Origin of the sequence: Streptomyces sp. NRRL S-87 (assembly GCF_000719335.1) — a bacterium.
Lineage (GTDB): Bacteria > Actinomycetota > Actinomycetes > Streptomycetales > Streptomycetaceae > Streptomyces.
The window spans coordinates 55081-112751 of record NZ_JOGB01000016.1 but is presented as its reverse complement, the minus strand read 5'-3'; the positions used below and the strand labels follow the sequence as shown (position 1 = coordinate 112751).

48 protein-coding genes (1 of these 48 running past the window's edge) are annotated in these 57671 nt (G+C 73.9%); 24 read left to right on the top strand and 24 right to left on the bottom strand.

The window, feature by feature from the left end; translation table 11 throughout:
* Positions 1–99 carry the 5' portion of a helix-turn-helix domain-containing protein gene (locus IF43_RS0112665; RefSeq protein ID WP_051795227.1) on the bottom strand. It extends 1293 nt beyond the left edge of the window, so the window shows 99 of its 1392 coding nt (coding positions 1–99); its start codon is at positions 97–99; the stop codon falls past the left edge of the window.
* Positions 100–312: 213 nt separating this feature from the next.
* Here IF43_RS0112665 and IF43_RS0112660 point away from each other — a divergent pair, with 213 nt between their 5' ends.
* Entirely contained in the window at positions 313–855 is a 543-nt protein-coding gene (locus IF43_RS0112660; RefSeq protein WP_030198558.1) for an MOSC domain-containing protein, read from the top strand.
* Between the two features lie 127 nt (positions 856–982).
* Here the strand turns inward: IF43_RS0112660 and IF43_RS0112655 are convergent, their stop codons facing one another.
* Together IF43_RS0112655 and IF43_RS0112650 are read right to left on the bottom strand one after the other, a co-directional pair.
* The gene (locus IF43_RS0112655; RefSeq protein WP_030198557.1) at positions 983–1447 is read right to left on the bottom strand and encodes an SAM-dependent methyltransferase; all 465 of its coding nucleotides are present in this window, start codon (positions 1445–1447) and stop codon (positions 983–985) included.
* 176 nt (positions 1448–1623) lie between these two features.
* Positions 1624–2532, bottom strand: coding sequence for a hypothetical protein (locus IF43_RS0112650; RefSeq protein ID WP_037888299.1), 909 nt, complete (start codon positions 2530–2532; stop codon positions 1624–1626).
* A gap of 234 nt (positions 2533–2766) precedes the next feature.
* Between IF43_RS0112650 and IF43_RS0112645 the strand changes: the two genes are divergently transcribed.
* Positions 2767–3783: an oxygenase MpaB family protein gene (locus IF43_RS0112645; RefSeq protein WP_078910109.1), complete on the top strand. Its 1017-nt coding sequence runs from the start codon at positions 2767–2769 to the stop codon at positions 3781–3783.
* Here the strand turns inward: IF43_RS0112645 and IF43_RS0112640 are convergent.
* Positions 3774–4373: a class I SAM-dependent methyltransferase gene (locus tag IF43_RS0112640; protein WP_030198551.1), complete on the bottom strand. Its 600-nt coding sequence runs from the start codon at positions 4371–4373 to the stop codon at positions 3774–3776. The genes IF43_RS0112645 and IF43_RS0112640 overlap by 10 nt on opposite strands.
* Before the next feature lie 167 nt (positions 4374–4540).
* Here IF43_RS0112640 and IF43_RS0112635 point away from each other — a divergent pair, with 167 nt between their 5' ends.
* The 6 genes from IF43_RS0112635 to IF43_RS0112610 all read left to right on the top strand — a co-directional run bounded on the left by IF43_RS0112635 (position 4541) and on the right by IF43_RS0112610 (position 10717).
* Positions 4541–5362 carry an MHYT domain-containing protein gene (locus IF43_RS0112635; RefSeq protein ID WP_051795225.1) on the top strand — a complete coding sequence of 274 codons (822 nt, stop codon included), beginning with the start codon at positions 4541–4543 and terminating at the stop codon, positions 5360–5362.
* A gap of 161 nt (positions 5363–5523) precedes the next feature.
* Positions 5524–8379 (top strand): nitrate- and nitrite sensing domain-containing protein, encoded by a 2856-nt coding sequence (locus IF43_RS0112630; protein WP_030198549.1) that lies wholly within the window; start codon positions 5524–5526, stop codon positions 8377–8379.
* Positions 8376–8819 (top strand): roadblock/LC7 domain-containing protein, encoded by a 444-nt coding sequence (locus IF43_RS0112625; RefSeq protein ID WP_030198548.1) that lies wholly within the window; start codon positions 8376–8378, stop codon positions 8817–8819. Before IF43_RS0112630 ends, IF43_RS0112625 begins: the two co-directional genes overlap by 4 nt.
* A 16-nt stretch (positions 8820–8835) precedes the next feature.
* Positions 8836–9252 (top strand): DUF742 domain-containing protein, encoded by a 417-nt coding sequence (locus IF43_RS0112620; RefSeq protein WP_030198544.1) that lies wholly within the window; start codon positions 8836–8838, stop codon positions 9250–9252.
* The gene (locus IF43_RS0112615; protein ID WP_030198542.1) at positions 9252–9872 is read left to right on the top strand and encodes an ATP/GTP-binding protein; all 621 of its coding nucleotides are present in this window, start codon (positions 9252–9254) and stop codon (positions 9870–9872) included. Before IF43_RS0112620 ends, IF43_RS0112615 begins: the two co-directional genes overlap by 1 nt.
* Before the next feature lie 209 nt (positions 9873–10081).
* The gene (locus IF43_RS0112610) at positions 10082–10717 is read left to right on the top strand and encodes a VOC family protein (protein ID WP_030198539.1); all 636 of its coding nucleotides are present in this window, start codon (positions 10082–10084) and stop codon (positions 10715–10717) included.
* Positions 10718–10875: 158 nt separating this feature from the next.
* On the opposite strand, the gene IF43_RS0112605 is transcribed toward IF43_RS0112610, so the two are convergent.
* Positions 10876–11304 carry a PPOX class F420-dependent oxidoreductase gene (locus tag IF43_RS0112605; protein WP_030198537.1) on the bottom strand — a complete coding sequence of 143 codons (429 nt, stop codon included), beginning with the start codon at positions 11302–11304 and terminating at the stop codon, positions 10876–10878.
* A gap of 96 nt (positions 11305–11400) precedes the next feature.
* On the opposite strand from IF43_RS0112605, the gene IF43_RS0112600 reads away from it, so the two are divergent.
* Together IF43_RS0112600 and IF43_RS40635 are read left to right on the top strand one after the other, a co-directional pair.
* Positions 11401–11793: a roadblock/LC7 domain-containing protein gene (locus IF43_RS0112600; RefSeq protein ID WP_030198535.1), complete on the top strand. Its 393-nt coding sequence runs from the start codon at positions 11401–11403 to the stop codon at positions 11791–11793.
* 121 nt (positions 11794–11914) lie between these two features.
* Entirely contained in the window at positions 11915–12811 is an 897-nt protein-coding gene (locus IF43_RS40635) for a DUF6397 family protein (RefSeq protein ID WP_234332130.1), read from the top strand.
* Here the strand turns inward: IF43_RS40635 and IF43_RS0112590 are convergent.
* The 3 genes from IF43_RS0112590 to IF43_RS0112580 all read right to left on the bottom strand — a co-directional run bounded on the left by IF43_RS0112590 (position 12728) and on the right by IF43_RS0112580 (position 16595).
* Positions 12728–13135 (bottom strand): YchJ family protein, encoded by a 408-nt coding sequence (locus tag IF43_RS0112590; RefSeq protein ID WP_030198530.1) that lies wholly within the window; start codon positions 13133–13135, stop codon positions 12728–12730. The two genes, IF43_RS40635 and IF43_RS0112590, sit on opposite strands and share 84 nt — an antisense overlap.
* Positions 13136–13141: 6 nt before the next feature.
* Complete coding sequence (locus IF43_RS0112585) at positions 13142–14020, bottom strand: acyl-CoA thioesterase II (protein WP_030198528.1); 879 nt, start codon at positions 14018–14020, stop codon at positions 13142–13144.
* 61 nt (positions 14021–14081) lie between these two features.
* Complete coding sequence (locus IF43_RS0112580; RefSeq protein ID WP_030198527.1) at positions 14082–16595, bottom strand: RNA helicase; 2514 nt, start codon at positions 16593–16595, stop codon at positions 14082–14084.
* Positions 16596–16740: 145 nt separating this feature from the next.
* On the opposite strand from IF43_RS0112580, the gene IF43_RS0112575 reads away from it, so the two are divergent.
* Together IF43_RS0112575 and IF43_RS0112570 are read left to right on the top strand one after the other, a co-directional pair.
* A complete protein-coding gene (locus IF43_RS0112575) occupies positions 16741–17532 on the top strand; it encodes a metal-dependent hydrolase (RefSeq protein WP_030198525.1) in 792 nt (263 codons plus the stop codon).
* Between the two features lie 283 nt (positions 17533–17815).
* The gene (locus IF43_RS0112570; RefSeq protein WP_051795222.1) at positions 17816–19033 is read left to right on the top strand and encodes a hypothetical protein; all 1218 of its coding nucleotides are present in this window, start codon (positions 17816–17818) and stop codon (positions 19031–19033) included.
* A 72-nt stretch (positions 19034–19105) separates the two neighbouring features.
* Here the strand turns inward: IF43_RS0112570 and IF43_RS0112565 are convergent, their stop codons facing one another.
* From IF43_RS0112565 to IF43_RS0112555, 3 genes are all read right to left on the bottom strand, one after another.
* Positions 19106–20887 carry an ABC transporter ATP-binding protein gene (locus tag IF43_RS0112565; protein WP_030198520.1) on the bottom strand — a complete coding sequence of 594 codons (1782 nt, stop codon included), beginning with the start codon at positions 20885–20887 and terminating at the stop codon, positions 19106–19108.
* 5 nt (positions 20888–20892) lie between these two features.
* Positions 20893–22884 (bottom strand): ABC transporter ATP-binding protein, encoded by a 1992-nt coding sequence (locus IF43_RS0112560; RefSeq protein WP_030198518.1) that lies wholly within the window; start codon positions 22882–22884, stop codon positions 20893–20895.
* Positions 22885–22995: 111 nt separating this feature from the next.
* Entirely contained in the window at positions 22996–25935 is a 2940-nt protein-coding gene (locus tag IF43_RS0112555; protein WP_030198516.1) for an FAD-binding and (Fe-S)-binding domain-containing protein, read from the bottom strand.
* A 261-nt stretch (positions 25936–26196) separates the two neighbouring features.
* Between IF43_RS0112555 and IF43_RS0112550 the strand changes: the two genes are divergently transcribed.
* Complete coding sequence (locus IF43_RS0112550) at positions 26197–28032, top strand: ABC transporter ATP-binding protein (RefSeq protein WP_030198514.1); 1836 nt, start codon at positions 26197–26199, stop codon at positions 28030–28032.
* A 40-nt stretch (positions 28033–28072) separates the two neighbouring features.
* On the opposite strand, the gene IF43_RS0112545 is transcribed toward IF43_RS0112550, so the two are convergent.
* Positions 28073–29140 (bottom strand): NAD(P)-binding domain-containing protein, encoded by a 1068-nt coding sequence (locus tag IF43_RS0112545; protein WP_030198512.1) that lies wholly within the window; start codon positions 29138–29140, stop codon positions 28073–28075.
* A 178-nt stretch (positions 29141–29318) separates the two neighbouring features.
* Between IF43_RS0112545 and IF43_RS0112540 the strand changes: the two genes are divergently transcribed.
* From IF43_RS0112540 to IF43_RS0112520, 5 genes are all read left to right on the top strand, one after another.
* Positions 29319–29738 carry a secondary thiamine-phosphate synthase enzyme YjbQ gene (locus tag IF43_RS0112540; RefSeq protein ID WP_030198510.1) on the top strand — a complete coding sequence of 140 codons (420 nt, stop codon included), beginning with the start codon at positions 29319–29321 and terminating at the stop codon, positions 29736–29738.
* A gap of 246 nt (positions 29739–29984) precedes the next feature.
* A complete protein-coding gene (locus IF43_RS0112535; RefSeq protein ID WP_030198507.1) occupies positions 29985–31571 on the top strand; it encodes a sigma-70 family RNA polymerase sigma factor in 1587 nt (528 codons plus the stop codon).
* Between the two features lie 407 nt (positions 31572–31978).
* The gene (locus tag IF43_RS0112530) at positions 31979–34336 is read left to right on the top strand and encodes a non-reducing end alpha-L-arabinofuranosidase family hydrolase (protein WP_030198505.1); all 2358 of its coding nucleotides are present in this window, start codon (positions 31979–31981) and stop codon (positions 34334–34336) included.
* A gap of 39 nt (positions 34337–34375) precedes the next feature.
* On the top strand, positions 34376–37003 hold the full coding sequence (locus IF43_RS0112525) for an RICIN domain-containing protein (protein WP_030198502.1): 2628 nt from the start codon (positions 34376–34378) through the stop codon (positions 37001–37003).
* A 265-nt stretch (positions 37004–37268) separates the two neighbouring features.
* Complete coding sequence (locus tag IF43_RS0112520) at positions 37269–38651, top strand: glutamate decarboxylase (RefSeq protein ID WP_030198499.1); 1383 nt, start codon at positions 37269–37271, stop codon at positions 38649–38651.
* A 120-nt stretch (positions 38652–38771) separates the two neighbouring features.
* Here IF43_RS0112520 and IF43_RS0112515 read toward each other — a convergent pair whose 3' ends face one another.
* The 9 genes from IF43_RS0112515 to IF43_RS0112470 all read right to left on the bottom strand — a co-directional run bounded on the left by IF43_RS0112515 (position 38772) and on the right by IF43_RS0112470 (position 48902).
* On the bottom strand, positions 38772–39989 hold the full coding sequence (locus IF43_RS0112515; RefSeq protein ID WP_030198497.1) for an LLM class flavin-dependent oxidoreductase: 1218 nt from the start codon (positions 39987–39989) through the stop codon (positions 38772–38774).
* Between the two features lie 64 nt (positions 39990–40053).
* Entirely contained in the window at positions 40054–41163 is a 1110-nt protein-coding gene (locus IF43_RS0112510; RefSeq protein WP_030198494.1) for an LLM class flavin-dependent oxidoreductase, read from the bottom strand.
* Entirely contained in the window at positions 41160–42530 is a 1371-nt protein-coding gene (locus tag IF43_RS0112505; RefSeq protein ID WP_030198492.1) for an NtaA/DmoA family FMN-dependent monooxygenase, read from the bottom strand. Before IF43_RS0112505 ends, IF43_RS0112510 begins: the two co-directional genes overlap by 4 nt.
* Before the next feature lie 36 nt (positions 42531–42566).
* A complete protein-coding gene (locus IF43_RS0112500) occupies positions 42567–43754 on the bottom strand; it encodes an LLM class flavin-dependent oxidoreductase (RefSeq protein WP_030198489.1) in 1188 nt (395 codons plus the stop codon).
* Positions 43755–43940: 186 nt separating this feature from the next.
* A complete protein-coding gene (locus tag IF43_RS0112495) occupies positions 43941–44693 on the bottom strand; it encodes a GNAT family N-acetyltransferase (protein WP_037888266.1) in 753 nt (250 codons plus the stop codon).
* Between the two features lie 28 nt (positions 44694–44721).
* Positions 44722–45753, bottom strand: a complete 1032-nt coding sequence (locus IF43_RS0112490; protein WP_030198483.1) for a transporter substrate-binding domain-containing protein — start codon at positions 45751–45753, stop codon at positions 44722–44724.
* Positions 45754–45832: 79 nt separating this feature from the next.
* Positions 45833–46618 carry an amino acid ABC transporter ATP-binding protein gene (locus IF43_RS0112485; RefSeq protein ID WP_030198480.1) on the bottom strand — a complete coding sequence of 262 codons (786 nt, stop codon included), beginning with the start codon at positions 46616–46618 and terminating at the stop codon, positions 45833–45835.
* Positions 46615–47502: an amino acid ABC transporter permease gene (locus tag IF43_RS0112480; RefSeq protein WP_234332126.1), complete on the bottom strand. Its 888-nt coding sequence runs from the start codon at positions 47500–47502 to the stop codon at positions 46615–46617. The genes IF43_RS0112485 and IF43_RS0112480 overlap by 4 nt, the downstream gene beginning before the upstream one ends.
* A 224-nt stretch (positions 47503–47726) precedes the next feature.
* The gene (locus tag IF43_RS0112470) at positions 47727–48902 is read right to left on the bottom strand and encodes an ROK family transcriptional regulator (RefSeq protein WP_234332125.1); all 1176 of its coding nucleotides are present in this window, start codon (positions 48900–48902) and stop codon (positions 47727–47729) included.
* Between the two features lie 488 nt (positions 48903–49390).
* Between IF43_RS0112470 and IF43_RS0112465 the strand changes: the two genes are divergently transcribed.
* From IF43_RS0112465 to IF43_RS0112440, 6 genes are all read left to right on the top strand, one after another.
* Positions 49391–50380, top strand: coding sequence for a TauD/TfdA family dioxygenase (locus IF43_RS0112465; RefSeq protein ID WP_051795217.1), 990 nt, complete (start codon positions 49391–49393; stop codon positions 50378–50380).
* Positions 50381–50456: 76 nt separating this feature from the next.
* Entirely contained in the window at positions 50457–51014 is a 558-nt protein-coding gene (ssuE, locus tag IF43_RS0112460) for an NADPH-dependent FMN reductase (protein ID WP_030198470.1), read from the top strand.
* 89 nt (positions 51015–51103) lie between these two features.
* Positions 51104–52144 (top strand): ABC transporter substrate-binding protein, encoded by a 1041-nt coding sequence (locus tag IF43_RS0112455; RefSeq protein WP_030198469.1) that lies wholly within the window; start codon positions 51104–51106, stop codon positions 52142–52144.
* 2 nt (positions 52145–52146) lie between these two features.
* On the top strand, positions 52147–52968 hold the full coding sequence (locus IF43_RS0112450; protein ID WP_030198468.1) for an ABC transporter ATP-binding protein: 822 nt from the start codon (positions 52147–52149) through the stop codon (positions 52966–52968).
* On the top strand, positions 52965–53846 hold the full coding sequence (locus IF43_RS0112445; protein ID WP_051795215.1) for an ABC transporter permease: 882 nt from the start codon (positions 52965–52967) through the stop codon (positions 53844–53846). Before IF43_RS0112450 ends, IF43_RS0112445 begins: the two co-directional genes overlap by 4 nt.
* A 52-nt stretch (positions 53847–53898) precedes the next feature.
* Positions 53899–55233, top strand: a complete 1335-nt coding sequence (locus tag IF43_RS0112440; RefSeq protein ID WP_030198464.1) for an LLM class flavin-dependent oxidoreductase — start codon at positions 53899–53901, stop codon at positions 55231–55233.
* A 13-nt stretch (positions 55234–55246) separates the two neighbouring features.
* Here IF43_RS0112440 and IF43_RS0112435 read toward each other — a convergent pair whose 3' ends face one another.
* From IF43_RS0112435 to IF43_RS0112425, 3 genes are all read right to left on the bottom strand, one after another.
* On the bottom strand, positions 55247–56173 hold the full coding sequence (locus IF43_RS0112435; protein ID WP_030198461.1) for an SCO0930 family lipoprotein: 927 nt from the start codon (positions 56171–56173) through the stop codon (positions 55247–55249).
* A 159-nt stretch (positions 56174–56332) separates the two neighbouring features.
* Entirely contained in the window at positions 56333–57091 is a 759-nt protein-coding gene (locus IF43_RS0112430) for a zf-HC2 domain-containing protein (RefSeq protein WP_078910106.1), read from the bottom strand.
* Positions 57088–57666: a sigma-70 family RNA polymerase sigma factor gene (locus IF43_RS0112425; RefSeq protein ID WP_030198446.1), complete on the bottom strand. Its 579-nt coding sequence runs from the start codon at positions 57664–57666 to the stop codon at positions 57088–57090. The genes IF43_RS0112430 and IF43_RS0112425 overlap by 4 nt, the downstream gene beginning before the upstream one ends.
* Positions 57667–57671: the final 5 nt, after the last annotated feature.

Sequence of the window (57671 nt, the reverse complement as noted above, 5' to 3'; positions counted from 1 at the left end):
CCGGCCGTCCGCGGCGAAGGCGGCATGGGCGCGCCGCAGCGCCCGCGTGCGCTCCGCCGGATCCGCCCCGCTCGGCAGTGCCACCCACGGATCGCTCAACTCGGCCTCCTCGGAAAGGGGGTTGGGGCAGGCCGGGCGGGCGGGCCCCGGGCGCCCTCATCGTCGTACCGCCGGAGCGGCCGGGCAAGGAGGCCGTCGGCCGACGGGGACCGGGCGCGGGGCGGGCCGCCGTCCGGATCCGGTCACCGGTTAGGGTCGGACGCGGGGCGAGCAGGACCGGACAGACACCGCTACAGGGGAGGAACCGAAACGATGAGTGGAGCCGTCACGGCCGTCAGCAGCAATGCGGAGTACTCGTTCACCAAGCCGAACCGCGAGAGCATCACCCTGCTCGAGGGCCTGGGTGTGGCGGGCGACGTGCACGCGGGGGTCACCGTCAAGCACCGCTCGCGCGTGGCGCAGGACCCCACCCAGCCGAACCTGCGACAGGTGCACCTCATCCACGAGGAGCTCTTCGCGGAGGTCGGCGCGGCCGGCTTCGAGGTGCGTGCCGGCGACCTGGGGGAGAACGTCACCACCTCCGGCATCGACCTGCTCGGCCTGTCCGCCGGCACGCTGCTGCACCTCGGCGACGAGGCGGTGGTCGAGGTGACGGGGCTGCGCAACCCGTGTCTGCAGATCGACGCGTTCCGGGCCGGGCTGCTCAAGCGGGTCGTGGGGCGCGACGAGAGCGGCGCGCTGGTGCGCAAGGCCGGGATCATGGGCGTGGTGCGCAGGGGCGGCACGGTCCGCCCCGGCGACGCGATCGTGGTCGAGGCCCCCGAGGGGCCGCACGTCCCGCTCGACCGGGTCTGACCCCGCCCCCGGGCCGCGGCGCGGAACGCCCGCCGCGGCCCGCACGGCCGGCTCACCGCGCGCACGGCCGGCTCACCGCCCGCACGGCCGGCTCACCGGCGGCACGGCCCGCCCACCCCGCCCGCCGTCAGTAGTAGTCCCGCATCAGCTCGTGCGACCACTCCGGCTGCCGGACCTCGCCGCGCGGGCCGAACTCCGCCATGTACGGCTTGACGTCCAGTACGGGCGTGCCCGCGACGGCGTCGAGACCGGTCACGTGGACGTCCAGTCCGTCGACCTCGAGCACGCGGCAGCGGGAGACGCCCAGCCGGTTCGGGCGGTTCTTGCCCCGCTGGGCGAAGATGCCGACCAGCGGCCAGTCCGGGTTCCCGCGCGGCCGCCGGGCGCCGCTCTCGGTCCGGTCCGCGTCGACCCGGTCGAAGTGGTAGACGACCTCGATGTGGGAGAAGTCCGCCAGCCCGAAGAGGGCCTCCGGACCGAAGCGGTCGCCGTCGAACCTGATCACCGCCGACTCGCGGTCCCAGTCGTCGTCCACCACGTCGGTCCGGCCGCCGACGACCGTGGCCACCGCCTCGCACTGCACCTGCGTCATGTCGCGCCTTCCGCCGTCCGTGCTGTCCGGCGGGCGCGGGCGGAGTGCGCGCACGCACCCGCCGGGCCGCGCCCGCGGCAGCCTGTCCCCGTGATCATGCAGGGCCGGCGGCACTCCTGTCCCGGTCTGCGGCGAACCGTTTCCCCGGATCGGCGCGCGAGCTGTCCGTACGCCGCTCAGGACGAGGGGCGGACCGCGATCTCGTCCAACGCCGCCAGCAGCCCGGGCAGTTCGGCCCCGCGGCCGATCGGGACCACGCCGCCCGGCTCGTCGTCGAGCAGGACGAAGGCGATGTCGTCGGTCCGGGCCACCAGCGACCAGCCCGGCCCGTCCACGCGCAGCGTGCGCGCCTCCTCGGTGCCGAAGGAGGACCGGATCCGGCCCGGCGGCGGGGGCGTCTCGGTGTACGCACGCAGCTCGTCCAGCACCCGCCGGACACCGTCGTGGCCGTACCGCGGCCCGTCGCCCGGCGCGGCGTCACCCTCGGCCCCGGCCCCGGCCCCGGTCCCGGTCCCGGGAGCGTCGTCCCCGGGAGCGTCGTCCCCGGTGGTTTCGGCCTCGGCCGCGTCCTCCTCCGTCGGCAGGTCGAACTGCGCGCGCCAGGCGTTCCACTGCACCGCGATCTCGTCGGCCCCCTGCCGTCGCTGCGCCGGCCCCCACGCGTCCGAGGCGGGCGGTGCCAGCGGCACCCGGTTCGTGCCGTCCGCGCCCTGCTCGGGATCGTGCGGATCGGGCAGCCCGGGCGCCGCCACCGCCAGCGCGATCGGCCAGCCCGCGAGGGAGGACACGATGGTCCGCTCGTCCGGCGACAGGTCGTATTCCATACCGCAGTCCCAGGAGGCGATGGCCACCGCGACCAGCGAGACGTCGTCGACGATCACCGTCCAGCGGGCGCCGTCCCCGTCCTGGCCGAGGACCAGTCCGTAGCCCTCCGCGTACGGCGTGAGGCCGAGCATCGCACAGGCCTCGACGTAGTCGTCGCCCAGCACGCTCGGGAACTGCGCCGGCGTGAGCAGCACGGCGGACAGCACGTAGAGCGAGCCGCCGGTGTCCTCCCCGGCGGGCTCGGCGGGGTCCTCGCGCACGTCGCCCCGCGGCTGCGCGGCGCCCTCGTGGGTACCGGCCACGTGTCCCTCCTGTCGCGTGTTCGTCGGCGCACCCTAACCAGTCGGTAACCTCGGCGTCGAGAGCGCGCGGGTGTCGATTTCCGCCGCTGGTCCGACGGGGTCGGCCCGGTCCGGCGGTGCGCCCGCCGGCCCGGCCCCAAAAGGTGTCCCCGCACGTAGAGTTGGCCCTCCACTACAGAAGGGGACCACTCGGTGAAGCGCTACGACCGGCTCAAGGAGATCCTCCGGCTGGACCCCGAGAAGGACTTCCTCGCGATCTACCGGCTCACCGCGACGTACGAGTTCCCGTGGGACTTCACCCGGGCCCTGGAGCTCGCGCTGTACCGGACGTACGCCGTCCCCGCCATCGGCCGGCTGCTCGCCGAGACCGCCGAGTTCACCGACCGTGCGCAGAAGCGCTACGACGACACGGCCCTGCTGCTCGACGCGGTCGTGGAGCACGGCTTCGAGGCCGAGCAGGGCCGCACCGCGCTGCGCCGCATCAACCAGATGCACCGCGGCTACGACATCAGCAACGAGGACATGCGGTACGTCCTGTGCACGTTCGTGGTGATTCCCAAGCGGTGGCTCGACGCGTACGGCTGGCGCCCGCTGTCCCGGCACGAGATGCGCGCCTCGGCCGCGTACTACGCCACGCTCGGGCGCCACATGGGCATCAAGGACGTTCCGGGCTCGTACGAGGAGTTCGAGCGCCTCCTCGACGCCTACGAGGCGGAGCACTTCGGTTGGGACGAGGGCGGCCGGAGGGTCGCCGACGCCACGCTGGACCTCATGGCTTCGTGGTACCCGGCCGCACTCGCCCCCGCGCTGCGGTCCGCCGGCCTGGCGCTCCTCGACGAGCCGCTGCTGCGCGCCTTCCGGTACGAGGACCCGCACCCGGCCCTGCGCTCCGCCGTCCGGGGCGCGCTGCGGCTGCGCGGCCGGGCGGTGCGGCTGCTCCCGCCGCGGACCGCCCCGCACTACGCACGGCAGAATCCGGAGATCAAGGGCTACCCGAACGGCTACGACGTGGCCGAGCTCGGCACCCACCCGGTGCCGGGTCTGCGCGGCTGCCCGGTCCCGCACGTACGGGAGGCCGGCACCGCCACCGCCGCGGCCGGCGCCGCTACCGTCGCGGACGGCACCGCCACCGCCACCGACGGCGCGACCTCCCCCGCCGAGACCACCACCGGCGACCCCCGTGCGGCGGAGGACGCGCCTCAGCCCTGACGTACCGCCAGGGCCAGGAAGCGGTCGTCCTCGTCCGTGTAGGACTCCAGTCGCCACCCCGAGCCGGCGAGCAGCGGACCGAGGTTCCCCTCCGCCCGCAGGTCGTCCGGGGTCAGCCGGCGGCCGTGGCGGGCGGCCAGCGCGGCCCGCCCGACCGGGTGGAACAGCGCCAGCCGCCCGCCGGGGCGCACGACCCGGGCCAGCTCCCGCAGGTTTCCGGCCGGCTCGGGCAGGTGCGAGATGAGGCCGGCGCCGAACACGGCGTCCAGCGCACCGTCCCGCAGCGGCAGCCGCGTCACGTCCGTGCGGACCAGCGTCCCGTCCCGGCCGCGTCCGGCGCGCTCGGCGACCGCGAGCATCTCCGGCGTCAGGTCCGCTCCGATCACCACGCCGTCCCGGCCCACAGCGGCGCGCAGCGGGGGGAGGGCGCGGCCGGTGCCGCACCCGGCGTCCAGGACCCGGTCGCCGGGCCGCAGGCCGAGGTCCGCCACGGCGGCGGCGTACGCGGGGCCGTCGTCGGGGAACCGGGCGTCCCAGTCGGCCGCGCGGGCGCCGAAGAACTCCTGGACGTGCGTCGGGTCATCGCTCATGCGCCCATGATCCCGCACCGGCGCGGCGGCGCTCCGGGGGTTCCATACATTCCGTGAATCCGATGGCACCGCGTGTGATCGGATGCGAACGTATCCCTGTCATATTCCAGCAGCTTTCGAAATGCGCCCCCTGTTCGCGCCGTCACCCGGACTAGCGTCCCTGGGCCATGGGACACCTGGACCACGCCGCCTACGGCTGGCTGACACCCGTGCTGTCGTACGTGATGGCATGCATCGGCGCCGCCCTCGGACTGCGCTGCACCGTCCACGCGCTCGCCGCGACCGGACGCTCCCGCCGCAACTGGCTCCTGACCGCCGCCTCCGCCATCGGCACCGGCATCTGGACCATGCACTTCGTCGCGATGCTCGGCTTCAGCGTCACGGGCACCGAGATCCATTTCAACGTGCCGCTGACGATCCTCAGCCTCCTCGGCGCCATGGTCGTGGTGGGTGCTGGGGTGTTCGCCGTCGGCTACGGGCGCGACCGGGGCCGGTCCCTCGTCCTCGGCGGCCTCACCACCGGGCTCGGCGTGGCGAGCATGCACTACCTCGGGATGGCGGCGCTTCGGCTGCACGGTGACATCACGTACGACCCGCTCACCGTGGTCCTCTCCGTCGCGATCGCCGTCGTCGCCGCCACCGCCGCCCTCTGGGCCGCGCTGAACATCAGGTCCCCGCTCGCCGTCGCGGGCGCCTCCCTCGTCATGGGCGCCGCGGTCAGCAGCATGCACTACACGGGGATGACGGCCGTCGCGGTCCGCGTCACCCCCTCCGACGCGGCCCTCCCCGGGGCCACCGCCATGCAGTTCATCTTCCCGCTGGCCGTGGGGCTCGGCTCCTACCTCTTCCTCACCTCCGCGTTCGTCGCCCTGTCCCCGACCGCCGACGAGCGGGCGGCCTCCGCCTCGGCACAGCGCCTCGGCGAGCACGCGCAGGCGCAGGGGCAGGGGCCGGGCGTCGGGACGGGTTCAGCGCCACGGACGGCGTAGCGGTCGCCGCGCCCCGCGCCGAGGCCGGCACCGCACGGCCGGGCCGCACGCGCCGTCCCGCCGACGACCGCGACACCCCCGTCCGCCGTCCGCCCTGACCTTCTCCGTCTCCCTCCCGTCCCCCTCCCCCCGCCCGCACCGTCAGCCCGATCGAGGAGCCCATGCGCACACCCCGCAGAACCCCGGACGCCGGAGCACCCGCGCTGCCCGCGCCCGCGGCGCGCGGCCGCCGCGCGCACGCGGGCCCGCCGGCCGAGGAGCGCCCGGAGGACAGGACCGGCCCGGACCCCACCAGGTCCGGACGCGCGGGGGGAACGGCCGGCGGGTCGCCCGAGCGCCCCGGCGGCCGGCCCTGGCCGAGCCTGCGGCCGCGGACCGTGCGCGCGAAGATCATCTCGCTGCTGATGGTGCCGGTGGTGTCCCTGCTGGCCCTGTGGGCGTTCGCCACCGTCGGCACGGCCCACGACGTGGCGCGGCTGAGCCGCCTGCAGCGCGCGGACACCGAGGTGCGGGGGCCGGTCGCCGCGACGGTGGCCGAGCTCCAGGCGGAACGTATCGCCGCCGTACGCTTCCTGGCCGCGCCCGGCGCCGACCGGGAGGCCGCGCTCGACGCGCAGGGCCGCCGTACCGACGCAGCCGTCGCGGCCCTGCGCCTGGGCGTCCGCAACACCGTCGCGGACGCCGGCGACTACCCCGTCGAGGTCGCCCGGCGGCTCCGCGCCTTCGTCGCCGGCGCCGAGGCCCTCTCCGTCTCGCGCACCGACGTCACGGCCCGCAGGACCACCGCGGCGGCCGCGCTCGACCTCTACTCCGGGGCCGTCGACGCCGCCTTCACCGTCCAGGGGGCGCTCGTGGGCCAGCGGGACGGAGCACAGGGCGCCGACGCGCGGGTCCTGCTGGAGTTCGACCGCGCCGCCGAACTGCTCGCGCGCGAGGACGCGCTGCTCGCCGCGCACGCCGACGGCCGCCTCACGCCCGAGACCGTACGCCGCTTCGCCGCCGCGGCGGCGGGCCGCCGCGCCCTCACCGACTCCGCGGCCCCCGACCTGCCGGCCGCACAGCGGGCCCGCTGGCGGACCGCCGCCGGGAGCGCCGGGTACGCCGGCCTCGTCGCCGCGGAGGACCGGGTCCTCGGCGCCACCGGCAAGCAGGCGGTCCCGGCCGGCTGGGAGGCCGCGCGGCGGGCGGTGGCGGACGCGATGCGCGACACCGCCGCCTCGGCCCGCACCGACCGGGCCGCCGACCGCACCACCCCGCTCGTCGGCGGGCTGGTCAGCGGGGCGGGCGCGGCCGTGCTCCTCGGCCTGGCCGCCGTGGCCGCCTCGCTCGTCATCTCGGTGCGCATCGGCCGCGGCCTGGTCGTCGAACTCGTCGCGCTGCGCAACGGCGCCCTGGAGATCGCCCACCACAAACTCCCGCACGCCATGGACCGGCTGCGTGCCGGCGAGGAGATCGACGTGGCCGCCGAGACCCCGGCCGGTCCGCCCGCCGAGGACGAGGTCGGCCAGGTCGGAGAAGCCCTCGCGACCGTGCACCGGGCGGCCCTCGGCGCCGCCGTCGAGCGCGCCGAGCTGGCCAACGGGGTCTCCGGGGTGTTCGTGAACCTCGCCCGGCGCAGCCAGGTGCTCGTCCACCGGCAGCTCAACCTGCTGGACTCGATGGAGCGGCGCGCCGACGACCCGAACGAACTCGGCGACCTCTTCCGCCTGGACCACCTCACCACCCGCATGCGCCGCCACGCGGAGAGCCTGATCATCCTCTCCGGGGCCGCGCCCGGCCGCGCCTGGCGGATGCCCGTGCCGCTGACGAACGTGGTCCGGGCCGCGGTCTCCGAGATCGAGGACTACCCGCGCGTCGAGGTCCGCGGGCTGCCGGAGGCCGGGGTCATCGGCGGGGCCGTCGCGGACCTCACCCACCTGCTGGCCGAACTGATCGAGAACGCCGCGCAGTTCTCGCCCCCGCACACCAAGGTCCGGGTCAGCGGCGAGCCGGTGGGCAACGGCTACGTGCTGGAGGTGGAGGACCGCGGGCTCGGCATGGGCCCGGAACGGCTGGCCGAGGCCAACCGGCGGATCGAGCGGTCCGAGGCGCTCGACCTGTTCGACAGCGACCGGCTCGGGCTGTTCGTGGTCAGCCGGCTGGCCGCCCGCCACCACGTCCGGGTGCACCTGCGCACCTCGCCCTACGGCGGCACCACCGCCGTCGTGCTGCTGCCGACCGCCCTCCTGCAAGGCGCCCTGCCGGCGGGGTCCGCCGAGCGCCCCCGGGGGGCGGAGGAGCGCGCGGAGCAGGCCGCGGACCTGCGCATCCCGGTGCGCGGCGCCCGGCCCGTACCGGCGCGCGCGGCGGGCACCGACCGCGCCGGCATCACCGACCGAGCCGGCCGCGCCGATCGCGTCGGCACCACCGACCGCGCCAGCGTCGCCGACCGCGCCGGCATCACCGACCGCGTCGGCAGCGACCGTGCCGGCGTCGACCTCCCCGGGATCGACGGGTCCGTCCCGTGGTCCTTCCCGGCACAACCCCGGAGTTCCGTTCCCGAGCCGGCGCCCGTCGGTGGCGGGGAGCCCGTACGCGGCCACGAGCCCCTACGCGGTGGGCAGCCGCCCGCGTCCGGCGCCGGTTCCGAGCCCGTACGCCCGCCCGCGGAGCCGGGCCGGACTCCCCGACCCGGGCCGGCAGCGCCTGCGGGCCGGGGCGCGGAGTCCCGTCCCGTCGCCGAGGACCCGCCGCCGGCCCCCGTCACCGCCCTGCGGCAGCGCGTTCCGGCCGCCCCGGCGCCCCGTACCGCCGCCGGCACCGTCACCGGACTTCCCCGCCGCGTACGCCAGGCCAGCCTCGTCCCCCAGCTGCGTGAGGTCGCCCCACCCGAGGCGGCGGCCGGCACCCGCGCCCCCGAGGACCCGTCCGGCCTCACCCCCGAGCAGGCCCGCGACCGCATGGCCGCCTACCGCGCGGGCTGGGCCCGGGGCGCGGACGAAGCCACCCACGCAGGCACCGAAGGAGAACGCTCGTGATCGAACACCACAGAGTCGACAGGGACTCCGCCCGCAGGTCCGGCGAGCTGGACTGGCTGCTGGACGATCTGGTGGTCCGGGTCCGCGAGGTCCGACACGCGGTGGTGCTGTCCAACGACGGCCTCGCGGTGGGTGCCTCCAGCGCCCTCAGCCGTGAGGACGCCGAGCACCTTGCCGCCGTGGCCTCCGGCTTCCACAGCCTGGCCAAGGGCGCCGGCCGGCACTTCGCGGTCGGGGGCGTGCGCCAGACGATGGTCGAGATGGACGACGGCTTCCTCTTCGTCGCCGCCGCGGGGGACGGTTCGTGCCTGGCGGTGCTCAGCGCCGCCACCGCCGACATCGGTCTCATCGCGTACGAGATGGCGCGGCTCGTGAAGCGGGTGGGGGAGCACCTCTACACCCCGCCGCGGTTCGTCCCGCACCCGCCGGCCGCGGGCTGACGGGGCGGGGCTGACCATGGCGGGTGGACGGGAGGCGGCCGCGCCCCCGGCGGGCGGCGGACGGTGGTACGACGCCGACGCCGGGCCCCTGGTGCGCCCGTACGCGATGACCGGCGGGCGCACCAGACCGGGACCGAGCGGGGTGCGCTTCGACCTGATCGCCCTGGTCGTCGTCGACCCGGGCGGTACCGACGCGGCGGCCGAGTCGCTGCTGGGGCCCGAGCACCGGGCGCTGCTGTCCCTGTGCCGGGCCGAGACCCAGTCCGTGGCCGAGCTCTCGGCGGAGGCGGACCTGCCGGTGGGCGTCGTACGGGTGCTGCTGGGTGACCTGCTGGAAGGCGGTCACGTACGGGTGAGCCGCCCGGTACCGCCCGCCCGGCTGCCGGACGAGCGGATTCTGCGTGAAGTCATCGAAGGATTGCGAGCGTTGTGATGGGACAGGACGACGGCTCGGCGGGCGGCGAACTGGCCGCCCTCGCCCTGAAGATCCTCGTGGCCGGCGGCTTCGGGGTGGGCAAGACCACCCTCGTGGGCGCGGTCAGCGAGATCCGGCCGCTGCGCACGGAGGAGCAGCTGAGCGAGGCCGGTGAACTGGTCGACGACACCGGAGGGGTCGACCAGAAGCGCACCACCACGGTGGCCATGGACTTCGGGCGGATCACCATCCGCGCCGGGTTGTCCCTCTACCTGTTCGGGACGCCGGGGCAGGACCGGTTCTGGTTCCTGTGGGACGAGCTGTCGCAGGGCGCGCTGGGGGCGGTGGTGCTCGCCGACACGCGGCGGTTGGAGGACTGCTTCCCCGCCGTCGACTACTTCGAGCACCGCCGCATCCCGTTCGTGGTGGCCGTGAACTGCTTCCCCGGGGCCCGCAGGTACGGCGCGCACGAGGTCTCCCAGGCCCTCGACCTGGAGCAGGGCACGCCGGTGGTGCTGTGCGACGCCCGCGACAAGGACTCGGGCAAGGAGGTCCTGATCCGCCTGGTGGAGTACGCCGGCCGCGTGCACACCGCCCGCCTCCTCGACGCGGTGGAGGCCCGGCCCGGCGCGGTCTGACGGATCGCCGGGGCCGGGCGTCCGGTCGGACGGGCGCTCGGCCGCTCGGCCGGGCCCCCAGCGGCGTCCAGCAGCGGTCGGGCAGTCGGGGCGGGCGGAGCGGGCGCCACGGCGGACGCGGCCGGGGCGTCGGACGTGGCCTGCGGCGTCGGGCCCGGCGTCGGGCGTGGCGTCGGGCTTTGTACGGGTTGTCGGGGCACACTGGCGCAGTGCGACTTGATCACGTGTCCTATGCGGTGGCCCGCGACAGCTTCGTCTCGACCGTCCAGTGGATCGGATCGGCCCTCGGCGCCGGGTTCGTCGACGGGGGCGTGCACCCGCGATTCGGCACGCGCAACTTCGTTCTCCCGCTGAGCGGCGGCACCTACGTCGAGGTCGTCACCACACTCGATCACCCCGCCGCCGACCGCGCACCCTTCGGCCAGGCGGTCGCGCGCCGCGCCGCCGAGGGCGGCGGCTGGCTCGGTTGGGTGGTCTCCGTCGACGACATCGCCCCGGTCGAGGCCCGCCTCGGCCGCACCGCGGCCGAGGGCCACCGTGTCCGCCCCGACGGGTTCGACCTGAGGTGGAAGCAGATCGGCCTGCTGGAACTGCTGGAGGACCCGCAGCTGCCCTACTTCCTGCAGTGGTTGGTCCCGATCGAGGAACGCCCGAGCGCCGACCCGCGCACCTCCACCACCATCCACGGGGTCTCCATCGCCGGCGACGCCGCCTCCATCGCCGAATTCCTCGGCGAACCGGCCGACCACCCCCTCGACCAGATCGACGTCACCTGGGTCGAGGACGAGGAACCGGGCCTGGTCTCGGTCGAGTTCGCCACCGCCAACGGCCCGGTCACGATCTGACCAGGGCCCGACCGCCCCGCGCACCCACGCCCAGGGGGACCTGCCCGACGAGCGAGGCCCGTTCCGGACCGCCCGAAAACGGCTGACCGGACGGGCCGTCGACGGAACCTGGCAGAACCGCCGCCGACGACCGATCCGCGAGCAGCGGAACAGCGACCCTAGTCGGCGATGCCGCGTTCGGCGACGACCTTGTCGAGGTGGAGCCGGACGAGGTACTCCTCCGGCACCGCGTTGCGGCGGCCGTACGCCTCCGCCTGCTCCTCGCCCATGTAGCGGGCCGCGATGCGGGTGGCCCAATGCAGCTTCTCCACGGGGTCGTCGGTGAGCTGCGCGCGGCCGTGGAGCAGCACGTAGGAGAAGGGGGGCCGGTCGTCGTCCACGCAGACGGCGGCCCGGCCGTCACGGGCCAGATTGCGCCCCTTGACAGTGTGCTTGCCGGTGTTGAAGACGAGGCTGTCCCCGTCGAGAAGGAACCAGATAGGGGCGATGTGCGGGCTCCCGTCCGCGCGGACGGTCGAGAGCTTGCCGGTACGGGTCGCGTGCGAGACGAACTCCCGCCATTCCTCTTGAGTCATTCTGTTCGCCATGGCCCCATCCTCCTTGCCGGGAACGCACAGGTGGGGAAGGCTGGCGGAACAGGTACGCGGGGGCGGGGGCGACCGCGCGAACGGGGAGGCGACGACATGGCGCTGGACAAGCAGCTGGACTGGCTGCTCGACGATCTGACGCGCAGGGTCCAGCAGGTGCGGCACGCGGTGGTGCTGTCCAACGACGGCCTGCTCACCGGGTCGAGCGGCGGGTTGGAGCGGGCGGACGCCGAGCACTTGGCGGCGGTCTCCGCGGGGCTGCAGAGCCTGGCCAAGGGCTCCGGCATGCACTTCGGCGCCGGGCAGGTGCGCCAGACGATGGTCGAGTACGACGAAGGCGTCCTCTTCGTCATGGCCGCCGGCCAGGGCAGCAGCCTGTGCGTGCTCAGCGGCGCCGAGGCCGACGTCGGTCAGGTGGCGTACGAGATGACGCTGCTGGTCAACCGGGTGGGCGAGCACCTCGGGGTGGCGGAGCGCTCGCGCGAGTGAAGCGCGGCGGTGCGCGCCGGGACGAGGGTTATCCACAGGCCGGCGCGACGGTCGTCACGGCGGGCTACGGTCTTCACGCAGAGTAATTGAACGACTCGCGGAGGAGACTGTCGTGGACGTGATGAACGCGCTGCGCGCGGCCGATGGGATGCGTGCGGCGAAGGTGAGGGGCGCGGTGACCGTGCGGCGCGCGGCGGTGCCGCTGGGCGCCAACCGGGCCGCGGAGGAACTGGGTTTGCGGCGCGCCGAGTTCGAGCTGGCCGTGGAGCTGGGGCTGGTACGGTCGGACGCCGGGCCGCGGCGCTGGAGCCGGGCCGAGATCGACCGGGTCCGCGGCGGCGCGGGCTTCCCCGAGGCGCTGTACGAGCGGGTCCGCACCGTCAACACGGGAGCGGGAGCGGGCCTGCTGGGCATCGGGACCGAGCGGCTGCGGGCCCTGACCAGGTGCGGGTACCTCACCCCGGTCGGCTACCGGGTCAACCGCTACCGGATGGTGGTCTGGCTCTACCTCGCCCAGGAACTGAGGGAGTTCAGGGTGCGCGAGCGCGGGCTGGCCGTGGGGCCGCTGCCGGCCCGGGACCGGCAGCGGCTGGCCGCGGGGGCGGACGTGCGCGCCCGGAACTGGCGCGGGCGCCGCACCGGACTGCTGCTGGCCCGGACCGCGGACCCGTGGGAGCGGGCGGCCGTGGTCGCCGCCCTGCTGGAACCACCCGACCTCGCACGGGTGGTGCCCGACGAGGCCGAGCGGGCCCTGCTCACGGCCCTCGCCCCGCCGCGCCCGTACGGGCACCCCTGCGTGCCGGCGGCGGCGGAGGTCGCCGACCGGCTCCTGCGGGCCCGGGAGCCCGACGAGACCATCTGGTACTCGGCGAGCCTCGGGATGGCACTGGCCGAGGCCCGATCGGCAGCGAGCGGGTCCCGGCCGGGGGACGCGTCAGTCGAAGACGACCGGAGAGAGGGGGCCGACATAGACCCATGCGCCGTCCTCGCGGGCGAAACTGCTGTTCTCGTGCAGTGAACCGGTGTGCCCGCCCTCGCGGTAGTGCGCCCGGAACTCCACCGCGCCCTCGGTCTCGAACAGGCCGCCGCGCTCGGAGCCCAGGATCTCCAGCCGCACCCAGCGCTGGTCGGGGTCCAGCTCCAGTCGCCCGGGCCGGGTGGTGGAGTGCCAGGACCGCATCAGGTAGGCGGTGTCGCCGACGGCGAACGCGCTGAACCGCGAACGCATCAGGAGCTCGGCCGTGGGCGCCTGCTGGGCGCCCGAGTGGAAGCGGCCGCAGCAGCTCGCGTAGTCGGCGGGGAGTCCGCAGGGGCAGGGGGCGGTCGGGGACGGCGTGGGCACGCGGGGTCAGCCCTTCAGGGGTGAGTAGGGACGGAAGAGCCCTTCCTGGACCACGGAGACCAGCAGCCGGCCCTCGAGATCGTAGATCCGGCCGCGGGCCAGGCCGCGGCCGCCGTGGGCGATCGGCGACTCCTGGTCGTACAGGAACCACTCGTCGGCCCGGAAGGGGCGGTGGAACCACATGGCGTGGTCGAGCGAGGCCATGTCGAACCCCCGCACGCCCCAGAGGGGTTCGACGGGGATGCGCACGGCGTCCAGGAGGGTCATGTCGCTGGCGTAGGTCAGCGCGCAGGTGTGCACGAGCGGGTCGTCGCCCAGCGGGCCGACCGCGCGCATCCACACGGCGCTGCGCGGATCGGCGTCCTTGATCTCCTCGGGCGTCCAGCGGAGCCGGTCGACGTAGCGGATGTCGAAGGGCTGCCGGCGGGCCATCCGCTCCAGCGCCTCCGGCAGCGCCCCCAGGTGCTCGCGGATCTCGTCCGCGACCTTCGGGAGCGTGTCCGGGTGGACGAGATGGCGAGGAGGCAGCTGGTGCTCGATGCTGCCCTCCTCCGGACGGTGGAAGGAGGCGGTGAGGTTGAAGATCGTGCGGCCCTGCTGCACGGCGGTGACCCGGCGGGTGGTGAAGGACCGGCCGTCGCGGACCCGCTCGACCTGGTACACGATCGGCACGCCCGGGATGCCCGGGCGCAGGAAGTACGCGTGCAGCGAGTGGACCGGCCGGTCCCCCTCGGTGGTGCGGCCCGCCGCGACCAGGGCCTGGCCGGCGACCTGCCCGCCGAAGACGCGCTGGAGCGACTCCTGCGGGCTGGGCCCGCGGAAGATGTTCACTTCGATCTGCTCCAGGTCGAGCAGGTCCACGAGTCTCTCGGCGGGGTTCGTCATCAGGGGTTCTCCACTGCTGTCGGGTTCCGGCGGTCGGTCGGTGCGGGCGGCGCGGCCGGGCTCAGAGCTGGCCGACGGCGGTGACCCGGACCACGGCCCGGCCCTCCTCGTCGGAGGCCGCGAGGTCGACCTCGGCGCTGATGCCCCAGTCATGGTCGCCGCTCGGGTCTGCGAAGGTCTGGCGGACGCGCCACAGACCGTGCGCCGGGTCCTCCTCGATCGACAGCAGCTTGGGTCCGCGTGCGTCGGGTCCGGTGCCCAGGTCGTCGTACTCGTCCCAGTACGCGTCCATCGCCTCGCCCCACGCGTCGGCGTCCCAGCCGGACTCCGCGTCCATCTCGCCCAGCTCCTCGACGTGGTCGAGGGCGGCGAGCTCCACCCGGCGGAACATGGCGTTGCGGACCAGCACGCGGAAGGCGCGCGCGTTCGCCGTGACCGGCTTGACCTGGTCGGCCTTCTCCTGGGCCTCCTCGGCGGACTCCAGTTCCGGGTTGGCGAGCTGCTCCCACTCGTCCAGCAGGCTGGAGTCCACCTGGCGGACCATCTCGCCCAGCCAGGCGATGAGGTCCTCGAGGTCCTCGGACTTCAGGTCGTCCGGGATGGTGTGGTCCAGCGCCTTGTACGCGCTGGCCAGGTAGCGCAGCACGATGCCCTCGGTACGGGCCAGCTCGTAGAAGGAGGTGAACTCGGTGAAGGACAGCGCCCGCTCGTACATGTCGCGGATGATCGACTTGGGGGAGACCGGGTGGTCGCCCACCCACGGGTGGCTCTTGCGGTACACGTCGTAGGCGTGCTGTAGGAGCTCCTCCAGCGGCTTGGGGTACGAGATCTCCTGGAGGCGCTCCATGCGCTCCTCGTACTCGACGCCGTCGGCCTTCATGGCCGCGACGGCCTCGCCGCGGGCCTTGTTCTCCTGGGCGCCCAGGATCTGGCGCGGGTCGTCCAGGGTCGACTCGACGACGGAGACCATGTCCAGCGCGTAGGAGGGGGACTCCGGGTCGAGCAGGTCGAACGAGGCCAGCGCGAAGGTGGACAGCGGCTGGTTGAGGGCGAAGTCCTGCTGGAGGTCGACGGTGAGCCGGATCGTGCGGCCCTCGGCGTCGGGGGTGTCGAGCTGCTCGACCACCCCGCCGTCGAGCAGCGAGCGGTAGATCGCGATGGCCCGGCGGATGTGCCGCAGCTGGTTCTTGCGCGGCTCGTGGTTGTCCTCCAGCAGCCGGCGCATCGCCTCGAAGGCGTTGCCCGGCCGGGCGATCACCGACAGGAGCATGATGTTGGTGACCTTGAAGCGGGAGGTGAGCGGCTCGGGCTCGGAGGCGATGAGCTTCTCGAAGGTGTTCTCGGTCCAGCCGACGAAGCCCTCCGGGGCCTTCTTGCGGACGACCTTGCGGCGCTTCTTCGGGTCGTCGCCGGCCTTGGCGAGCGCCTTCTCGTTCTCGATGACGTGCTCGGGGGCCTGGGCGACCACGAAGCCGGCGGTGTCGAAGCCGGCCCGGCCGGCCCGGCCGGCGATCTGGTGGAACTCCCGGGCGCGCAGGGTCCGCACGCGGGTGCCGTCGTACTTCGTCAGCGCGGTGAACAGCACCGTGCGGATGGGGACGTTGACGCCCACGCCGAGGGTGTCGGTGCCGCAGATGACCTTGAGCATGCCGGCCTGGGCGAGCTTCTCCACCAGGCGCCGGTACTTGGGCAGCATGCCGGCGTGGTGCACGCCGATGCCGTGGCGCACGTACCGGGAGAGGTTGCGGCCGAACTTGGTGGTGAAGCGGAAGTTGCCGATCAGCTCGGCGATCTTGTCCTTCTCCTCGCGCGTGCACATGTTGATGCTCATCAGCGACTGCGCCCGCTCGACCGCCTGGGCCTGCGTGAAGTGCACGATGTAGACCGGCGCCTGCCTGGTCTCCAGCAGCTCGGTCAGGGTGTCGGTGATGGGGGTGGTCACGTACTCGTACGACAGCGGGACGGGCCGGGTCGCGGAGCGGACCACGGACGTCGGGCGGCCGGTGCGCCGGGTGAGGTCCTCCTCGAACCGGGAGACGTCGCCGAGGGTCGCGGACATCAGGACGAACTGCGCCTGCGGGAGCTCCAGCAGCGGGATCTGCCAGGCCCAGCCGCGGTCGGGCTCGGCGTAGAAGTGGAACTCGTCCATGACCACCTGGCCGATGTCCGCGTCCTTGCCGTCGCGCAGCGCGATCGAGGCGAGCACCTCGGCGGTGCAGCAGATCACGGGGGCGTCGGCGTTGACGGAGGCGTCGCCCGTGAGCATGCCGACGTTCTCGGTGCCGAACAGCTTGCACAGGTCGAAGAACTTCTCCGACACCAGTGCCTTGATGGGGGCCGTGTAGAAGGTGACCTTGTCCTGGGCCAGCGCGGTGAAGTGCGCGCCGGCGGCGACCAGGCTCTTGCCGGAGCCGGTCGGGGTGGAAAGGATCACGTTCGCGCCGGAGACGACCTCGATCAGCGCCTCCTCCTGAGCCGGGTACAAGGTGATGCCCTGGCCCTCGGCCCAGGTGGAGAAGGCCTCGAAGAGGGCATCGGGGTCGGCGTCGCTCGGCAGCTGATCAATGAGGGTCACGACCCCATCTTGCCTGGCTTCCCCCCGGAAGGGGGAACCGGCGGACGGCCTGAAGATCACCGACGGTACGCTGTGCCGTCAGCCGGGCCGGGCGGCGCGACCGCCGCACGGGCCCGACCAACACTTCACTGGGGGCGGGACGAGCATGATGGGACCGGCGCACTCACTCTCCGGGGCGGCGGCCTGGCTGGGGGTGGGGGCCGCAGCGGCGGCCGCGGGCCATCCCATGCCCTGGCCCGTCCTGATCGTCGGGGCGCTCGTCTGCGCCGGCGCGGCGCTCGCGCCCGACCTGGACCACAAGGCCGCCACCGTCTCACGGGCCTTCGGCCCCCTCTCGCGAGGGCTGTGCGAGGTCGTCGACAAGGTCTCGTACTCCGTCTACAAGGCCACCCGCACCCCGCGCGACCCCCGCCGCTCCGGCGGCCACCGCACGCTGACGCACACCTGGCTGTGGGCCGTGCTGATCGGCGCGGGCGCCTCCGCCATCGCCGCCACCGCGGACCGCTGGGGCGTCCTCGCCATCCTCTTCGTCCACCTCGTCCTGGCCGTCGAGGGCCTGCTGTGGCGGGCCGCCCGGATGTCCAGCGACATCCTCGTGTGGTTGCTGGGCGCCACCAGTGCGTGGATCCTCGCGGGGGTGCTGGACCAGCCCGGCAACGGCGCGCACTGGCTCTTCACCGGGCCCGGCCAGGAGTACCTGTGGCTCGGCCTGCCGATCGTGCTGGGCGCCCTGGTCCACGACCTGGGCGACGCCCTCACCGTCTCCGGGTGCCCCGTGCTGTGGCCCATCCCGATCGCCGGCAAGCGCTGGTACCCCCTGGGCCCGCCGAAGGGGATGCGCTTCCGCGCCGGCAGCTGGGTGGAGCTCAAGATCCTGATGCCCGCCTTCCTGGTCCTCGGCGGCGCCGGCGGCGCCGCCGCCCTCAACTTCATCTAGCTAGGGGTGTCGGCGGATCAGGGTCGACCGGCCGTGATCCCCGGCCACCCCCCGGCCCGCCCGCAGCGGGGCCACGACGGGCCGCGGGCATCGAGGTGATCGGCGGGGTCGGCGTCGGCCGCGGCGTACCGGGCCGTCCACCCGGCGGCAGGGGTGTCCCGGAGGCGTAACAGCCTTGCACCACCCGTCGGCGGCGGGCTGGTCCCGGGTCGGTCCGGCGTCCATGATGGCTGCCGACGAGCCGTCAGGTCCGTCGGCTCGCACATGACTGGGGGGACACAGCATGCGCACCACGAAGAGCAGGAGCAGACTCGCGCTCGCGGCGGCGGGGAGCGTACTGGCCTCGCTGGCGCTGTCCGCACCGGCCGCGCAGGCGGCCGCGCAGGACACGGCCGGCAGGACCGCCGCCGCGGTGGGGGCCGTCGGCAGCGCCGCCTGCACGCCCGGCATCAAGGTCCTGGCGTCGCTGCCCGGGCCCGCGGAGGACCCGCGACCCTGGATGGCCACCACCGAGGTCCGGGGCATCGGCCGGTTCGGCCTCTCGGTCGGCCGCTCGCAGAACCGGCCCGTCTACTGGACCGGCAAGGCGGTCCACGCCGTACCCCTTCCCAAGGGCTACGCCACCGGGCTCGTGGAGGCCGTGAACAAGTGGGGCGTCATGGTCGGCACCATGTCGGGCCCCGGCCTCCCGACGCGCGCGTTCCGCTACGCCCCGGGCTTCGCGCACGCCAAGCCGCTGCCCGGCGGGGAACGCGCCACCGACATCAACGACCACGGCCACAGCGTCGGCTACCGCACCCTCCCGAGCGGCGGCAAGGTGGGCCTGGAATGGGCGGGCGGCACGCTGCGCCGCGAGCTCGTGGTGCCCGCGCACACCCGCTACCTCGAAGGGGTCAGCGGAATCAACAACGCGGGCCGGATCGTCGGCAACCACTACGCCGTCGTGGACCAGGACGGATACGAGGAGGGCTACGAGTCCGCCCTGCTCTGGTCCGCCGACGCGGCGGCCCCCGCGGCCGAACTGCCGGAGGTCAACCCGGGCGACTCCTACAGCGTCTACGAGCCGCGGGACATCGACGAGGCCGGCCGCATCGCCGGCACGTACCGCTTCACCCACGTGGACATCTCCAACGGCACGACCTGGCTCCCGCCGTACTCCGCCAGGACCTCCGCCCCGAACCTCGGCGACCGCACCCAGGGCACGTTCGAGGACATCAGCCCCACGACCAACGTGAGCGTCGGCACCGCATCCGACTCGGGCATCGTCGGGCCCTTCCCGCCCGAGACGGCCCCGCCGTACCAGGCCCAACTGTGGAAGGGCAGCGGCCCGGTGCTCGCCCTGCCCCGCCTCGCGAACACGCCCACCGCCCACGCGGGCGCCTACACGGTCACCGACGACGACCGCGTGGGCGGGTACGCGGTCGACGCCGCCGACCGCATGCACCCGGTGATCTGGACCTGCGCCTCGAAGCAGGCCCACCTGCCGACGTCCGGCTCGTAGCGGTCCTCCCGCGCCGGAGAACGGCGGGTGCCCGAAGGCCGGGCACCCGCCGTGCACACGGTCCCGACGCGCTCAGCCGTGCCAGGACCGCCACAGCGCCGCGTACGCACCGTCGGCCGCGACCAGTTCGTCGTGGCTGCCGAGCTCGCTGATCCGGCCGTCCTCGACCACCGCGATCACGTCCGCGTCGTGCGCGGTGTGCAGCCGGTGCGCGATCGCCACGACCGTACGCCCGTCCAGCACCCGCGCCAGCGACCGCTCCAGGTGCCGGGCAGCCCGCGGGTCCAGCAGCGATGTCGCCTCGTCGAGCACCAGGGTGTGCGGGTCGGCCAGCACCAGCCGCGCCAGCGCGATCTGCTGCGCCTGCGCCGGCGTCAGCGCCGTACCGCCCGAGCCGACGGCGGTGTCCAGGCCGCCGTCCAGCGCCCGGGCCCAGTCGTCCGCGTCCACCGCGCCGAGGGCCGCCCACAGTTCGGCGTCCTCGGCGCCCGACCGCGCCAGCCGCAGGTTGTCCCGCAGGGTGCCCACGAACACGTGGTGCTCCTGGTTCACCAGCGCCACGTGCTCGCGCACCCGCTCGGCCGGCATCCGCGCCAGCCGCGCGCCGCCGAGCGTGACCTCGCCCGCCCGGGGCGCGTAGATGCCCGCGAGCAGCCGGCCCAGGGTCGACTTCCCGGCGCCCGAGGGCCCGACGAGGGCCATCCGCGTGCCGGGCGGCACCGACAGCGACACCTCGTGCAGTACGTCCACGCCCTCGCGGTAGCCGAACCGCACCTCGTCCGCCCGCACGTCCCGCCCCTCCGGGGCGGTCCGCGGGTCCCCCGAGTCCGGTTCGATCTCGCGCACGCCCACCAGCCGGGCCAGGGACACCTGGGCCACCTGGAGTTCGTCGTACCAGCGCAGGATCAGGCCGATCGGGTCGACCATCATCTGCGCGAGCAGGGCGCCCGTGGTGAGCTGCCCGACCGTCAGCCAGCCCCGGAACACGCAGTAGCCGCCGATCATCAGCACCGCGCCCAGGATGGTCACGAACGTGACGTTGATGACCGGGAAGAGCACCGAGCGCAGGAACAGCGTGTACCGCTCCCAGGCCGTCCACTCCCTGATCCGCCGGTCCGACAGCGCGATCCGGCGCGGGCCCAGTCGGTGCGCCTCCACCGTGCGCCCCGCGTCCACCGTCTCGGTCAGCACCGCGGCCACCGCCGCGTACCCGGCCGCCTCGGACCGGTACGCCGACGGGGCCCGCCGGAAGTACCAGCGGCAGCCGATCACCAGGACCGGGAGCGCCACCAGCGCGGCCAGCGCCAGCGGCGGCGCGGTGACGGCCAGCGCCCCGTACAGCAGCCCGGCCCACACCACGCCGATGGCCAACTGCGGCACGGCCTCGCGCATCGCGTTGGCCAGCCGGTCGACGTCGGTGGTGATGCGCGAGAGGAGGTCGCCGGTGCCGGCCCGCTCCAGCACTCCCGGGGGCAGCCCGACCGACCGCACCAGGAAGTCCTCGCGCAGATCGGCCAGCATCTCCTCGCCGAGCATGGCGCCGCGGAGCCGCACCATCCGGGTGAACACCGTCTGGACGGCCAGCGCGAGGGCGAACAGCAGCCCGGTCCGCGCCAGATGGAGCTCCACGGTCCCCTCGGACAGCCCGTCGACCACCGTGCCGAGCAGGTACGGGCCCACCATGGACGCCACCACGGCGACCGCGTTGACCGCGATCAGCAGCGCGAACGCCCGCCGGTGCCGGCGCAGCAGCCCGCGGACATACGTGCGTACGGTCGCCGGTGTGCCCACCGGCAGGGTGGCGGCCGACTCGGGGGCCGCCGGGTCGTGGTCCGGAGGTGCCACGCCGATCACGCCGATCATGCCGATTCCTCGATCCCGGTGAGTTCTTCCCGTCCCCGTCCGTCGGGGACGTGCGGGGCGGACGGTTCCGCGAGGCGCTGCTCCTCGTCGGTCTCGCGCGTCACCACCGCCCGGTAGCGGCGGTCACCCGCCAGCAGCTCCCGGTGCGTGCCCACCGCCGCGGCCCGGCCCTCGTGGACGAGGACCACCCGGTCCGCGCAGTCCAGCAGCAGCGGCGAGGAGGCCAGCACCACGGTGGTGCGCCCGGCCCGCAGCCCGGCCAGCCCGTCCGCGATCCGCGCCTCGGTGTGCGAGTCCACCGCGGAGGTCGGTTCGTCCAGCACCAGTACCTGCGGGTCGGCCACCAGGGACCGGGCCAGCGCCAGCCGCTGGCGCTGGCCGCCCGAGAGCGACCGGCCGCGCTCGGTGATGCGCGCGTCCATCGGGTCGGTGACCCCGTCGGGGGCGGACTGCAGCAGCGCGTCCAGCACGTCCCCGCACTGCGCGGCGGCGAGCGCGTGTGCGGCCGGGAGGTTCCGGGAGCCCGGTACGTCGAGCAGCTCGCGCAGGGTCCCGGACAGCAGCACCGGGTCCTTGTCCTGGACCAGGACGCAGGTCCGGGCGGCGGCCAGCGGCAGCTCGTCGAGCGCCGCGCCGCCGAGCAGCACGGACGGCTCGCCCGTGGCGTCCGCGGGATGCCCGCCGAGCCGTTCGGCGAGGCGTCCGGCCAGGTCGGGGTCGCCGCACACGACGGCGGTGAGGACGCCCGCCGGAGCCAGGACGCCGGTCGTGGGGTCGTACAGGTCCCCCTCGGGCAGCTGCGGGCCGTCGGGCAGCACGAGCACGTCCACGGCGGAGTCCGGCGCTGCGGCTCCGGCCCGTCCGGCCGCTCCGGCCTCCCGGCCCGTCACTGCCGTTCCGGCCTCCCGGCCCGTCACTGCCGTTCCGGCCTCCGGGCCCGTCCCCGCCGTGGTGCCCTCCGCGCGCCCCCCGGCCGCGGGTGGCTCCGCGTCCGTCCGGGTCAGGGACAGCACCCGCGCCGCCCGTTTCGCGGACGGACGCGAGAAGGAGTACGCCATCGCGATCTCCTCGAAGTGCCGCAGCGGGTAGTTCATGACGGCCACCGCGCTGAACACGGTGACCAGTTCGCCGACCGCGATCCGCCCGTCCCGGACGAGCGAGGCCCCGTACCAGACCACCGTCACCAGCAGCAGCCCCGGCAGCACCACCTGGATCGCCGCGATGACCGCCCACATCCGGGCGCTGTGCACCGCGGCCGCGCGCACCTCCTGCGAGGCCTCCCGGTACCGGCCCAGGAACAGCTCCTCGCCGCCGATCCCGCGCAGCACGCGCAGCCCGGCCACCGTGTCGGACGCCAGCTCGGTCGCCCGCCCGGCCTTCTCCCGCTGCGCGTCGGCCCGTTTCGTGGCCCGCGGCAGCAACGGCAGCACGGCCAGTGCCAGGACCGGGACGCCGACCGCGATGACGACGCCGAGGGCCGGGGCGTACACCAGCAGGCCGACGCAGAGCACCACCACCGCGAACGCGGCCGCCAGGAACCGCGAGACCGCCTCGACGAACCAGCCGATCTTCTCCACGTCGCCGGTGGAGACGGCCACCACCTCGCCCGCCGCCACCCGCCGGGTCAGCGCCGCGCCCAGCTGCGCGGTCTTGCGGGCGAGCAGCTGCTGCACCCGGGCCGCCGCGGTGATCCAGTTGGTGACCGCGGTACGGTGCAGCATCGTGTCGCCGAGCGAGATCGCGATGCCGCAGACCACCAGCAGCGCGCCCACCAGCGCCAGCCGGCCGCCGTCGCGGTCGATGACGGCGTCCACGCCCGTGCCGACGACGAAGGGCAGTCCCGCGATGCCCACGTGGTGCAGTACGCCCCACGCCAGGCTCCTGAGCTGTCCGCCGAGCTGGCCGCGCCCCAGCCACCACAGGAACCGGGGGCCCGAGCGGGCATCGGGTACGCCGGGATCCGGATACGGGAGATCGCTGATCTGCATGACGCCCCATGGTTCGAAGGGTGTTCCAAACCACGCAAGGTTCGCCTTCCGGGAACCGCGGGGGCAATCGATTTTCCGCGCCGCGTGGACCCCCGCGGGCGGGGTTTGCGGTCAGGGCCTGGTGGCGCGCTCCAGTTGCAGCAGCACCGACTCGTAGGGGCGCCCGGTGGCCCGGTCCATCCCCACCTCGCACATGCGGTTCGCCGACAGGTGGGCGTCGTACGACCGGGCGGTGACCTCCGCAGCCTCCTTCTCCGTCGCCGCGGCCGTCAGCTCCGGGTGCAGCATGCCCCGGTCGCCCGCGAAGGCGCAGCAGCCCGTGTCGGCCGGCACGACCACCTCCTCGGCGCAGGCCCGGGCCACCGCCACCAGGTGCTCCTCGTCGCCGAGACGGCGCGTCGCGCAGGTCGGGTGCAGGACGGCCGAGCCGACGGTGCGGTACACGTCGAGGTGGGGCAGCAGGTGGTCGGCGGCCCACACCACCGAGTCGAGCACCGTCAGTTCCGCGTGCAGTTCCCTGTTGTCGTCGGTCAGGAACGGCACCACCTCGTGCGCGATCCCCAGCGTGCAGGACGAGGCGTCCACCACCAACGGCAGCTTCCCGCCGGCCGTCCAGCCCCAGGCGGCCTCCACGATCCGGTTGGCCATCACCCGGTTGCCGCCGAGGTAGCCCTTGGAGTGCCAGATGGTGGCGCAGCAGGTGCCGGGGACGTCCCCCGGGATCCACACCGGCTTCCCGGCCCGCGCCGAGACGGCCACCACGGCCTCGGGCAGGGACAGGTCGTGGCCGTCCGCGGGGCCGCCGAAGACGCGGTTGACGCAGGCGGGGTAGTACACGGCCGCGGCCCGGGCCCGGGACGCCGACGGCGGCAGCCGCCGCGCGGCGGCCGCCGGGACCTCGGGCAGCCACTCGGGGACCAGGTCGGGGCGTACGGCCTTGCGCGCGGCCCCCGTCACCATCCGCAGCGGGGCGTTCCCGACCCGTTCGGCGACCGTGTCGGCGGCCGCCACGGCGAGCCGGGCCGCCCGCTCCACGACGGCGAAGTTCCGGGCGGCCAGCTCCGCGGCCCGCTCCTCGCCGGGCCCGTGCCGACGGCCCCGGAACTCCCGCATCAGGGCGCCGGTGTCGATGCCCACCGGGCAGGCCAGGGCGCAGGTGGAGTCACCCGCGCAGGTGTCCACGGCGTCGTACCCGTACGCCAGGAGCAGTTCGTCCAGCACCGGCGAGCCGGGGCTCTGCCGCAGCATCTCGCGGCGCAGCACGATGCGCTGGCGCGGAGTGGTCGTCAGGTCCTTGCTGGGGCAGGTCGGTTCGCAGAAACCGCACTCGATGCAGGGGTCGCCGATCGCCTCCACCTTCGGGATGGTCTTCAGGCCCCGAAGGTGGGCCTCCGGGTCGCGGTCCAGCACGATGCGCGGGGCGAGCACGCCGTCCGGGTCGACGAGCTGCTTGGTGCGCCACATGAGCCCGGTGGCCCGCGGCCCCCACTCCAGCTCGAGGAACGGGGCGATGTTCCGGCCGGTGGCGTGCTCCGCCTTGAGCGAGCCGTCGAACCGCTCCACCACCAGTCGGCAGAAGGCGTCCATGAAGGCCGCGTACCGTGCCACGTCGGCCGGCTCCGCGGCGTCGAAGGCGAGCAGGAAGTGCAGGTTGCCGTGGGCCGCGTGGCCCGCCACCGCCGCGTCGAAGCCGTGCTCCGCCTGCAGCGCCAGCAGGGCCCCGCACGCCTCCGCGAGCCGCGCCGGCGGTACGGCGAAGTCCTCCGTGATGAGCGTCGTACCCGGGGCGCGGGCCCCGCCGACGGCCGTCACGAACGCCCGGCGGGCCCTCCAGTACCCGGCGACCGTCGCCGCGTCGGAGACGAAGGCGTTGGTCACGGAGGGGGCCGGGACGACCAGCTCCAGCCCGGCCGCCACCTCGGCCGCCCTCGCCCCGCACGCCTCCCGCCCCGCCGCGTCGGGGGCCCGGAACTCCACCAGCAGGGCGGTGGTGCCCTTCGGCAGCTCCGCCCAGTCGGCGGGGACGCCCGGCACCCGCGCGCAGGCGCGCAGGGTGTTGCCGTCCATCAGCTCGACCGCGAGGGCGCCCGCGTCGTTGAACGCCGGCACCGCGGCGGCCGCGGCCGGCAGCGAGGGGAAGAACAGCAGACCCGTGCACACCTCCCGGTCCAGCGCCACGGTGTCGAACACGGTCTCGGCGATGAAGCCGAGGGTGCCCTCGGAGCCGACCATCAGCCCCCGCAGGATCTCGACCGGGGTGGTCCCGTCGAGGTAGGCGTCGAGCCGGTAGCCGTTGGTGTTCTTGATCTCGAACTTGGCGCGGATCCGGGCCACCAGCCCCGGTTCCGCCTCGATCTCCCGCTTGACCGCCATCAGCCCGGCGCACAGCGCCGGCTCCGCCCGGACCAGCTCCTCGTCCGCGAGCGGGTCCGCGGTGTCGACCACGGTTCCGCTCGGCAGGACGAACGTGAGCGAGGACAGGGTGCGGTACGAGTTCCGCGTCGTCCCCGCGGTCATGCCCGAGGCGTTGTTGGCCACGACCCCGCCGAGCGTGCAGGCGATCGCACTGGCCGGGTCCGGGCCGAGGATCCGCCCGTGGCGGGCGAGCGCGGCGTTGGCCCGGGCGACGGTGGTGCCGGGCCGGATCCGGGCCCGGCGACCCCCCTCCAGGACCTCGACGCCGGACCAGTGGCGGCGTACGTCGACCAGGATGTCCTCGCCCTGGGCCTGGCCGTTGAGGGAGGTCCCGGCGGCCCGGAACACCACCTCGCGCTGCTGCCCGTGCGCGTACGAGAGCACCGCGGAGACGTCGTCCACGTCCTCGGCCACCACGACCACCTGGGGCACGAACCGGTACGGCGAGGCGTCGGAGGCGTACCGCACCAGGTCGGACACCTTCCACAGGACCTTGTCCGCGCCCAGCAGCGCGACCAGGTCCTCGCGCAGCCGCCGCGGCGTGCCGGACGCCAGGTGCTCGGGCACCCGGTCCGGGGACGGGCCGGTGATCTTACGGGGGCGCAGGGCCCCGGGCTTCGGCTCCAGCAGCGGCATCGTGCGGCCCCTCACCTTCGGGGCCTCGCGGCCCGTCGCCTCCGTGGCCTCGCGGCCCTCCACACCGTCCCGGGGCCAGCATCCCGCCCGGCGGGCCCTTTCGCCCGTTGCGGCGGGGGCTCCGCGTGGCGCGCGGTGCCCGCGGTGCGCGGCCCGCTCCGCGCACCGCGAACGCGCTGGGCGCTGTCGGTACCTGCGGGTACCGTCGACACGGCGTCGCCCCGACCGGAGGACGACGCACGCTGAACGCTGAAGGAGCCCATGCACCCGCACGAGCAGCCGCCCGCCTGGACCCCCGCCGCCCAGCCGCTCGACCCCGCCCGGTCGGCGCCCGCCGAACCGCCGCGCGAGTTGCGCCGCATCCTGCGCCTGTTCCGTCCGTACCGCGGCCGGCTGGCGGTGGTCGGCCTGCTGGTCGGCGCCTCGTCGCTGGTCGGGGTGGCCTCGCCGTTCCTGCTCCGCGAGATCCTCGACACCGCGATCCCGCAGGGCCGCACCGGCCTGCTCAGCCTGCTCGCCCTGGGCATGATCGCGACGGCCGTCGTCGGCAGCGTCTTCGGCGTGCTGCAGACGCTGATCTCCACGACCGTCGGCCAGCGGGTCATGCACGACCTGCGCACCGGTGTCTACGCGCAGCTGCAGCGGATGCCCCTGGCCTTCTTCACCCGCACCCGCACCGGCGAGGTGCAGTCCCGCATCGCCAACGACATCGGCGGCATGCAGGCCACGGTCACCTCCACCGCGACCTCGCTGGTCTCGAACCTGACGGCCGTGGTCGCCGCCGTCGTCGCGATGCTGGCCCTCGACTGGCGGCTCACCCTCGTCTCGCTGCTCCTGCTGCCGGTGTTCGTGTGGATCAGCCGCCGGGTGGGCCGCGAACGCAAGAAGATCACCACGCAGCGCCAGAAGCAGATGGCCGCCATGGCCGCGACCGTCACCGAGTCGCTGTCCGTCAGCGGCATCCTGCTCGGCCGCACCATGGGGCGCGCCGACTCGCTGACCCGCTCCTTCGCCGAGGAGTCCGAGCAGCTGGTGGCCCTGGAAGTGCGGTCCAGCATGGCGGGGCGCTGGCGGATGGCCACCATCGGCATCGTCATGGCCGCCATGCCCGCCCTGATCTACTGGGCCGCCGGACTCTCCCTCCAGTCGGGCGCGCCCGCGCTGTCGCTCGGCACGCTGGTCGCCTTCGTCAGCCTCCAGCAGGGGCTGTTCCGACCGGCGGTGAGCCTGCTGTCGACGGGCGTGCAGATGCAGACCTCCCTGGCCCTGTTCGCGCGCATCTTCGAGTACCTCGACCTGCCGGTGGACATCACCGAGCCGGCCGAGCCGGTCCGGATCGCGCAGGCCGGGGGCGAGGTCCGCTTCGAGGGCGTGGAGTTCGCCTACGAGGGCCCGGGCGGCGACCCGACCCTGTCCGGCATCGACCTCACCGTCCCGGCGGGCGGTTCGCTCGCGGTGGTCGGGCCCACCGGCTCGGGCAAGAGCACCCTCAGCTACCTGGTCCCGCGCCTGTACGACGTCACGGCCGGCCGGGTCACCCTGGACGGCATCGACGTCCGCGACCTGGACTTCGACTCGCTCGCCCGGGCCGTCGGCGTGGTGTCCCAGGAGACGTACCTCTTCCACGCCTCGGTCGCGGAGAACCTGCGGTTCGCCAAGCCCGACGCCACCGACGAGGAACTCGCGGAGGCCGCCCGGGCCGCGCAGATCCACGACCACATCGCGTCCCTGCCCGACGGGTACGACACCCTGGTGGGGGAGCGCGGCTACCGGTTCTCGGGCGGCGAGAAGCAGCGGCTGGCGATCGCCCGGACGATCCTGCGCAACCCGCCGGTGCTGATCCTCGACGAGGCCACCAGCGCGCTCGACACCCGCACCGAGCACGCGGTGCAGCAGGCCATCGACGCGCTGTCCCGGGGCCGCACGACGATCACCATCGCCCACCGCCTCTCCACGGTGCGGGACGCCGACGAGATCGTCGTCCTCGACGCCGGCCGGATCGTCGAGCGCGGCACCCACGAGCAACTGCTGGCGGCCGACGGCCGCTACGCCGACCTGGTCCGCCGCGACGCGGAGCTGGCCCCGACGCCGGGCTGAAGCGGAGCCCGCCCCCGACGGCGGCCCCCGGCCGCCCCGCTCACCCCGCGGTCGCGCCCGCCGGCTCGCGGGCCAGTAGCCGCCCGATCGCGGCGACCGCGGCGCGCCCGGCCCGGTTGGCGCCGACGGTGCTCGCCGAGGGCCCGTACCCGACCAGGTGGACCCGCTCGTCCCGGACCGCCCGCGTGTCCTCGACGCGGATGCCGCCGCCCGGCTCGCGCAGGTGCAGCGGGGCGAGGTGGTCGACGGCGGCGCGGAAGCCGGTGGCCCACAGGACCGTGTCCGCCTCGACCGCCGTGCCGTCCGCCCACTGCGCGCCGGTGGCGGTGAGCCGCTCGAACATGGGCCGGCGCGCCAGCACCCCGCTCTCCAGGCCCTGCCGGACGGCCTCGTTGAGCGGCAGTCCGGTCACCGACACCACGCTCCGCGGCGGCAGTCCCCGTCGTACCCGCTCGTCCACCAGCGCCACGGCCGCCCGCCCCTCGGCCTCCCCGAACCGCCCGTCGCGGAACACCGGCGGGCGCCGCGTCACCCAGGTCGTCTCCGCCGCGACCTCCGCGATCTCCAGCAGGTGCTGCACCGCGGAGGTGCCGCCGCCCACGACGATGACGCGCCGGCCGGCGAAGGCCTCCGGGCCGGGGTAGTCCGCGGTGTGCAGCTGGCGCCCCCGGAACCTGTCCTGTCCCGGGTAGCGGGGCCAGAACGGCCGGTCCCACGTGCCGGTCGCGTTGATCAGCGCCCGCGCCGAGAAGTCGCCCGCGGAGGTCTCGACGCGCAGCCGCCCGCCGTCGCCCTCGCGCACGGCGCGCACGTCGACCGGGCGCAGCACGCCGAGGTCGAAGACCTCCTCGTACCGCGCGAAGTACTCGCCGATCACCGCTGAGGACGGGCGGTCGGGATCGGCGCCGGTCAGCTCCATGCCCGGCAGCGCGTGCATGCCGTGCACCCTGCCGTACGTGAGCGTGGGCCAGCGGAACTGCCACGCCCCGCCGGGGCGCGGCGCGTGGTCCAGCACGACGAAGTCCCGGCCGGGCACGGAACCGGTCCGGCGCAGGTGGTAGGCACTGGACAGCCCGGCCTGCCCGGCCCCGATGACGACGACGTCCACGTGCGCACCAGGACCAAGACCCGTACCAGGACCAGCACCAGCACCAGCACCAGCACCTGCGCCTGCGCCTGCGCCCGGTCCCGCACCCACGGCGACCCGCTCACCAAGATTGTTCACGGTTCACCTAACGTGCCGGGTGCGGCGGATCTTCCCGCCCTCCCTGCACCACAATGACCCCATGTCCCCCTTCACCACCCGGATGCTCGACATCCGCACCGGCCGCACCGAGACCGTCACCGACCTGACCGCCGCGTGCGAGGACTTCCTGGCCGAGGCCGCCGCCGGCCGCGACGGCCTGCTCAACGTCTTCGTCCCGCATGCCACCGCCGGCGTCGCCGTCCTGGAGACCGGCGCCGGCAGCGACGACGACCTGCTGGCGGCCCTGCGCGACCTGCTCCCCGCCGACGACCGCTGGCGCCACCGCCACGGCTCGCCGGGCCACGGCCGCGACCACGTCCTGCCGGCCATCGTGCCCCCGCACGCCACCCTCCCGGTGATCGACGGCCGGCTGTCCCTGGGCACCTGGCAGTCGGTCTGCCTGGTCGACACCAACCAGGACAACCCGGACCGTCAGGTCCGGTTGAGCTTCCTGGGCTGATCGAGCCCGTCAGGATCGTCCCGGGCGGGCCGACCGTGATCCGGAGGGACGAGGACCAGGAGCTTCTGCCGCCGCCGGGCCGTCCACGCGCCGGCCTTCCGCCGTCCGAACGCACCCGCGGCACCGGGCCCTCCGGGTCGGCACGGCCCGGCCCGGCCACCCGAGGCACGGGCTTTGGCCGTGTACCTTCGCCGAGGCTAGGGTATGCCGCCGTACTCGGCGGATCACTCCCTGGAGAAGGTGGGAATGGGGCTCATGGATGCGGACCACGCGGAGCTGGTCGTCGCGGCGCAGGCCGGTGACGGTCGGGCGCGCGAGGAGCTGATCGCCGCGTACCTGCCGTTGGTCTACAACATCGTCGGGCGAGCGCTGAGCGGACATGCCGACGTCGACGACGTCGTCCAGGAGACCCTGCTGCGCGTGGTGCGCGACCTGCCTTCCCTGCGTGCCCCGGAGAGCTTCCGGTCCTGGCTGGTGTCGATCACGCTCCGTCAGATCAACACCCACTGGCACCGGCACCACGTCTTCGCCGACCGGACCACGGTCATCGACGAGGCACACCAGATACCGGACGCCGGCGCCGAGCCCGTGGACGTGACGATCCTGCGGCTGCACGTGTCGGACGAGCGGCGCCGGGTCGTCAAAGCCGGCCGGTGGCTCGACCCGGACCACCGGATGCTGCTGTCGCTGTGGTGGCAGGAGTGCGCCGGCCTGCTGAGCCGTGACGACATCGCCGCCGCGACGGGGCTCACGGTCGCCCACGTCGGAGTGCGCCTGCAACGCATGCGCGAGCAGCTGGAACTGTGCCGGACGATCGTCGCCGCGCTCGAGGCCGACCCGCGCTGTCCGCAGTTGGACGAGACCGTCGCCGACTGGGACGGTCACCATGCATCGGTGTGGCGCAAGCGGATGGCGCGGCACACCCGTGACTGCCCGGTCTGCACGGCGACGACGACAGAACGGGTTCCGGCCGAACTGCTGCCCCTCAGCCTCACGACGCTGGCCGTCCCGGCCGGACTCATCGCCGCGCTGGCCGCCAAGGGCCTGCTGTCGGGTACGGTCGCCGGGCTGGCCACGGCACCCGTCGCCGTCGGCACGGCGGCGGGCGGAGGCGGTCTGCACAGCGCGCTGAGCGGCAAACTCCACGCGGTGACCGCTCATCCGCTGGTGAGCCTCGCCACCGGCGCGGTGCTCATCGCCGGGACCGCCACCTACGCGACCTGGCCCGAACCGGCGCCTCGGGAGCCCGGCGTCATCGCCGCCCCCACGGTCGGCACTCCCACGCCGATCCCGTCGCGCACCACCCCGTCGGCCGAACCGTCTCCGGTGAGCCCGTCCCCGGCGACTCCGTCTCCGATGGTGCCGTCCCCCGCGGGTCCGTCCGCCGTCGCGGGCACCGTTCCCCTGGGTGCACAGTCGCTGGAGTCCGTTGACCAACCGGGCCTGTTCGTCACGTATGCCGGCGACTTCGCGACGCTCGCCCGAGTCCCCGCGTCCAGCAGCGCGCAGGGACGGCAACCGGTCACCTTCACGGTCCTCAGGGGGCTGGCCGACTCACGGTGCGTCACCTTCCGTGCGGCGGACGGCCGGTACCTCCGCCACCAGTACCTGCGGCTACGGCTGAACACCGACGACGGCAGCGAACTGTTCCGTGAAGACGCCACCTTCTGTCCGCGCCCCGGAACGGTCGCCGGGTCGGTGACCCTGCACGCGCACAACTACCCCGGGTCGGTCCTCCGCCACCGAGACGGTGGCGTCTGGCTCGACGGCTCCGACGGCACCCGGGACTTCGCCGGCCAGGCTTCCTTCGTCGTGCGCAGGGCCGGAGCCTGACCACCCCCTCCCCGGGCGATCCGGCCGAGGAGACAGGCAGCGACCGCTGGTGGTCCTCCGGCACGATCCCGCACGGTTCCCGCACCACGCCCTGACCGGAGTTCACCGCCGATCAGTCCGGTCGCCACCCCTCCGCGGGCGCGACCGGACTGCGGCGCCCGGCATAACACTTTCTGCCTGCGAGATGCATCACCGGGCAATCCTGCGGACGGCACGACTTTTTTCGTTACGAGCCCGCGCGCTCGGAAGCCTCCACTTCAGGGGCGTACGTCCCGCCGCCCGCCATGACATGGCGGCGCGGCAGGCCGACCTCCCCGACTGACGCATCCCCTGAAGAAAGTCCCTCCCATGACGCAGCACATCCACGAACTCCGGGCGACCGGTACGCAGGACCCCCGAGGAGAATCATGAAGGGCCTGCACCGGCTCCGCCGGCGTCGCCGGACAGTGGTGGCAGGCCTGTCCGCCGCGGCGGTGGTGGCCGGTGTCGTCACGCTCCTCCCCAGCTCCGCCGGAGCCGCGGCCCTGGGTACCCAGGCGGCCCCCTCGGGCCGGTACTTCGGCACGGCCGTGGCCGCCGGCAGGCTCGGCGACCCGGCGTACGCCGCGATCGCGGACCGCGAGTTCAACATGATCACCCCGGAGAACGAGATGAAGTGGGACGCCGTCGAGCCGTCCCGCGGCAATTTCAACTTCGGTCCCGCGGACCGGATCGTCGACCACGCCAGGGCACACGGCCAGCGTCTGCGCGGCCACACCACGGTCTGGCACTCGCAGCTCCCCTCGTGGGTCCGCTCCATCGGGGACGCGAAGACGCTGCGCAGCGTGATGAACCACCACATCACCACCGAGATGGCCCACTACAAGGGCCAGATCTACGCCTGGGACGTCGTCAACGAGGCGTTCGCCGACGGCGGCAGCGGCGGGCTCCGCGACTCGGTCTTCCAGAAGGTGCTCGGCAACGGCTTCGTCGAGGAGGCGTTCCGCACCGCCCGCGCGGCCGACCCCTCGGCCAAGCTCTGCTACAACGACTACAACATCGAGAACTGGTCGGACGCCAAGACCCAGGGCGTCTACCGCATGGTCAAGGACTTCACGTCCCGCGGCGTGCCCATCGACTGCGTCGGGTTCCAGAGCCACTTCGGGGCGGGCGGCCCGCCGGCGAGCTTCAAGACCACCCTGGCCGGCTTCGCCGCCCTGGGCGTCGACGTCCAGATCACCGAGCTGGACATCGCCCAGGCATCACCCACCTCCTACGCGAACGCGGTCGGCGCCTGCCTGTCCGTGGCCCGGTGCACCGGCATCACGGTGTGGGGCGTCCGTGACAGCGACTCCTGGCGCAGCGGGGAAAACCCCCTGCTGTTCGACGGCAACGGCAAGCCCAAGCCCGCCTACACCGCCGTCATGAGCGCCCTCACGTCCGGATCCGGTACCACTCCGGCCAGGCCGACCGGCGGTACCGGGGAGATCAAGGGCGCGGCCTCCGGCCGCTGCATCGACATCCCCGGCACCGCCACCGCCAACGGCGCCCAGGCGCAACTGTGGGACTGCGGCGGACAAGCCGACCAGCGCTGGACCTACACCGCCGCCAAGCAGCTGAAGGTCCACGACGACAAGTGCCTGGACGCCAAGGGCAAGGGCACCACCAACGGCACCTCGGTGATCGTCTGGGACTGCAACGGCGGCGCCAACCAGCAGTGGAACATCAACGCCGACGGCACGATCAGCGGCGTCCAGTCCGGGCTGTGCCTCGACGCCGTCGGCGCCGCCACCGCGAACGGCACCAGGATCCAGCTGTACACCTGCGCCTCCGTCGGCAACCAGAAGTGGACCGCCCCGTCCGGGACGGGCGGCGGCACGTGCGCCCTTCCGTCGACGTACAGGTGGAGCTCGACGGGTGCCCTCGCGCAGCCGTCGAACGGGTGGGACGCGGTGAAGGACTTCACCCACGTGACGCTGGGCGGCAAGCACCTGGTCTACGCGTCGAGCGCGTCGGGAGCCTCGTACGGCTCGATGGCGTTCAGTCCCTTCACGAACTGGTCGGACATGGCGTCGGCCGGCCAGACCAGGATGAACCAGAACGCGGTGGCGCCCACACTGTTCTACTTCGCGCCCAAGAAGATCTGGGTGCTGGCGTACCAGTGGGGTGCATCTCCCTTCAGCTACCGCACGTCGAGGGACCCCGCCGACCCCAACGGCTGGTCCGCGCCGCAGCCCCTGTTCACCGGGCGCCTCCCCGACGCCGGCACCGGCCCGATCGACCAGACCCTGATCGCCGACGACCGGAACATGTACCTGTTCTTCGCCGGCGACAACGGCAAGATCTACCGGGCGAGCATGCCGATCGGGAACTTCCCGGGCACCTTCGGCTCGTCGTACACGACGGTCATGAGCGACACCGTGAAGAACCTGTTCGAAGCGCCGCAGGTCTACAAGGTCCAGGGCCAGAACCAGTACCTCATGATCGTCGAGGCTCGCGGTGCGAACGAGCAGCGCTACTTCCGCTCGTTCACCGCCTCCAGCCTGAGCGGTCCGTGGACCCCGCAGGCCGCGACCGAGAGCAACCCCTTCGCGGGCAGGGCCAACAGCGGTGCCACCTGGACCAACGACATCAGCCACGGCGATCTGGTCCGCAACAACCCCGACCAGACCATGACCATCGACCCCTGCCACCTGCAGTTCCTGTACCAGGGCAAGTCCCCGAACGCGGACGGCCCCTACGACCGGCTGCCGTACCGGCCGGGCGTCCTCACCCTGCAGCGCTGAGCCGCCCGATCCACGGTCGCACAAGGAGAAACACCCCCCATGAACAACCCCACGAACGGCGGGCGCCGCGGGCGTCACCGCCGACGCAGGACCGCCACCGCTCTGCTGCTCGGTGTGCCCGCCACCGTCGTGCCGTACTTCCTGTTCGTGCAGGACGACTCGCAGGCCGCGACGGTCGACGGCGGTGCCTACTACAAGCTGGTCTCCGTGCGCAGCGGCAAGGTGATGGACGTCAACGCCTTCTCCACCGCCGACGGCACCCGCATCCAGCAGTGGACCGACCAGAACACCGCCAACCAGCAGTGGAGACTGCGTCCCACCGGGGACGGCTACTACGAGCTGGTGAACCGCAACAGCGGCAAGGTGCTGGGAATAGCGGGCGGCTCGACCGCCCAGGCAGCTGTCGCCGAGCAACAGACCGACAGCTCCTCCGCCTCCCAGGAGTGGCGGATCGACGACGTGACCGGTTCCGATGCCGTCACCTTCACCTCCCGCAGGAGCGGCCAGGTCCTGGACGTCTCCGGAGGCTCCACGACCGAGGGCGCGGCCGTCATCCAGTATCCCGGCCGGGGCAGCACCAACCAGCAGTGGAAGCTGGTGAGAACGGCCGATGCCCAGGCCCCCGGCACCGGACCGTACGCGTGGAAGAACGCCCAGGTGGTCGGCGGCGGCTACGTCACCGGGCTGGTGTTCAACCCTCGGGAGAAGGGTCTGCTGTACGCGCGCACCGACATGGGCGGCGCCTACCGCTGGGACGCCGCTGCCGAGCAGTGGATCCCGCTGACCGACTGGCTCGGCGAGAAGGACTGGAACCTGCTGGGCATCGACGCGCTGGCCACCGACCCCGTCGACCCCGACCGGCTCTACCTCGCGACGGGCACCTACACCAACGACTGGGCCGGCAACGGCGCGATCCTGCGCTCCAGCGACCGGGGCCGCACCTTCCGGCGCACCGACCTGCCCTTCAAGCTGGGCGGCAACGAGGACGGCCGCGGGGCGGGCGAACGGCTGGCGGTCAACCCGGCCGACAACGGGACCCTGCTGCTGGGCACGCGCAAGAACGGCCTGTGGCGCAGCACCGACCACGGCGCGACATGGCGCCAGGTCTCGTCGTTCCCCGTCAAGGACGGCGCGGGCAGCGGCGCGGGCATCTCCTTCGTGACGTACGGCCCGGCCGGCAGCAGGACGATCTACGTCGGCGTCGCCGACAGGTCCACCTCCCTGTACCGCTCCACCGACGGCGGCAGCACCTGGCAGGCCGTCCCCGGGCAGCCCACCGGCCAGCTGCCGCAGCACGGCGTCGTCTCCGGAGACGGCTCGCTGTACCTGACGTACACCGACAACCTCGGACCCAACGGCGTGACGGGGGGCTCGGTGTGGAAGCACACGCCGGCCGGCGGGGCGTGGAAGAACGTCTCCCCGTCGCAGGGCAGCTACGGGTTCTCCGGTCTGGCCGTCGACCCGCGCAAGCCCTCCACGGTGATGGTCACCACCCTCTGCCGGTGGTGGCCCGAGGACGAGATCTACCGGACCACCGACGGCGGCGCGACGTGGACGGCACTGGCCGGGAAGTCGGTACGGAACGCCTCGGCCGCTCCGTACCTCGGCACGCACACCGGGCACTGGATGACCGCCCTGGCCATCGACCCCTTCGCCTCCGGGCACGTGCTGTACGGCACCGGCAACGGCATCTGGCGCAGCAAGGACGCCGACGCCACCGACCGCGGCGGCAGCAGTCACTGGACCGTGGGGGCGCGGGGTCTTGAGGAGACCGCGCTGATGGACGCGATCGCCCCGCCCGGCGGTGCGGCCGTCATCACCGCCATGGGCGACCAGGGCGGCTTCCGCCACACCGACCTGACCAAGGTGCCCACCGGCCGGCTGGCCGACCCGATGATGACCAACAGCACCGACATCGACTTCGCCGAGTCGGCCCCCTCCATGATGGTCCGGGTGGGCCATGGCGGCGCACAGGACGGCGCCTACTCCACCGACGGCGGCATCCACTGGAACGGCTTCAGGACAGAGCCGGTGGCCGGCGCGCAGGACGGTCGTGTCGCGCTCGCGGCGGACGGCTCCGCCATCGTCTGGACCGAGGCCGGCCAGGTCCCGTACCGGTCGACCGACAAGGGGGCGAGCTGGTCGAAGGTCGGCGGCCTGGGCACCGACGCCGTGGTCGTCGCCGACCGCTCCTCGGCCAGGACGTTCTACTCACTGGCCGGCGGCACGCTCTACGCCAGCACCGACGGCGGTGCGACCTTCAGCGCCCGGGCCGCCGGCCTGCCCGCCGGCGGCCGGCTCAAGGCCGTTCCCGGAGTCGCGGGGGACCTGTGGATCGCCGGCGACGGCCAGGGGCTGCTGCACTCCACCGACGGCGGCCGCACGTTCACCAGGCTCGCCCCGGTGAAGTCCGCCTCCGCCCTCGGCTTCGGCAAGGCCGCACCGGGTGCCTCCTACCAGGCCCTGTACCTGATCGGCACCGTCAAGGACGTCACCGGCGTCTTCCGCTCCACCGACAAGGGCGCCACCTGGCTCCGCGTCAACGACGACGCCCACCAGTGGGGCAGCATCGGCGGTGTCGGCGTCGTCACCGGCGACCCCGACACCTTCGGCCGCGTGTACGTCGGCACCAACGGGCGCGGCCTCCAGTACGGCGACCCGTCCTGACCCCGACGCCTGAGCGGGCGCAGGTGTCCGCCTGAGCTGACGGGCTACGAGCGAGGGAGCCGCCCTCCCCGACCGAGGAGACATCTCGGGGGGAGGGCGGCTTTCCGCTGCGGAGAGCCGAGGTGCTCACGTTCCCCGGCTGACCTCGTGGCCGGAACCGCCCGTTCGCCCGTTCACCCGTTCGGGTCAGGGTGGGGCGCGGGGCCGCGGCCCGTGGGTGAGGATCGGAGGGTCGTACGAGGGCGAGCCGGATCGAGGAGTCGCGATGGCCCTGCACGAGACCCGACGGGAAGCTCAGGAGGCCTTCGCGGACCTCTACGCGATGCCCGTGACCGCCGAGGCACTGCCGAAGAACCGCATGCCCGACAACAGCTCCGACCCGCGTGCGATCCGGACCCTGATCCAGGACGAGCTGGAGCTCGACGGGAACGCGGCGCAGAACCTGGCCACCTTCTGCACCACGTGGAGCGACCCCGAGGTCCACCTGCTCATGGACGCCGGCCTGAGCAAGAACATGATCGACAAGGACGAGTACCCGCAGACCGCGGAGATCGAGTCCCGCTGCGTCCAGATCCTGTCCGACCTCTGGCACGCCCCGGCCGGTTCCAACGCCACGGGCTGCTCCACCACCGGCTCCAGCGAGGCCGCGATGCTCGGCGGCATGGCCCTCAAGTGGCGCTGGCGCGAGCGCATGCGCGCCGCGGGCAAGCCGACCGACCGGCCCAACCTCGTGTGCGGCCCGGTGCAGGTCTGCTGGGAGAAGTTCGCGCGCTACTTCGACATCGAGCTGCGCCAGATCCCGCTGGAACCCGACGCGACCGGGCTGCGCCCGCACCAGCTGCGCGAGTACGTCGACGAGAACACCATCGGCGTCGTCGCCATCCTCGGCGTCACGTACACCTGCGACTACGAGCCGGTGCAGGCCATGGCCGACGAACTCGACGCCATCCAGGCGGACACGGGCATCGACGTCCCCCTGCACATCGACGCCGCCAGCGGCGGCTTCGTCGCGCCCTTCGTCCAGCCCGACCTCGCCTGGGACTTCCGGGTGCCGCGCGTGGTCTCCATCAACACCTCGGGCCACAAGTACGGCATGGCCCCCCTCGGAGTCGGCTGGGTGATCTGGCGGTCTCCCGAACACCTCCCCGACGAGCTGGTGTTCAAGGTCAGCTACCTGGGCGGCGACATGCCGACCTTCGCCCTCAACTTCTCGCGCCCGGGCGGCTCCGTCATCGCCCAGTACTACATCCTGCTCCGGCTGGGCCGGGCCGGCTTCCGCCACGTGTACGAGGCCGCCGGCGCCACCGCGCGCGCCCTCGGCGAGGCCATCTCCGAGATGGGCCCCTTCACGTTGCTGTACGACGGCGAGGGCGGGTTGCCCGCCGTCTCGTGGACGCTCACCGACCCCGAGAACACGCCCTTCACGCTCTACGATCTCACCGAACGGCTCCGGCTGCGCGGCTGGCAGGTGCCCTCCTACCCGCTGCCGCCCGCCCGCGAGGAGACCGTCATCCAGCGCGTCCTGATCCGCCACGGCATCACCCCCGACAAGATCGCCCTGCTCACCGACGACCTCGACGCGGCCGTCAAACACCTCCTCGCCGGACCCGGCCGGGCGGCCACGCCCCGGCCGAGCTTCCACCACTGACCGTCTACGGCCTTCGCTGGGCGGAGTGGGGACACGCGGCGCCCCGGGACGGGGTCAGCACGACGTCCTCGAGGGGATCCTGGCAGAAGGGACTGACAACGGTTGCGGGGGAGGACCCGGTCACACCGACCGCCAGGCCTCGGCGAGGAGTTCGTACGAGCGCACGCGGGCGGTGTGGTCGTGGGTGATGGTGGTGACGAGGAGTTCGTCGGCGCCGGTGGCCTCCTGGAGGAGGGCGAGGCCCGCGGCGACGCGGTCGGGGGAACCGACGAAGCGCGTGTCGAGGCGGTCCGCGACCAGCGCGTGGTCCTCGGCGGTCCATGGGTACGCGGCCGCCTCGGCCGGGCTCGGGTACGGGATGGCACCCTCGGCCGTACGGATGCTGCGCACCCAGGGCCCGTATCCGGCCGCCAGCTCCCGGGCCGTCGTGTCGTCCTCCGCGACCACGACGTCCGCCGAGACCGTGAGGTAGGGGCGGTCCAGATCGGCCGAGGGTTTGAAAGCGGCGCGGTAGGCGTCGGCCGCCTCCAGGACCCCTGCCGGTGCCACGTGGTAATTGGCGCCGAACCGCAGGCCGTTGCGGCCCGCGACCTCCGCGCTGACGCCCCCGCTGCTGCCCAGCACCCACACCTGTACGTCGGCGCCCGTGCCCGGGACCGGGTGCGCGGCCACCCCCTCGGGTGAGAGGTAGTCCCCGCGCAGGAGCGCGAGGAGGTCGTCCACCTGCTCGGCGTAGTCCTGGGTACGGGCCCCCGGAAGCCGGAGCAGGCGCTGCTGGAGCGCGACCCGCGGCGAGCCGAGCAGGTGGGCGAACGAGGACGGGGGCGGGAGGACGAGTCCGTCCGGTGTCCTGCGGGCCGCCCGCCCGACGCGCACCGGCTCCGCGCCGCCCGCTCCGCCCGCTCCCCCCGCGGCGTCCCGTCGTGGTGCGGTGGCCGGCTCCTGCCCCGCTGCGTGGCCGGACCCCCGTCCCGCGGTGCCGGCAGAGGCCGGTGGTGGGCCCGGGGAACGGCCCAGCCCCAGGTCGATCCGTCCCGGGTGCAGCGCGTCCAGCAGCCCGAACTCCTCCACCGTGGCCAGGGCGGTGCGGTGGCCGAGGAGAACGGCGCCCGACCCGAGGCGGATCGTCGAGGTCGCGGACGCGGTGAGCGCCAGGACGACGGCCGGCGAGGTGCCGGCCACACCCGGGTTCAGGTGGTGCTCCGCGAACCAGTAGCGGGCGTAGCCGGCCCGCTCGGCCGCGCGCGCCAGGTCGATGCTGCGGTGCAGGGCCTCGGCGGCCGTGGAGCCGGAGGCGACGGGTACGAGGTCGAGGACCCCGAGCGGGATGTGGGACACGTGGAACCTCCTGGAGCGGGGAGACACCGGCGGTGGACACGGAGCGGGGGACCCGCGGACGGACTCAGCCCGTCTCCGGCTGCACGACCGGGGCGGGAACGAGCGCCGCGGCGGCGGTCTCCAGGGGCGGGGACCAGGCGAACGGCGGGTCCGGGATCTCCTTGCGGAGCACCGGCGCGACCTCGGCGTGGAAGAGTTCCAGCGATGCCCGGTGCCGCCGGTCGCCGAGCGCGCCGGCGTCGGCCGGCACGTGCAGCACCGTGTGGCCGAGTTCCTCGTGGTAGCGGTGCACCTTCTCCACCACCTGCTGCGGACTGCCGACCAGCGCGGAGCTGCGCGCCACGAAGTCCTCCAGTGTCGGGAACACCGGGGGCACTCCTGCGGCCCGCTGACTGCCCACGTACGCCTCGAACGCCGGTCGGAAGCCCGCCACGGCGGCCTGGGACGTCCGGGCCGTGTACAGCCCGGCCGTGCCCGCACCGACCGTCGCGCGAGCCGGGTCGTGCCCGTAGTGGGCCCAGCGCTCCCGGTAGTGCCGGACCAGTTCGGCGTAGGGGCCGACGGGGTGGGTGACGTTGGCGGAGAACAGCGGATCCCCGTACCGGGCGGCGAGGTCGACCGAGGCGCGGCTGGTCGCGCTGCCGTGCCAGACCCGCACGGGTCGCTGGAGCGGTCGCGGCAGCACCTCGGCGTCCGTCAGCGGAGGCCGGAACCGCGGCACGGCCGTGACCCGGTCCTCCCGCCAGAGCCGGCGGAACAGCTCGAAGCCTTCGGCGTTGCGCTCCCACTGGTCCTCGGCGGTGACGCCGAACAGCGCCGCCTGTGCCGTGCCGTTGCCCTTCCCGACGATCAGGTCGAGCCGTCCGTCGGACAGGTGGTCGAGCGTGGCGTAGTCCTCGTACGCCCGCACCGGATCGAGCAGGCTGAGCGTGGTGACCGCGGTGAACAGCCGGATCGTGCGGGTCAGTGCCGCGATGTGGCCGAGCACCACCGGTGGGGCAGAGGACAGGAAGGGCCGCTCGTGCCGTTCGCCCACCCCGAAGCCGTCGAAGCCGACCTCCTCGGCGAACACGGCGTCCGCCACCACCTCCCGGAAGCGCTCGCGCACGGGCACGGCCACGCCCGTGACCGGATCGGGGGCGTGCACGATCAGGGTGATGGCCAGGAACTTCACGACGCCGGCTCCGGCGCCGCCGCGGTGAGACCCAGGTGGTCGCGCAGGGTGTCGCCCGCGTACTCGGTGCGGAAGACGCCCCGCTCCTGCAGCAGCGGCACGACCGTGTCGGCGAACACGTCGAGGCCGCCCGGGGTGATGTGGGGCACGAGGATGAAGCCGTCCGCCGCGTCGGCCTGCACGAGGCGGTCGATCTCCGCGGCCACCGTGGCCGGCGAGCCGATGAAGTTCTGCCGTCCGGTCGTCTCGATGACCAGCTCGCGGATCGACAGGTTCTTGGCCGCCGCCAGTGCCCGCCACTCGCGCGCCGTGGCCAGGGGGTCGCGGAACTGCCGTACGCTCGCCCGCCCCAGCGCGACCGTGTTCTCGCCCGGCTCCGGGTCGACGTCGGGCAGCGGCCCGTCCGGGTCGTACGAGGACAGGTCCCGGTTCCAGACGTGCTCCAGGTAGCGCAGGGCGGTCTGCCCGCTGACCTGCTGCCGCCGCACCTCGTGCGCCAGCTCCTGTGCCTCGGCGTCGGTGTCGCCGAGCGCGAACGTCGCCGCAGGAAGGATCTTGAGCTGCTCGGGCCGCCGCCCGTACCTGGCCAGCCGCCCCTTGACGTCGGAGTAGAACGCGCGCCCGGACTCCAGCGTCGCGTACCGACTGAAGATCGCATCCGCGCTCTGCGCCGCGAACTCCCGGCCCTCGTCCGACTCGCCCGCCTGGAAGACCACCGGCCTGCCCTGCGGCCCGCGCGGCACGTCGAAGCGGCCCTCGATGTCGAACTGCGGCCCGCGGTGGGCGAACGCACCGGCCCGCGCGTCCCGCAGGAACCGCCCCGTGTCCGGGTCGGCCACGACCGCGTCCTCCTCCCACGAGTCGAACAGCTCCAGCGCCGTGGCCAGGAACTCCTTCGCTCGGGCGTACCTGTCCTCGCGCGGCAGGAACCCGCCCCGCCGGAAGTTCTCCCCGGTGAACGCGTCCCACGACGTGACCACGTTCCACGCGGCGCGGCCTCCGGAGAGGTGGTCGAGGCTGGCGAACTGCCGGGCCACCTCGAACGGCTCGTTGAAAGTGGAGTTGATGGTGCCGGTCAGGCCGAGCTTGTCGGTGACCGCCGCGAGTGCTGCGAGCACGGTGAACGTGTCCGGCCGGCCGACCACGTCCAGGTCGTAGATCAGGCCACCCTGTTCGCGCAGCCGCAGGCCCTCGGCGAGGAAGAGGAAGTCGAACTTGGCGTGCTCCGCGGTCCGCGCGAAGTGCGCGAAGGAGGCGAACTCGATGTGGCTGCCGGCCGCGGGGTCGCTCCACACGGTGGTGTTGTTGACGCCGGGGAAGTGGGCCGCGAGGTGGATCTGCTTCAGTGGCTTCGACGGCTTGCTCATGGGTGCTGCTGTCCCTTCCGCTCCGCTGCGCGGAGCTCAGACGGCGGTGGCGTAGCGGCTGGCCGGACGGGACAGTCCGAGGAGACCGCGCAGGGTGGGGGCCCCGTACACGGTCCGGAACGCGCCCCGCCGCTGCAGTTCGGGGACCAGGTCCCGGGTGACGGCCGGCAGGTCGTGGGCGAGGACGCCGGGGCGCAGCCGGAAGCCGGTCAGGCCGGCCGCCCGCCATTCCTGGAGCAGGTCCGCGAGCTGGGCGGGCGTGCCCGCGAACACCTTCGCGTCACTGCGGTACGGCTCCCCGGCGCGGGCGTCGAGCCGCTCCAGGCGCGCACGGGCGGCGCCGGGCTCGGCGTCGAGGAACACGACGAGATCGCCGAAGAGGTGCAGGGGCTCGCCCGCCCGCCCGGCGGCGGTCCGGGCGGCGCGCACCTGGGCGACGGCGGTACGGGCCTCGTCGGCGTTCCGCGGCGTGAGGTAGCCCAGGTCGGTGGAGGTGGCCAGGAGCGGATGGGTGCCGGGGCCGTGCGCGAGGGCGCTGACCGGCGGCTGGCCCTGGGGCGGGCGGGGGGTGATGGAGGGGCCCTTCACGTTGAAGTGCCGGCCCTCGAAGTCGACGTAGTGGAGCTTGGCACGGTCGACGAACCGGCCGGTGGCGACGTCGCGGATCTCCGCGTCGTCCTCCCAGCTGTCCCACAGCCTGCGGACGACCTCGACGTAGTCGGCGGCCTCGGCGAACAGGCCGGCCGCCAGCTCCCGGCCGGCAGCCGTGTCGGGGCCGGCGGTGCGCGGGTCGGGGAACCTGCGGCGGCCGAAGTGCCGGGCTTCGTCGGGGCGGCCCGACACCCGGACGCGCAGCCCGGCGCGGCCGGCGCTCACGTAGTCGAGGGTCGCGAGGGCCTTGGACGCGTGGAACGGTTCGGTATGCGTGGCGACCACGGTCGGAACCAGCCCGACGTGCCGGGTCAGGGGTGCCACGCGGGCCGCGGTCAGCACCGCGTCGAGCCGGCCGCTGACCCGGTCGGTGCGGTCGTCCGGCCCGGACGGATCGGAGGACTGCCGGCCGAGGGAGTCCTCGAAGGTGACGAAGTCGAGCAGCCCCCGCTCGGCCTCGGCGACCAGGTCGGCCCAGTAGCCGGCGGTGAACAGGGCGTCCGGGCGGGCGCCCGGCTCGCGCCAGGCGGCCGGGTGCCAGCCGGCCCCGACGAGGGCGACGGCGAGGTGCAGGAGACCGGCGGAGGTGAACGCGGAAGCGGCGGTGGAAGCATAAGCGCCGGTGGAAGCGGAAGCGCCGGTGGAAGCGGAAGCGGAAGCGGTACCAGTGTCAGGCACGGAATTCGACAAGGAATCGACCCTTTCAGTCCCTTTTCGAAACGCTATGGCGCGGGGCGGGCGCACTCAATGCACGCACTGTTAAGAGGACTTGGCAGTCGTGTGGCTCGCCGCGGGCGGCCGCCCCGTGGCGCGGACGGCGAGGAAGTCCGGGCGTCGGCGCAACGCGAAGCCGAGTGACTCGTAGAGCCGGATCGCCCCGGTGTTCGTGGCCGCGGTGTGCAGGAACGGGGTGTCCCCGCGCTCGCGGATGCCCGCCGCGACGGCCCGGACCAGCCGCGTCGCCAGCCCCCGGCCGCGGTGGTCGGGGTGGGTGCACACCGCGCTGATCTCCGTCCAGCCCGGCGGCCGCAGCCGCTCGCCGGCCATCGCCACCAACCGCCCCCGCTCCCGGATGCCGAGGTACGTCCCGAGCTCCACCGTCCGCGGCAGGAACGGCCCCGGCCGGGTGAGCGCGATCAGTTCCAGGATCTCCGGAACGTCGGCGGGCCCGAGCGGGACCGCCTCCGGTGCCGGCTCGGCCCGCACCCCGGCGTCCACGAGCTGCACGCCTTCCAGGGACCCGACCTGCTCCCAGCCGGCGGGCGGCGCGAACCGTCCCGCCAGGGTCGCCGTCCCGCCCGGGCCGACGAGGGCCGCGAGATCGGCCCAGGCCCGCGGGTCCGCGGGGTCCGCCAGTGCGTTGAAGGGAGCCACGTCGGGCGCGTATCGGGCCGCGAGCGGGCCCGCGGACTGCGCGAAGCGGCGGTGCGGACCGCTGAGGGCGGCCCAGACCGGGTTGTCGAGGGCGTGGGCGGTGACGGGTGGGACGGCGTGCGGGGAGGACGCGGGCACCGGGAGCCTTTCCGTTCGCGATGGGGGGTCAGGAGTTGGTCAGGGGCAGGCCGGGCGGGTTGACCTCGGAGGTGGTGACCGCCTCGTTCGAGAGGTTCCACGCCGCCAGGAGCGCGGCGTACTGGCCGTTCCGGATCAGGTGGTTGACGGCGTCGGCGACGGGCCTGGCCAGCCCGCTGTCCTTCTTCGCGGTGGCGGCGATCAGGCCCTGCAGCGAGGCGCCCGCCCCGGAGTACCGCCCTGCGTTGCGGGTGGGCGAGGCGCTGTGCGCGGTCTGGGTGATGTGGTAGGCGATGGCCGGGTTCGGGCCGAACGAGGCGTCGATCTTCCGGCCGCTGAGCGCCAGGTAGGTGCTGTTGGTGTCGGGGTAGGTCTTGACGGTGAGGACCTTGCCCTCGGACTTCAGCCGGGCCTGCCACTCCAGCAGGATCTTCTCCTGGTTGGTGCCCCGACTGACGGCCACGGTGCGGCCCGCGAGGTTGCGGTAGTCCCCGGCGAACTCCCAGGTGCTGCTCTTCAGGACCTCGAACGCGAGGTTGTCCTGCCGGTACGAGGCGAACTCGTACTTGCGCTTGCGCTCCTCGGTGTCGGTGACGTTGGAGAAGGCCACGTCGACCTTGCCGCTGTCGATGCCGACGAACAGGTTCTCCCACGTGGAGTTGCGCACCACCGGATCCAGCCCCAGCACGGCCGCCACGAGCCGCCCGAGGTCCGGCTCGGCTCCGGTGAGGGTCTTCTGGTCACTGCCGATGTACGCCAGCGGCGCGAACCCGGCGGGCAGAGCGCCCACGCCGATGACGAGCTCGCCCTTGTCCCGCACGGACTTGGGGAGTTCGGCACGGAGGGCGGCCACGGAGGTCACGGACAGCCGGGTCTGCCGGGCCGCGCCGTTGGACAGCGCCCCGACGGTGACCGTCCCCGGGCCGTCGCCCGGGCCGGCCGAGGACCCGGCCGCGGCGCTCTCCCCGCCGCAGCCGGACAGGAGGGCGGCGAGCGTGCCGGCGGCGGTGGCAGCGGTGAGCGCCCGCACGAAGCGGGAGCGCAGCGGCAGACGGGGCATGGCGGTTCCTTCTCGCAGAGGGGGTGATGACGGGGTGGGATGAAGAAGAGGGGGAGGGGAGCGGGGGAGGGGCGGGCGTTCAGAGCACCCGGCTCAGGAACTCCCGCGTGCGTGCGTGCCGGGGCCGGTCCAGCACCTCGTGCGGCGGGCCCTGCTCCACGATCCGGCCGCCGTCCAGGAAGACGACCCGGTCGGCCACCTCCCGGGCGAACCCGATCTCGTGGGTCACGATGACCAGCGTGGTTCCGCCCGTGGCCAGGTCCTTGATGACGGAGAGCACCTCACCGACCAGCTCGGGGTCCAGGGCCGAGGTCGGCTCGTCGAAGAGGATCACCTCGGGGCGTAGGGCCAGCGCCCGGGCGATGGCCACCCGCTGCTGCTGCCCTCCGGACAACTGCCGGGGGTACGCCCCGGTCCGGTCGGCCAGGCCCACCCGCGCCAGCAGCGAACGGGCCAGCTCCTGGGCCTCCGGCTTGCGCAGCCGCCCGGTGGCGACGGGGGCGGCGGCCACGTTGTCGAGCACCGTCAGGTGCGGGAACAGGTTGAAGTTCTGGAAGACGAAGCCGATCCGGCCGCGCTGGACGAGCAGGGCGCGCTCGCTGAGCTCCTTCAGGTGCGCGCCGTGCCGGCGCACGCCGATCAGTTCGCCGCCCACGGAGACGTACCCTGCCTCGGGCCTCTCCAAGTGGTTGATCACGCGCAGCAGGGTCGACTTGCCCGACCCCGAGGGGCCGAGGACCGCGGTCACCTCGCCCGGCCGCACGGTCAGCGACACCCCGGCCAGGACCCGCCGGTCGCCGAAGGACTTGTGCACGTCGTGCACTTCGACGGCCGGGGTGCTCACCTCGATGTCCGGGGTGCTCATCGCCCCTCCTTCGCGCCGCGCGCGTAGTGGCGCTCGACGTAGTACTGGACGACGGAGACGACGCTGGTGAGCAGCACGTACCAGACCGTGGCGACCAGCAGCAGCGGCACCACGTCGCCGGGGTAGGTCGCGGCCATGCTCTGCACCGCACCGAACAGGTCGAGCAGGGACACGTAGAACACCAGCGAGGTGGCCTTGACCAGGCCGATCAGCTGGTTGACGTACGAGGGCACGATGGCGCGGAGCGCTTGCGGGAACACGATCCGGGTGAAGCGGTAGCGGCGCGGCAGGCCGAGCGCGGCCGCCGCCTCGTACTGGCCGCCGTCCACGGAGAGGATGCCGGCCCGGACCACCTCGGCGGCGTACGCGGCCTCCGTGAGACCGAGCCCGGTCACGGCCACCGCCAGGTCGGTGGCGAGCTCGGCCTCGTCGAACCGGGCGAACTCCGGGCCGAACGGGATGCCGATGCTCAGCGTGGGATACAGGGCGCTGAGGTTGTACAGGAACAGCAGCACCACGATGAGCGGGACGGAGCGGAAGAGCCAGACGTACGTCCAGCTCACCGCCCGCAGGACGGGGTTCGCCGACAGCCGGGCGAGGGCCAGCGCGATGCCGCCGGCGAGGCCGAACAGGCCGCTGAGGGCGGCCACCTGAAGGGTGATCAGCAGGCCGTCGACCACCACCGGGCGGACGAACCAGTAGGGGAAGCGGTCCCACTGGAAGAAGGGGTTGGTCACCAGGCCGTGGCCGATCTGGGCGACCACGACGAGGACGAGGGCGGCGGCTGCCCAGCGGCCGGGGCGCCTCAGCGGCAGCACGCGCTGGGCGGGCGGGGACGGGGCAGGGGCGTCGGCCGCGCCCGGGGGCGCGGCGGAGCCGAGCAGTTCGCTCACGGGTGCTCCAGGACCTGCCCGGGCACACGGGGGCCGCGGCGGGCAGGGGGAAGAAGGGGGCGCTCGCGGCGGGCCGCGAGGCGGTGGACGTCAGCCCAGGAGGCGGGCGCGGCGCGGAGCGCGACACAGCGCGCTGCTGACGCGCAGCAGGTCCACGGGGCGGTTCGAGTACGTCGCCATAGTGCCCGGACCGTAGGCGGCTCCGCCCGGACCTGTCAACGACGGGTGCCCGCAGGGTGAGACGCCGGGCCGGGGACCGTGAACGGGGTGGTGCGGGTGGGGGCGGCGAAGAGGGGGTGGAGGAGGACGGTCGCGGAGGCGGCGGCCAGGACGTCCGGACCCGCGTGGGGCGGGACGATGCGGTCCGGGTCGTCGCACACCCGTGAGTGCTCCAGGGCCGAGCTGCGGAGCTCGGCGAGGTAGCCGGGGTCGGCCAGCAGCGACTGCTCGGTGACCACGACGAGGTCCGGGTTGAACACGTCCAGCAGGAGCGCCACCGCGCGTCCCACCGCCCGCGCCCGTTCCCGCAGGAGGCCCGCCGCCCCGTCGTGCCCGGCCTCCGCGGCGGCCAACAGCGTGGCCATCCGGGGCACGTCGACGATGCCGCGCCGGACGGCCTCGGCCGCGACGGCGGTGTCGGAGGCGGTGGCGCCGAGACACCCCGTGCGGCCGCAGGCGCAGGGGGTGTCCGACCCCGGAACCGGCAGGTGGGCGACGTCGCCCGCGGCCGCCCCGGGGCCCTGATGGATCACGCCGGCCGTGCCGAAGGCGGCGTCCACGACGTTGCCGACGAACAGGTGGACCAGGCTGCGCCGGGCCCCGGGCCGGCCGAAGAGGATCTCCGACTGGGCCACTGCGCGGGCGTGGTTGTCGAGTCGTACCGGCAGCCCCAGGCGTTCCTCCAACTCGGCCGCGAGCGGCCGGTCGTACCAGCCGAGCGCGTCGTGCCGGACGACCACGCCGTCGGAGGGCCGCACCCAGCGGCCGACGGCGGCGCCGACGCCGAGCACGGGCCGCTCGCGCGCCGACTCGTCCAGCAGGAGCAGGAGTTCGTCGGCGACGCGGCCGGGGACGCGGTCCGCGGGAAGGTCCTCGTGCCAGACCACCCGGCGCTCCAGCACCCGCCCCCGCAGGTCCACCACGCCGAGCGTGGAGCCGGGCACGCCGATGTGCAGCGCCCCCGCGACCGGTCCGCCCACGTCGCCGGTGTGCAGGTCCAGCGGCATCTGCGGGCGGCCCACTCCGGCGCGCGCGGCGAGCTCGGGCAACTCCCGCACCAGGCCGAGCCGGAGGAGCTCGGTGCACTGGCGCGAGACGGCCGCGGGGCTCAGCCCGCAGCTGCGGGCGATCGCCCCGCGCGCGATCGGACCCTCGGCGAGGACGGTGCGCAGTACGGTGGCCGCGTTCGCCTCCCGTCTGCCGTCGCCGGTCGCAGGGGGCCCGGCCGGGTGCGCCGCAGGCGTGGCCGGGTGGGCCGGGGCCGCGGTCGCGTGGGTGCCGGGCGAGCCGAGTGTCACGGATTTCCTCCCGCTGTGTTGCGCGTTGTTGCGCCGGCGTGAATTCCCGGGCCGTCCGGAGGCTGCCGGACCGGGCTCGGGACCGGCCCGGGGGCTTGCCCACCGCTCATGGACGCCCCTGGTCAGGGCCGGTGCGCGAGCCTCCCGGGGCGGTCCGGCACGAGGGTATCCGTCGATTGTTGCGCGTCAACCGGCCTCCCTTGACCGCCCTGTTCGGCGCTGACACGCTCCCGGCCATGGCCACCTCGTTTCGGCCATCCTCCCCGCCAGTCCCCCGCTCCCACCCGTCCGTCCTCCGGGCGGGGGACGCGTCGCACCCGCATTCCTTCCGCTGCGAAAAGAATTCCGAAAGGGCGTCCGTCATGACCTCCGCACCCACCACCCCCGCCGCCGCACCCGCCACCCCCGCCGCCGCGACCCCCGGCTCGCCCACCCCGACCGTGACGAAGCTCGGCGGCCGCATCGGCGCCGTGATCGGCGACGTGAAGCTCGGCCCGGACCTCGACGCGGCGGCCGTCGACGCCGTCCGCACCGCACTCCTGCAGCACAAGGTCGTCTTCTTCCGGGGCCAGCACCACCTCGACGAGGAGACCCACGAGGGATTCGCCCAGCTGCTCGGCACCCCCGTCGCGCACCCCACGGTCCCCGCCGCCGACGGCCGCTACTCCCTCGGCATCGACTCCGACCACGGCGCCCGCGCCAACCAGTGGCACACCGACGTCACCTTCGTCCCCGCCTACCCCGCCTTCTCGATCCTGCGGGCCGTGACCATCCCCCCGTACGGCGGCGACACGCTGTGGGCCAACACCGCCACCGCCTACGAGAACCTCCCGGAGCCACTGCGCACCCTCGCCGACGGCCTGCGCGCGGCCCACACCAACGAGTACGACTACGCGGCCCTCAAGCCCGGTGCGGCCCCCGAGCTCCTCGCCCAGTACCGCGACGTCTTCACGTCCACCGTCTACCGCACCGAGCACCCGGTCGTCCGCGTGCACCCCGAGACCGGGGAGCGGACGCTGCTCCTCGGCAACTTCGTCCAGCGCATCGCGGGACTCACCGGTCGCGACTCCCGGGCCCTGCTCGACCTCTTCCAGGCCCACGTCGAGCTGCCCGAGAACACGGTCCGCTGGCAGTGGCAGCCGGGTGACGTGGCCATCTGGGACAACCGCGCCACCCAGCACTACGGCGTCGACGACTCCGACGCCCACGACCGCAAGCTGCGCCGGGTGACCGTCGACGGCGACGTACCGGTCGGGGTGGACGGCGCGCAGTCCCGCCTGCTGGAGCCCGCCACCGTGCCCGACCCGCCGTTCGGCCTCCCGTCCGGCGCCTCGGCGCCGGCCGCCGCCTGACCACCTCCGCGGGCCCGGCCGGGACGCCCGTACCGCCGCCGGCCGGGCCCGCGCCCCGCCCCCCAAGGGAGAACCCGTGCCCCAGCTCCTCGCCCTGTCCGCCAGCCCCTCCACCACCTCCCGCACCGCGCTCGTCGCGGACCTCGTGGTCGACCGCCTCCACCTCGGCGGGTTCGCCGCCTCCCACCTCGCCGTACGGGACCTGCCCGCCGCCGACCTGCTGGCCGCGCGCGCCGACGCCGACGGCATCCGGGAAGCGGTCTCCGCCGTGGCCGAGGCCGACGGGATCATCGTGGCGACCCCCGTCTACAAGGCCTCGTACTCCGGTCTGCTCAAGGTGTTCCTCGACCTGCTCCCGCAGGACGGGTTGGCCGGCAAGACCGTCCTGCCCCTGGTCACGGGGGGCAGTCTGGCCCACGTCCTGGCCATCGACTACGCCCTGCGACCCGTGCTGACCGCGCTCGGCGCCTCCCATGTCACCGCCGGGCGCTTCCTCCTCGACTCCCACGTCGAGCGGCTGCCCCACGGGGGCCGGCTGCACCCCGGTGCCGCCGAAGGGCTTGCCCAGGCCGTGGACGAGTTCGTGGACGCGCTGCCCGCCCGGCCGCTGCTCTCGGCCGCCGCGCCGCTCTGACCCGGGGCCAGGCACCCCACCGGGCGACCCGCCGCCCGGCCCGCAATCCCCCCGCACCGCACCGACCGCCCAGCCGAAGGACACCAGCCATGCCCGTCACCCCGACGCCGAACAGACGCCTCTTCCTCACCCTCCTCGGCCTCTCGGCGGCCGCCACCGCCTGCGGCACCGCCGAGGCCGGGAGCGCCCGGCCCGCCGGCGGCCAGACCCGTACCCTGCGCTACCAGGGCTCCGCCGGCGCCGTCACCCTTCCCGAGCTCGCCGCGGACCTCGGCTACCTCGGTGACGTGAAGCTGGAGTGGGTCGGCAACACCATCAGCGGCCCGCAGGACATCCAGTCCGCCGCCACCGGCCAGACCGACTTCGGGGGCGCCTTCAACGGCGCGGTGGTCAAGCTGGCCTCCCAGGGCGCCCCGATCAAGGCCGTCGTCAGCTACTACGGGTCCGACAAGGACGCGTACAGCGGCTTCTACGTCCGCCAGGACAGTCCCATCCGCACCCCGCGCGACCTCATCGGCAAGAAGGTCGGCATGAACACCCTCGGCGCCCACTCCGAGGCGATGCTGGACATCTACCTCGACCGCGCCGGCCTCGGCCGTGCCGACATCGACCGGGTCGAACCCCTGGTCGTGCCGCCCGTCAGCACCGAGCAGGCGCTGCGCCAGAAGCAGATCCAGGTGGGCGTCCTGGGCGGCATCCTGCGCGACAAGGCGCTCACCACAGGCGGCATCCGCCCGCTGTTCACCGACTTCCAGCTGCTCGGCGCGTTCAGCGCGGGCACGTACGTCATGACCGAGCGCTTCCTGAAGGCCAACCCGGACACCGCCCGGACCTTCGTCACGGGCGTGGCCAAGGCCATCGAGTGGTCCCGGACCACGCCGCGCGAGCAGGTCGTCGCCCGCTTCACCGAGATCGTCCGGAAGCGCGGCCGCCAGGAGGACACCGCCGCGCTGAAGTACTGGCGCTCCTACGGGGTCGCCGAGACCGGCGGCCGGATCGACCCCAAGTCCTTCCAGCTGTGGGTGGACTGGCTGGCCGAGCGCGGCGACGTCCCCAAGGGCCGCATCAAGAGTCCGGACGCCCTGTTCACCAACGAGTTCAACGACTACGGCAAGGGAAGCGGGAACTGACCATGGCGGCGCGCACCGACCATCCGAAGATCGCCTTCGAGGGGGTCGGCAAGACCTTCCCCCGCAAGGACGGCGGCACGTTCACCGCCCTCGAACGGGTCGACCTCGACATCGCCGCCGGCGAGTTCACCGTCGTCGTCGGCCCCAGCGGCTGCGGCAAGTCCACCCTGCTCGACCTGCTCGGCGGCCTCACCAGCCCCACCACGGGCCAGGTCCTGCTGGACGGGCGACCGGTCGACGGCCCCGGCCTCGACCGGGGCATCGTCTTCCAGCAGTACGCCCTGCTGCCCTGGCGCACCGCCCTCGGCAACGTCGCGTTCGGGCTGGAGGCCACCGGAGTACCGCGCCGCGAACGCGCCTCCCGCGCGCGGGAGTTCCTGGACCTGGTCGGCCTCGCCGGCTTCGAGGACCGGCACCCGCACGAGCTCTCCGGCGGCATGCGGCAGCGGGTCGCGATCGCCCGCAGCCTCGCGTACGACCCGGACGTCCTGCTCATGGACGAGCCCTTCGCGGCCCTCGACGCCCAGACCCGGGAGGCGCTCCAGGACGAACTGCTGCGCATCTGGCGACGCACCGGCAAGACGGTCGTGTTCATCACGCACGGCATCGAGGAGGCGGTCTACCTCGGGCAGCGGGTGGCCGTCCTCACCTCCCGCCCCGGCCGGGTCAAGCAGGTGGTGCCGGTCTCCCTCGGGGACCGCGACGGGGCCGGCGACCTGCGATCCAGCCCGGAGTTCGGCCGCCACCGCCGCGAGATCTGGGAGCTGCTGCACGACGAGGTGGCGCGGGCCCAGCAGTTGGAGAAGGAGTTGGTCCGGTCATGAGCCTCCTCACGAGAACGGCCGTGGACGCCACCGGCGCCCGCGCGGACGGCCCGCCCTCCGACGCTCCCGCCGCCGCGCCCCCCGCGCTCCACCGCCGGGCCGGCGCCCGGGCACTGCGCCTGCTCGGCCGGACCGCCCTCAAGACCGTCGCCGTCGCCGCCCTGCTGCTCCTGTGGGAGGCCGCCCCGCGCCTGGGCCTGGTCGACCGCACGTTCCTGCCGCCCTTCAGCGAGGTCGCCCGGGCCTGGTGGGGACTGGCCGCGGACGGACAGCTCGGCGAGAACACCCGCGCCAGCCTGGTCCGCTCCCTCGCCGGCTTCGGCATCGCCGTCGGCGTGGCCGTCCCCCTCGGCCTGCTCATCGGCTGGTACCGGCCCGTGGCCGACCTGCTCGGCCCGCTGCTGGAGGTGTTCCGCAACACCGCGGCCCTCGCCCTGCTGCCCGTGTTCGTCCTGCTCCTGGGCATCGGCGAGACCTCGAAGATCTCCCTCATCGTGTACGCCTGCACCTGGCCGGTCCTGCTGAACACCATCAGCGCGGTCCGCACGGCCGACCCCACGCTCGTGAAGCTCGCCCGGTCCATGGACCTGTCCACCCCGCGGCTGTTCCTCAAGGTCATCCTGCCCGCCTCCGTGCCCACCGTGTTCACGGGCGTACGGCTGGCCGGGTCCGTGTCCATCCTGGTCCTGGTCGCCGCCGAGATGATCGGCGCGAAGGCCGGCCTGGGCTACCTCATCAACGCCGCACAGTTCAACTTCGCCATCCCGCAGATGTACGCCGGGATCGTCACCATCTCCGTCATCGGCCTGGTCTTCAACCAGGTGCTGGTCTCGGTCGAACGCCGGCTCACCGCCTGGCGCGTGCCCGCCTCCGCCTGAGCCCGGCCCCGGCCCGCCCCACCCACCCGCCTCCGACCCGAGGACGACACCCATGAGCCCCACGCCCCCGCGCACCCTGCACCTCAACGCCTTCCTGATGAACGCCGGCCACCACGACGCGGCCTGGCGCCACCCCCGCACCCGGCCCGAACGGGTCACCGACCTCCGCTACTTCCAGGACCTGGCCCGCGCCGCCGAACGCGGCCGGCTCGACTCCGTCTTCCTCGCCGACGGCGTCGCCCTGTGGGGCAAGGTCCGCCACAACGCCCTCGGCGGCTTCGAACCCCTCACGCTGCTCTCCGCCCTCGCCGCCGTCACCGAGCACGTCGGCCTGATCGCCACCGTCTCGACCACCTTCAACGAGCCGTACCACGTCGCCCGCAAGTTCGCCTCGCTCGACCACCTCAGCGGCGGCCGGGCCGGGTGGAACATCGTGACCTCGGGATCCGTCGACGAAGCCCGCAACTTCAACCGGGAGGAGCACCTCGACCACGCGGTCCGGTACGCCCGGGCCCGCGAGTTCGTCGACGTGGCGACGAAGCTGTGGGACAGCTGGGAGGACGACGCGATCGTCCTCGACCGCGAGCGGGGCGTGTACGCCGACACCGACAAGGTCCGCCCCGTCGAGCACCGCGGCGAGCACTTCCGGGTGGCCGGAGCCCTGAACGTGCCCCGGTCGCCGCAGGGCTACCCGCTGCTGGTGCAGGCCGGCTCGTCCGAGGACGGCAAGGAGTTCGCCGCCGAGTTCGCCGAGGCCGTCTTCACCGCCCAGCAGACCCTCGCCGACGCCCAGGCCTTCTACAAGGACCTGAAGTCCCGGCTGCCGCGGTACGGGCGCACCGACGACCAGCTCCTGGTCCTGCCCGGCATCTGCCCGGTGATCGGCTCCACGGAGGCCGAGGCCCGGGCGCTGGAGCAGGAGCTCACCGACCTCCAGGTGCCCGAGTACGGGCTCGCCCAGCTCTCCGGCATGCTGGGCACCGACCTGTCCGGTCTCCCGCTGGACGGCCCGCTGCCCGAACTGCCGGAGGAGCGGGACATCAACGGCAACAAGAGCCGCTTCACGCTCGTCGCCGAGCTGGCCCGCCGGGACGGGCTCACGCTGCGCGAGCTGATCGCCCGGCTCGGCGGCGGCCGGGGGCACCGGGTGTTCGCCGGCACCCCCGAGCAGATCGCCGACGAGCTGGAGGCGTGGTTCACGCAGGGAGCGGCGGACGGTTTCAACATCATGCCGCCGCACCTGCCGGGCGGCCTGGACGACTTCGTCGACCAGGTGGTGCCGGTGCTGCAGCGGCGCGGGCTGTTCCGCACCGAGTACACCGGCCGGACCCTGCGCCAGCACTACGGTCTGGCGCGCCCCGCGAACCGGCTCGCCCCCACCGGGTGAGCGGCCCGACGGCTCACTTCGCGAGCTTCCCCTGCGGCGTGACCGCGAACCAGGTGCCGCCCACACCCTGCCCGTTGACCTCCCCGGGCGCGGCGTCGCCGGTGAACCAGTACAGGGGCCAGCAGGCGACGGCGAGCTGCTTGCTTCCGTCCGGGCGGGTGTAGACGGACAGCAGCTTGGGGTCGACGCCCTCGACGTCCTTGACGTCGACCGGCTTGGCCGGCTTCCACTTCTCCAGGCAGGCGCCCAGGCAGTTGGACTTCATCGGCCAGGCGGTGTCCTTGGTGAAGCGGTACAGCGTACGGCCCTTGCCGTCCCGCAGGATCCGCCCCAGTTCCTGGTCCTGCAGCGTGGAGAGGGCGGGCAGCGGGGTGCCCGCCTTCTTCCCGTCCGGGGCCACCGCGAACCAGGTACCGCCCACGCCCTGTCCGTTCGTCTGGCCGGGGGCGGTGTCCTTGGCGAAGCGGTAGACGGGCCAGCCGCCGAGGGTCAGCTGGTCGGAACCGTCGGCCCGCTTGACGGAGCCCACCGCGGACTTCGGGACCGACCCGGGCAGCGAGGTCTTCGCCGGCACCGGCGGCCAGGCCTTGGCGCACGCGTCGTTGCAGTTCGAGGCCGAGGGCTTGGCGGTGTCCTTGTCGAACCGGTAGAGCGTGAAGCCGGCCGCGTCGTTGACCACCGCGCCGAGCTTCGCGTCCTGCCGGACGGACAGCGGGCCCGAGGCGGTCCCGGCGGCCGCACCGGAGCCGCTGCCGTAACCGCCGTACCCGTCCCCGGAGTTCCCGTTGCCGTAGCCGCCTGCCTCGGCGGCCGCGCCGGCCGGGGCGTTCGCCGGTGCCGCGCCCGCCTCGCCGCTCTGCGCGGAGCCGCAGGCCGTGGCACCGAACAGCAGGGCGGTGGCGGCGGCCGCGGCCAGGGTGAGCCTGCGCCGGTTCGTCATGGTAACTCCCGTGATCAGATGGTCCAGTACGTTCTGTCGCTCACCATCAACACGCCGGCGCCGGAGGGAGGGTTCAAACGGGTTCCGGGAATTCCCGGACCGGTGCGCACAACACGAGGGGCCACCGCCGAAGCGGTGGCCCCCGGGTGCGTGCCGCGCCTACACCCGCACGGTCACGTAATGCTTGCCCGCCTCGTTCTCGACGAGGACGGCGCGCACCTGTTCCGGATCCACGGCGGCCGAGCCGTCCAGGGCCGCGCCCTTGCCCTCGCCGTCCGCCCGGGTGCCCACGACCCAGCCGCCGGCCACGGACCGGCTGCCGTCCCGGCCGACGACGACCAACCGGCAGCGCTCGCCGGCCGGGATCCCGGTGACCGCCGCGTGCAGCCGCACCCAGTGGGCCGCCGGGACCACCTGCACCGTCATCCGCACGCCGGTCGACGCGTCCGTGGCCGCGGCCACCCGCGTGCCCGCCGGCGGCGTGGGTGCCGTCACCGTGGGCACCGGAACCGGTGGCGCGGCCTCCGGAGCCCGCCCGCCGCCGGTCGCGGCGCCCAGCCAGAACACCGCGGCCAGCGAGGCCGCCGCCGCCAGGCCGGCGACGGCCCAGCGGCGGCGCAGTGAGCTCGCGCGTTCGTCCCGTACCTGCCGCAGCGTCCGCTGGAGCAACAGGTCGCCGCCCTCGGGCGGGCCCTCCAGGAACGCCTCCGGCGGCACCTCGCCCAGGGCCCGGGTCAGCTCCTGGAACTCTGCCTCTTCCCGCCTGCACCGTTCGCACGCGCCGAGGTGCGCCTCGACCGCGCGGGCCTCACCGGCGTCCAGAACGCCGAGCACGTACGGTCCCAGCAGGCCGTTCACGTGTGCGTCCGGGCGCTCGTCCACGTCCGGCTCCCGCTCCGGGCGCCGCTGCCCGTTCATGCCACCACCTCCTCGGCTCCGGCGGGCCGACGGGGCCTGCGGGGCCTGATCTCCTGTGCGAACACCTCGCGCAGCGCACGCAGGGCGTAGTGGGAACGGGACTTGACGGTCCCCGCGGGGATGCCGAGCGTGTCCGCGGCCTCGGCGACGCTCTGCTCGCGGTAGTACAACTCGTGCAGCACGTCGCGGTGTTCCGGTTTCAGCTGGTCCAGTGCCGCCAGCACGGTCATCGAGTCCACCACCGAGTCGGCGTGGTCCCGCACCGCCGGCGGCGCGGCCGGCGAGCCCGAGACCTCGCGCGGCCGCGAGGCCTTGGCCCGGGCCCGGTCGATGACGATGTTCCGGGCCACGGTCAGCAGCCAGCCACGTACCGAGCCCTTCCCGTTGACCATGGCGTCCGCGTGCCGCCAGGCCCGTATGAAGGTCTCCTGCACGACGTCCTCGGCGGTGGCCCGGTCGCCCGTGATCCGGGTCGCGTACGAGAGCAGGGCGTTGCCGTGCTCCTCGTACAGCGTCCGGATCAGCGCCTCTTCCGCCCCGCCCCGCCGTGCGCGGGGCCGCAGTGGTCCGGCCATCTCAC

What these genes read in the sequence shown, in the direction of transcription:
- IF43_RS0112660 (WP_030198558.1), top strand. Translation starts at nt 313, where the DNA reads ATGAGTGGAGCCGTCACGGCCGTCAGCAGCAATGCGGAGTACTCGTTC.
- IF43_RS0112655 (WP_030198557.1), bottom strand. Translation starts at nt 1,447, where the DNA reads ATGACGCAGGTGCAGTGCGAGGCGGTGGCCACGGTCGTCGGCGGCCGG.
- IF43_RS0112640 (WP_030198551.1), bottom strand. Translation starts at nt 4,373, where the DNA reads ATGAGCGATGACCCGACGCACGTCCAGGAGTTCTTCGGCGCCCGCGCG.
- IF43_RS0112635 (WP_051795225.1), top strand. Translation starts at nt 4,541, where the DNA reads ATGGGACACCTGGACCACGCCGCCTACGGCTGGCTGACACCCGTGCTG.
- IF43_RS0112630 (WP_030198549.1), top strand. Translation starts at nt 5,524, where the DNA reads ATGCGCACACCCCGCAGAACCCCGGACGCCGGAGCACCCGCGCTGCCC.
- IF43_RS0112620 (WP_030198544.1), top strand. Translation starts at nt 8,836, where the DNA reads ATGGCGGGTGGACGGGAGGCGGCCGCGCCCCCGGCGGGCGGCGGACGG.
- IF43_RS0112615 (WP_030198542.1), top strand. Translation starts at nt 9,252, where the DNA reads ATGGGACAGGACGACGGCTCGGCGGGCGGCGAACTGGCCGCCCTCGCC.
- IF43_RS0112605 (WP_030198537.1), bottom strand. Translation starts at nt 11,304, where the DNA reads ATGGCGAACAGAATGACTCAAGAGGAATGGCGGGAGTTCGTCTCGCAC.
- IF43_RS0112600 (WP_030198535.1), top strand. Translation starts at nt 11,401, where the DNA reads ATGGCGCTGGACAAGCAGCTGGACTGGCTGCTCGACGATCTGACGCGC.
- IF43_RS40635 (WP_234332130.1), top strand. Translation starts at nt 11,915, where the DNA reads ATGAACGCGCTGCGCGCGGCCGATGGGATGCGTGCGGCGAAGGTGAGG.
- IF43_RS0112585 (WP_030198528.1), bottom strand. Translation starts at nt 14,020, where the DNA reads ATGACGAACCCCGCCGAGAGACTCGTGGACCTGCTCGACCTGGAGCAG.
- IF43_RS0112575 (WP_030198525.1), top strand. Translation starts at nt 16,741, where the DNA reads ATGATGGGACCGGCGCACTCACTCTCCGGGGCGGCGGCCTGGCTGGGG.
- IF43_RS0112570 (WP_051795222.1), top strand. Translation starts at nt 17,816, where the DNA reads ATGCGCACCACGAAGAGCAGGAGCAGACTCGCGCTCGCGGCGGCGGGG.
- IF43_RS0112560 (WP_030198518.1), bottom strand. Translation starts at nt 22,884, where the DNA reads ATGCAGATCAGCGATCTCCCGTATCCGGATCCCGGCGTACCCGATGCC.
- IF43_RS0112555 (WP_030198516.1), bottom strand. Translation starts at nt 25,935, where the DNA reads ATGCCGCTGCTGGAGCCGAAGCCCGGGGCCCTGCGCCCCCGTAAGATC.
- IF43_RS0112550 (WP_030198514.1), top strand. Translation starts at nt 26,197, where the DNA reads ATGCACCCGCACGAGCAGCCGCCCGCCTGGACCCCCGCCGCCCAGCCG.
- IF43_RS0112540 (WP_030198510.1), top strand. Translation starts at nt 29,319, where the DNA reads ATGTCCCCCTTCACCACCCGGATGCTCGACATCCGCACCGGCCGCACC.
- IF43_RS0112535 (WP_030198507.1), top strand. Translation starts at nt 29,985, where the DNA reads ATGGGGCTCATGGATGCGGACCACGCGGAGCTGGTCGTCGCGGCGCAG.
- IF43_RS0112530 (WP_030198505.1), top strand. Translation starts at nt 31,979, where the DNA reads ATGAAGGGCCTGCACCGGCTCCGCCGGCGTCGCCGGACAGTGGTGGCA.
- IF43_RS0112525 (WP_030198502.1), top strand. Translation starts at nt 34,376, where the DNA reads ATGAACAACCCCACGAACGGCGGGCGCCGCGGGCGTCACCGCCGACGC.
- IF43_RS0112520 (WP_030198499.1), top strand. Translation starts at nt 37,269, where the DNA reads ATGGCCCTGCACGAGACCCGACGGGAAGCTCAGGAGGCCTTCGCGGAC.
- IF43_RS0112505 (WP_030198492.1), bottom strand. Translation starts at nt 42,530, where the DNA reads ATGAGCAAGCCGTCGAAGCCACTGAAGCAGATCCACCTCGCGGCCCAC.
- IF43_RS0112490 (WP_030198483.1), bottom strand. Translation starts at nt 45,753, where the DNA reads ATGCCCCGTCTGCCGCTGCGCTCCCGCTTCGTGCGGGCGCTCACCGCT.
- IF43_RS0112485 (WP_030198480.1), bottom strand. Translation starts at nt 46,618, where the DNA reads ATGAGCACCCCGGACATCGAGGTGAGCACCCCGGCCGTCGAAGTGCAC.
- IF43_RS0112465 (WP_051795217.1), top strand. Translation starts at nt 49,391, where the DNA reads ATGACCTCCGCACCCACCACCCCCGCCGCCGCACCCGCCACCCCCGCC.
- IF43_RS0112455 (WP_030198469.1), top strand. Translation starts at nt 51,104, where the DNA reads ATGCCCGTCACCCCGACGCCGAACAGACGCCTCTTCCTCACCCTCCTC.
- IF43_RS0112450 (WP_030198468.1), top strand. Translation starts at nt 52,147, where the DNA reads ATGGCGGCGCGCACCGACCATCCGAAGATCGCCTTCGAGGGGGTCGGC.
- IF43_RS0112445 (WP_051795215.1), top strand. Translation starts at nt 52,965, where the DNA reads ATGAGCCTCCTCACGAGAACGGCCGTGGACGCCACCGGCGCCCGCGCG.
- IF43_RS0112440 (WP_030198464.1), top strand. Translation starts at nt 53,899, where the DNA reads ATGAGCCCCACGCCCCCGCGCACCCTGCACCTCAACGCCTTCCTGATG.
- IF43_RS0112435 (WP_030198461.1), bottom strand. Translation starts at nt 56,173, where the DNA reads ATGACGAACCGGCGCAGGCTCACCCTGGCCGCGGCCGCCGCCACCGCC.
- IF43_RS0112430 (WP_078910106.1), bottom strand. Translation starts at nt 57,091, where the DNA reads ATGAACGGGCAGCGGCGCCCGGAGCGGGAGCCGGACGTGGACGAGCGC.
- IF43_RS0112425 (WP_030198446.1), bottom strand. Translation starts at nt 57,666, where the DNA reads ATGGCCGGACCACTGCGGCCCCGCGCACGGCGGGGCGGGGCGGAAGAG.